Source organism: Streptomyces sp. NPDC127114 (assembly GCF_042677525.1).
In the GTDB taxonomy this organism is placed as follows: domain Bacteria; phylum Actinomycetota; class Actinomycetes; order Streptomycetales; family Streptomycetaceae; genus Streptomyces.
Genome location: NZ_JBHXTJ010000013.1, coordinates 1 through 55,785 on the forward strand (window position 1 = coordinate 1; position 55,785 = coordinate 55,785).

50 protein-coding genes, 3 tRNA genes and 1 pseudogene (1 of these 54 only partly in view) are annotated in these 55,785 nt (G+C 72.2%); 28 read left to right on the forward strand and 26 right to left on the reverse strand.

Features of this window, described 5'->3' with window-relative positions; genetic code table 11:
• The 3 genes from ACFVGS_RS15670 to ACFVGS_RS15680 form a co-directional block, all read left to right on the forward strand.
• Positions 1 to 788 (forward strand): DUF1906 domain-containing protein (locus tag ACFVGS_RS15670; protein WP_385692726.1); only part of this gene is annotated, 788 nt, incomplete at its 5' end.
• 378 nt (positions 789 to 1,166) lie between these two features.
• Positions 1,167 to 1,751: a SigE family RNA polymerase sigma factor gene (locus ACFVGS_RS15675; protein ID WP_384407514.1), complete on the forward strand. Its 585-nt coding sequence runs from the start codon at positions 1,167 to 1,169 to the stop codon at positions 1,749 to 1,751.
• A gap of 145 nt (positions 1,752 to 1,896) precedes the next feature.
• Entirely contained in the window at positions 1,897 to 3,549 is a 1,653-nt protein-coding gene (locus tag ACFVGS_RS15680) for a long-chain fatty acid--CoA ligase (RefSeq protein WP_384407512.1), read from the forward strand.
• Positions 3,550 to 3,767: 218 nt separating this feature from the next.
• Here the strand turns inward: ACFVGS_RS15680 and ACFVGS_RS15685 are convergent, their stop codons facing one another.
• Positions 3,768 to 8,126 (reverse strand): PAS domain-containing protein, encoded by a 4,359-nt coding sequence (locus ACFVGS_RS15685; protein WP_385692727.1) that lies wholly within the window; start codon positions 8,124 to 8,126, stop codon positions 3,768 to 3,770.
• 231 nt (positions 8,127 to 8,357) lie between these two features.
• Positions 8,358 to 8,774: an SSI family serine proteinase inhibitor gene (locus ACFVGS_RS15690; protein ID WP_384407508.1), complete on the reverse strand. Its 417-nt coding sequence runs from the start codon at positions 8,772 to 8,774 to the stop codon at positions 8,358 to 8,360.
• A 288-nt stretch (positions 8,775 to 9,062) separates the two neighbouring features.
• Between ACFVGS_RS15690 and ACFVGS_RS15695 the strand changes: the two genes are divergently transcribed.
• A tRNA-Ser gene (locus tag ACFVGS_RS15695) sits at positions 9,063 to 9,153 on the forward strand.
• Positions 9,154 to 9,740: 587 nt separating this feature from the next.
• Positions 9,741 to 9,813, forward strand: a tRNA-Arg gene (locus ACFVGS_RS15700).
• A gap of 104 nt (positions 9,814 to 9,917) precedes the next feature.
• Here the strand turns inward: ACFVGS_RS15700 and ACFVGS_RS15705 are convergent.
• Together ACFVGS_RS15705 and ACFVGS_RS15710 are read right to left on the reverse strand one after the other, a co-directional pair.
• Positions 9,918 to 10,142, reverse strand: a complete 225-nt coding sequence (locus ACFVGS_RS15705; RefSeq protein WP_385692808.1) for a tyrosine-type recombinase/integrase — start codon at positions 10,140 to 10,142, stop codon at positions 9,918 to 9,920.
• 42 nt (positions 10,143 to 10,184) lie between these two features.
• Positions 10,185 to 11,117, reverse strand: a complete 933-nt coding sequence (locus ACFVGS_RS15710) for a hypothetical protein (RefSeq protein WP_385692728.1) — start codon at positions 11,115 to 11,117, stop codon at positions 10,185 to 10,187.
• A gap of 656 nt (positions 11,118 to 11,773) precedes the next feature.
• Here ACFVGS_RS15710 and ACFVGS_RS15715 point away from each other — a divergent pair.
• From ACFVGS_RS15715 to ACFVGS_RS15780, 14 genes are all read left to right on the forward strand, one after another.
• Positions 11,774 to 12,064: a WhiB family transcriptional regulator gene (locus ACFVGS_RS15715; protein ID WP_385692729.1), complete on the forward strand. Its 291-nt coding sequence runs from the start codon at positions 11,774 to 11,776 to the stop codon at positions 12,062 to 12,064.
• Positions 12,065 to 12,143: 79 nt separating this feature from the next.
• Entirely contained in the window at positions 12,144 to 12,404 is a 261-nt protein-coding gene (locus ACFVGS_RS15720) for a hypothetical protein (RefSeq protein WP_384407498.1), read from the forward strand.
• 718 nt (positions 12,405 to 13,122) lie between these two features.
• Complete coding sequence (locus ACFVGS_RS15725; RefSeq protein ID WP_385692730.1) at positions 13,123 to 13,539, forward strand: hypothetical protein; 417 nt, start codon at positions 13,123 to 13,125, stop codon at positions 13,537 to 13,539.
• Positions 13,540 to 13,596: 57 nt separating this feature from the next.
• Positions 13,597 to 14,697 carry a Bro-N domain-containing protein gene (locus tag ACFVGS_RS15730; RefSeq protein ID WP_385692731.1) on the forward strand — a complete coding sequence of 367 codons (1,101 nt, stop codon included), beginning with the start codon at positions 13,597 to 13,599 and terminating at the stop codon, positions 14,695 to 14,697.
• Between the two features lie 110 nt (positions 14,698 to 14,807).
• On the forward strand, positions 14,808 to 15,749 hold the full coding sequence (locus ACFVGS_RS15735) for a DUF2797 domain-containing protein (RefSeq protein WP_384407492.1): 942 nt from the start codon (positions 14,808 to 14,810) through the stop codon (positions 15,747 to 15,749).
• A 138-nt stretch (positions 15,750 to 15,887) separates the two neighbouring features.
• Positions 15,888 to 16,223, forward strand: a complete 336-nt coding sequence (locus ACFVGS_RS15740) for an antibiotic biosynthesis monooxygenase family protein (protein ID WP_384407490.1) — start codon at positions 15,888 to 15,890, stop codon at positions 16,221 to 16,223.
• Entirely contained in the window at positions 16,204 to 17,124 is a 921-nt protein-coding gene (locus ACFVGS_RS15745) for an amidohydrolase family protein (RefSeq protein ID WP_384407488.1), read from the forward strand. Before ACFVGS_RS15740 ends, ACFVGS_RS15745 begins: the two co-directional genes overlap by 20 nt.
• A gap of 264 nt (positions 17,125 to 17,388) precedes the next feature.
• Positions 17,389 to 18,126, forward strand: coding sequence for a response regulator transcription factor (locus ACFVGS_RS15750; RefSeq protein WP_385692732.1), 738 nt, complete (start codon positions 17,389 to 17,391; stop codon positions 18,124 to 18,126).
• A 5-nt stretch (positions 18,127 to 18,131) separates the two neighbouring features.
• Complete coding sequence (locus tag ACFVGS_RS15755) at positions 18,132 to 19,619, forward strand: sensor histidine kinase (protein WP_385692733.1); 1,488 nt, start codon at positions 18,132 to 18,134, stop codon at positions 19,617 to 19,619.
• 286 nt (positions 19,620 to 19,905) lie between these two features.
• On the forward strand, positions 19,906 to 20,970 hold the full coding sequence (locus tag ACFVGS_RS15760; RefSeq protein ID WP_385692734.1) for a 5-methyltetrahydropteroyltriglutamate--homocysteine methyltransferase: 1,065 nt from the start codon (positions 19,906 to 19,908) through the stop codon (positions 20,968 to 20,970).
• A gap of 278 nt (positions 20,971 to 21,248) precedes the next feature.
• Positions 21,249 to 22,520 (forward strand): glycosyltransferase, encoded by a 1,272-nt coding sequence (locus ACFVGS_RS15765; RefSeq protein WP_385692735.1) that lies wholly within the window; start codon positions 21,249 to 21,251, stop codon positions 22,518 to 22,520.
• Entirely contained in the window at positions 22,517 to 24,787 is a 2,271-nt protein-coding gene (locus ACFVGS_RS15770) for an ArnT family glycosyltransferase (RefSeq protein ID WP_385692736.1), read from the forward strand. Before ACFVGS_RS15765 ends, ACFVGS_RS15770 begins: the two co-directional genes overlap by 4 nt.
• 142 nt (positions 24,788 to 24,929) lie before the next feature.
• A complete protein-coding gene (locus ACFVGS_RS15775; protein ID WP_384407476.1) occupies positions 24,930 to 26,465 on the forward strand; it encodes an MFS transporter in 1,536 nt (511 codons plus the stop codon).
• Between the two features lie 45 nt (positions 26,466 to 26,510).
• A complete protein-coding gene (locus ACFVGS_RS15780; protein ID WP_384407474.1) occupies positions 26,511 to 27,284 on the forward strand; it encodes a TetR/AcrR family transcriptional regulator in 774 nt (257 codons plus the stop codon).
• A gap of 159 nt (positions 27,285 to 27,443) precedes the next feature.
• On the opposite strand, the gene ACFVGS_RS15785 is transcribed toward ACFVGS_RS15780, so the two are convergent.
• Positions 27,444 to 29,033, reverse strand: coding sequence for an MDR family MFS transporter (locus tag ACFVGS_RS15785; protein ID WP_384407472.1), 1,590 nt, complete (start codon positions 29,031 to 29,033; stop codon positions 27,444 to 27,446).
• A gap of 96 nt (positions 29,034 to 29,129) precedes the next feature.
• Complete coding sequence (locus ACFVGS_RS15790; protein ID WP_384407470.1) at positions 29,130 to 29,573, reverse strand: MarR family winged helix-turn-helix transcriptional regulator; 444 nt, start codon at positions 29,571 to 29,573, stop codon at positions 29,130 to 29,132.
• A gap of 298 nt (positions 29,574 to 29,871) precedes the next feature.
• On the opposite strand from ACFVGS_RS15790, the gene ACFVGS_RS15795 reads away from it, so the two are divergent.
• Entirely contained in the window at positions 29,872 to 30,102 is a 231-nt protein-coding gene (locus ACFVGS_RS15795; RefSeq protein WP_384407468.1) for a hypothetical protein, read from the forward strand.
• Between the two features lie 99 nt (positions 30,103 to 30,201).
• On the opposite strand, the gene ACFVGS_RS15800 is transcribed toward ACFVGS_RS15795, so the two are convergent.
• The 3 genes from ACFVGS_RS15800 to ACFVGS_RS15810 form a co-directional block, all read right to left on the reverse strand.
• Positions 30,202 to 30,774 (reverse strand): dihydrofolate reductase family protein, encoded by a 573-nt coding sequence (locus ACFVGS_RS15800; protein ID WP_385692809.1) that lies wholly within the window; start codon positions 30,772 to 30,774, stop codon positions 30,202 to 30,204.
• 650 nt (positions 30,775 to 31,424) lie between these two features.
• Complete coding sequence (locus ACFVGS_RS15805; RefSeq protein WP_385692737.1) at positions 31,425 to 32,651, reverse strand: glycosyltransferase; 1,227 nt, start codon at positions 32,649 to 32,651, stop codon at positions 31,425 to 31,427.
• 102 nt (positions 32,652 to 32,753) lie between these two features.
• Positions 32,754 to 33,422 (reverse strand): DUF4097 family beta strand repeat-containing protein, encoded by a 669-nt coding sequence (locus ACFVGS_RS15810; RefSeq protein WP_385692738.1) that lies wholly within the window; start codon positions 33,420 to 33,422, stop codon positions 32,754 to 32,756.
• A gap of 836 nt (positions 33,423 to 34,258) precedes the next feature.
• Here ACFVGS_RS15810 and ACFVGS_RS15815 point away from each other — a divergent pair.
• Positions 34,259 to 34,597 (forward strand): DoxX family protein, encoded by a 339-nt coding sequence (locus ACFVGS_RS15815; RefSeq protein WP_384407462.1) that lies wholly within the window; start codon positions 34,259 to 34,261, stop codon positions 34,595 to 34,597.
• Between the two features lie 9 nt (positions 34,598 to 34,606).
• Here ACFVGS_RS15815 and ACFVGS_RS15820 read toward each other — a convergent pair.
• Positions 34,607 to 34,711: pseudogene (locus tag ACFVGS_RS15820) on the reverse strand (DUF397 domain-containing protein); the annotation flags it as partial.
• A complete protein-coding gene (locus ACFVGS_RS15825; RefSeq protein ID WP_384407460.1) occupies positions 34,680 to 35,630 on the reverse strand; it encodes a Scr1 family TA system antitoxin-like transcriptional regulator in 951 nt (316 codons plus the stop codon). The pseudogene ACFVGS_RS15820 and the gene ACFVGS_RS15825, both read right to left, overlap by 32 nt.
• Positions 35,631 to 35,756: 126 nt before the next feature.
• Here ACFVGS_RS15825 and ACFVGS_RS15830 point away from each other — a divergent pair, with 126 nt between their 5' ends.
• The 3 genes from ACFVGS_RS15830 to ACFVGS_RS15840 all read left to right on the forward strand — a co-directional run bounded on the left by ACFVGS_RS15830 (position 35,757) and on the right by ACFVGS_RS15840 (position 37,775).
• Positions 35,757 to 36,140, forward strand: coding sequence for a hypothetical protein (locus ACFVGS_RS15830; RefSeq protein WP_385692739.1), 384 nt, complete (start codon positions 35,757 to 35,759; stop codon positions 36,138 to 36,140).
• Between the two features lie 124 nt (positions 36,141 to 36,264).
• Complete coding sequence (locus tag ACFVGS_RS15835; protein WP_385692810.1) at positions 36,265 to 36,837, forward strand: TetR/AcrR family transcriptional regulator; 573 nt, start codon at positions 36,265 to 36,267, stop codon at positions 36,835 to 36,837.
• A gap of 5 nt (positions 36,838 to 36,842) precedes the next feature.
• Complete coding sequence (locus tag ACFVGS_RS15840; protein WP_385692811.1) at positions 36,843 to 37,775, forward strand: alpha/beta fold hydrolase; 933 nt, start codon at positions 36,843 to 36,845, stop codon at positions 37,773 to 37,775.
• On the opposite strand, the gene ACFVGS_RS15845 is transcribed toward ACFVGS_RS15840, so the two are convergent.
• The 5 genes from ACFVGS_RS15845 to ACFVGS_RS15865 all read right to left on the reverse strand — a co-directional run bounded on the left by ACFVGS_RS15845 (position 37,756) and on the right by ACFVGS_RS15865 (position 41,422).
• Positions 37,756 to 38,550, reverse strand: coding sequence for a hypothetical protein (locus ACFVGS_RS15845; RefSeq protein ID WP_385692740.1), 795 nt, complete (start codon positions 38,548 to 38,550; stop codon positions 37,756 to 37,758). The two genes, ACFVGS_RS15840 and ACFVGS_RS15845, sit on opposite strands and share 20 nt — an antisense overlap.
• 68 nt (positions 38,551 to 38,618) lie before the next feature.
• Positions 38,619 to 39,614, reverse strand: a complete 996-nt coding sequence (locus ACFVGS_RS15850) for an RNA polymerase sigma factor SigF (protein ID WP_385692741.1) — start codon at positions 39,612 to 39,614, stop codon at positions 38,619 to 38,621.
• Between the two features lie 235 nt (positions 39,615 to 39,849).
• On the reverse strand, positions 39,850 to 40,695 hold the full coding sequence (locus ACFVGS_RS15855; protein ID WP_384407452.1) for an RNA polymerase sigma factor SigF: 846 nt from the start codon (positions 40,693 to 40,695) through the stop codon (positions 39,850 to 39,852).
• Between the two features lie 239 nt (positions 40,696 to 40,934).
• Positions 40,935 to 41,228, reverse strand: a complete 294-nt coding sequence (locus ACFVGS_RS15860; RefSeq protein ID WP_384407450.1) for a Dabb family protein — start codon at positions 41,226 to 41,228, stop codon at positions 40,935 to 40,937.
• A 29-nt stretch (positions 41,229 to 41,257) separates the two neighbouring features.
• The gene (locus ACFVGS_RS15865; RefSeq protein ID WP_164986384.1) at positions 41,258 to 41,422 is read right to left on the reverse strand and encodes a hypothetical protein; all 165 of its coding nucleotides are present in this window, start codon (positions 41,420 to 41,422) and stop codon (positions 41,258 to 41,260) included.
• A gap of 498 nt (positions 41,423 to 41,920) precedes the next feature.
• Here ACFVGS_RS15865 and ACFVGS_RS15870 point away from each other — a divergent pair, with 498 nt between their 5' ends.
• Entirely contained in the window at positions 41,921 to 45,886 is a 3,966-nt protein-coding gene (locus tag ACFVGS_RS15870; RefSeq protein ID WP_385692742.1) for a WD40 repeat domain-containing protein, read from the forward strand.
• A 52-nt stretch (positions 45,887 to 45,938) separates the two neighbouring features.
• On the opposite strand, the gene ACFVGS_RS15875 is transcribed toward ACFVGS_RS15870, so the two are convergent.
• The 4 genes from ACFVGS_RS15875 to ACFVGS_RS15890 form a co-directional block, all read right to left on the reverse strand.
• A tRNA-Ser gene (locus tag ACFVGS_RS15875) sits at positions 45,939 to 46,026 on the reverse strand.
• A 66-nt stretch (positions 46,027 to 46,092) separates the two neighbouring features.
• A complete protein-coding gene (gene tadA / locus ACFVGS_RS15880) occupies positions 46,093 to 46,521 on the reverse strand; it encodes a tRNA adenosine(34) deaminase TadA (RefSeq protein ID WP_384407672.1) in 429 nt (142 codons plus the stop codon).
• A gap of 68 nt (positions 46,522 to 46,589) precedes the next feature.
• Positions 46,590 to 47,120 (reverse strand): hypothetical protein, encoded by a 531-nt coding sequence (locus ACFVGS_RS15885; RefSeq protein ID WP_385692743.1) that lies wholly within the window; start codon positions 47,118 to 47,120, stop codon positions 46,590 to 46,592.
• Between the two features lie 261 nt (positions 47,121 to 47,381).
• Complete coding sequence (locus ACFVGS_RS15890; RefSeq protein WP_384407444.1) at positions 47,382 to 47,585, reverse strand: hypothetical protein; 204 nt, start codon at positions 47,583 to 47,585, stop codon at positions 47,382 to 47,384.
• 87 nt (positions 47,586 to 47,672) lie between these two features.
• On the opposite strand from ACFVGS_RS15890, the gene upp reads away from it, so the two are divergent.
• The gene (upp, locus tag ACFVGS_RS15895; protein WP_384407442.1) at positions 47,673 to 48,308 is read left to right on the forward strand and encodes a uracil phosphoribosyltransferase; all 636 of its coding nucleotides are present in this window, start codon (positions 47,673 to 47,675) and stop codon (positions 48,306 to 48,308) included.
• Positions 48,309 to 48,357: 49 nt separating this feature from the next.
• On the opposite strand, the gene ACFVGS_RS15900 is transcribed toward upp, so the two are convergent.
• Entirely contained in the window at positions 48,358 to 48,987 is a 630-nt protein-coding gene (locus ACFVGS_RS15900; RefSeq protein ID WP_384407440.1) for a LytR C-terminal domain-containing protein, read from the reverse strand.
• 248 nt (positions 48,988 to 49,235) lie between these two features.
• The gene (locus ACFVGS_RS15905) at positions 49,236 to 49,532 is read right to left on the reverse strand and encodes a type II toxin-antitoxin system VapB family antitoxin (protein ID WP_003999914.1); all 297 of its coding nucleotides are present in this window, start codon (positions 49,530 to 49,532) and stop codon (positions 49,236 to 49,238) included.
• 95 nt (positions 49,533 to 49,627) lie between these two features.
• On the opposite strand from ACFVGS_RS15905, the gene ACFVGS_RS15910 reads away from it, so the two are divergent.
• Positions 49,628 to 51,166 (forward strand): helicase HerA-like domain-containing protein, encoded by a 1,539-nt coding sequence (locus ACFVGS_RS15910; RefSeq protein ID WP_385692744.1) that lies wholly within the window; start codon positions 49,628 to 49,630, stop codon positions 51,164 to 51,166.
• A 14-nt stretch (positions 51,167 to 51,180) separates the two neighbouring features.
• Here the strand turns inward: ACFVGS_RS15910 and ACFVGS_RS15915 are convergent, their stop codons facing one another.
• The 4 genes from ACFVGS_RS15915 to ACFVGS_RS15930 all read right to left on the reverse strand — a co-directional run bounded on the left by ACFVGS_RS15915 (position 51,181) and on the right by ACFVGS_RS15930 (position 55,226).
• Positions 51,181 to 52,734 (reverse strand): M28 family metallopeptidase, encoded by a 1,554-nt coding sequence (locus ACFVGS_RS15915; protein ID WP_384407436.1) that lies wholly within the window; start codon positions 52,732 to 52,734, stop codon positions 51,181 to 51,183.
• A gap of 114 nt (positions 52,735 to 52,848) precedes the next feature.
• On the reverse strand, positions 52,849 to 53,577 hold the full coding sequence (locus tag ACFVGS_RS15920; protein WP_385692812.1) for an HhH-GPD-type base excision DNA repair protein: 729 nt from the start codon (positions 53,575 to 53,577) through the stop codon (positions 52,849 to 52,851).
• A gap of 103 nt (positions 53,578 to 53,680) precedes the next feature.
• Positions 53,681 to 54,628, reverse strand: coding sequence for a prolyl aminopeptidase (pip, locus tag ACFVGS_RS15925; protein WP_384407434.1), 948 nt, complete (start codon positions 54,626 to 54,628; stop codon positions 53,681 to 53,683).
• Positions 54,629 to 54,638: 10 nt separating this feature from the next.
• Positions 54,639 to 55,226 carry an RBBP9/YdeN family alpha/beta hydrolase gene (locus ACFVGS_RS15930; protein WP_385692745.1) on the reverse strand — a complete coding sequence of 196 codons (588 nt, stop codon included), beginning with the start codon at positions 55,224 to 55,226 and terminating at the stop codon, positions 54,639 to 54,641.
• Between the two features lie 52 nt (positions 55,227 to 55,278).
• On the opposite strand from ACFVGS_RS15930, the gene ACFVGS_RS15935 reads away from it, so the two are divergent.
• Positions 55,279 to 55,785, forward strand: the 5' portion of a protein-coding gene (locus tag ACFVGS_RS15935; RefSeq protein WP_385692746.1) for an erythromycin esterase family protein. The gene runs 549 nt beyond the window's last position; the window shows 507 of its 1,056 coding nt (coding positions 1-507); the start codon lies at positions 55,279 to 55,281; its stop codon lies off the right edge, out of view.

The following is a 55,785-nucleotide window of genomic DNA, read 5'->3' on the forward strand; positions in this document are numbered from 1 at the left end:
CCGGCGACCACGCGGCGCCGGCTCGGGCAGGCGCGCCCGCGGCGCCGGCTCGCGCCGGCGCGCCCGCGCCCCGGTACTTCGCGGGGCGGGCGTTCGACACGTGCGAGGCGCCGTCGCTCGACGTGATGCGGGCCTGGCGGGACTCGCCGTACAAGGCCGTCGGCGTGTACTTCGGCGGCCGGGGCCGGGGCTGCCCGGCCCAGCGGGAGCTGACTCCCGGGTGGGTGGCCTCGGTGCACGGCCAGGGCTGGCGGCTGCTGCCGCTGTTCGTGGGTTCGCAGGCGCCGTGCGTGATCGCCGAGTCCAAGCGGCGGTACGCGATCGGCCGCACCCCCTGGCGGCAGGGCACCCAGGAGGCCGGCGAGGCGGTGCGGGCGGCCCGGGCGCTCGGCCTGGCCGCGGGCAGCCCGCTCTACCTGGACATCGAGGCGTACCGGACGGAGGACGCCCGGTGCGCGGAGACCACCCTGCTCTTCGTCCGGGGGTGGAACCGCGAGGTCCGCCGCCTCGGCTACGTCCCGGGCTTCTACAGCAGTGCCGACAGCGGCGTCCGGGAGGTGGAGCTGCAGCGGTTGGCGGGGACGCGGGATCTGCCGTCCGCGGTCTGGTTCGCGCGCTGGAGGGGCGAGCCCGCGCTCGACACGGAGAGCGTGCTGCACCCGCTCGCGTGGCGGCCGCACGGCCGGATCCATCAGTACGCGGGCGAGGTCACCGAGACGCACGGCGGCCGGCGCCTCGTGATCGACCGCAGCCTCGTCGACGCGCCCGTGGCCCACGTCGGCACCTGACGCCCGCCCCGCCCGGCCTCCCTTCCCTCCCCGCCCGGCCTCCCTTCCCTCCCCGCCCGGCCTCCCTTTCCTCCGCGCCCGGGCCTTGCCTTCCCCGCGCCCGGCCTTCGCCTTCCCCTCTCCGGTCTTCCCTCCCCACCCCGGCACTCCCCCCTCCCCGGTCTTCCCTCCCCACCCTGGCGCTCCCTCCCCTCCCCTCCCCTCCCCTCCCCTCCCTCCGCTCCTCTCCCTCCCCTCTCCACCCCAGACCCTGACTTCGCGTCCTCGGGGCTCCACCTTCAGGAGGTCCGGTGGTCCCCACCCCTACAACCTGAGGGGGAGTGCGGTTCGGGACCTGGGGCCGATCCGGCGGGCGGGGGCCGCTCATAGCGTGGAACCATGACTCCGCCGCCCTCTGGCCCCGTCTGCGCCGGTGCCTCCACGGCCGCCACGGCCAACCGCCCCGGCTCCGGCCCCGCGCCGTACGCCGCGTACCCGTCGTTCACCTCGTACGTCCGGGCCCGCGGTCCCGTCCTGCTGCGCACCGCGCGCTCGCTGACCGCGAACCACTCGGACGCGGAGGACCTGCTCCAGACGGCGCTCACCAAGACCTACGTCGCCTGGGAGCGCATCGAGGACCACCGTGCCCTGGACGGTTACGTCAGGCGGGCGTTGCTGAACACCCGTACGTCCCAGTGGCGCAAGCGCAAGGTCGACGAGTTCGCCTGCGACGAGCTGCCGGAGCCCGTCGGGCTGCCCGCGCCGGACCCGGCGGAGCGCCAGGCGCTGCACGACGCGATGTGGCGCGCGGTGATGAAGCTTCCCGACCGTCAGCGTGCGATGGTCGTCCTCAGGTACTACGAGGACCTGAGCGAGGCGCAGACCGCAGAGGTGCTCGGGGTCTCCGTCGGGACGGTCAAGAGCGCCGTCTCCCGGGCACTCGGCAAGCTCCGCGAGGACCCGGAGCTCTCTCCCGTCCGGTGAGGCGGGCGGAGGGCGAATGAGGGTTACCCTCGGTTATGCCAGTGATCGCTGGCAAATTCGTACTCCTGGGTAGTGACATACCGCCTGGTACGCGCGCAGAATCAGCCCATTCCTACTGCCGCGTAGCGCCCTCGGGAGGACGCCCGTGCTCAGCACCATGCAGGACGTACCGCTGACCGTGACCCGCATCCTGAAGCACGGGATGACGATCCACGGGAAGTCCACCATCACCACGTGGACCGGAGAAGGTGAGCCGCAGCGCCGCACCTTCGCCGAGGCAGGGGCGCGCGCGGCCCAGCTGGCCAACGCCCTGCGCGACGAACTCGGCGTCACCGCCGACGAGCGGGTCGCCACCCTCATGTGGAACAACGCCGAGCACGTCGAGGCGTACTTCGCGATCCCCGCCATGGGCGCGATCGTCCACACCCTCAACCTCCGCCTGCCCGCCGAGCAGCTGGCCTGGATCGTCAACCACGCCGCCGACCGCGTGGTCCTCGTCAACGGCTCCCTGCTCCCGCTCCTCGCCCCGCTGCTCCCGCACCTGCCGACGGTCGAGCACGTCGTCGTCACCGGTGCGGGCGACCGTTCCGTCCTGGACGGCGTGGCGCCGCGCGTGCACGACTACGAGGAGCTGATCGCCGGCCGCCCCACCACCTACGACTGGCCCGAGCTCGACGAGCGCACCGCCGCCGCCATGTGCTACACCTCCGGCACCACCGGCGACCCCAAGGGCGTCGTCTACTCCCACCGCTCCATCTACCTGCACTCCATGCAGGTGAACATGACGGAGTCGATGGGCCTCAACGACAAGGACACGACCCTGGTCGTCGTCCCGCAGTTCCACGTGCTCGCCTGGGGCCTGCCGCACGCCACCTTCATGACCGGCATCAACATGCTGATGCCGGACCGTTTCCTCCAGCCGGCCCCGCTCGCCGAGATGATCGAGCGCGAGAAGCCGACCCACGCCGCCGCCGTCCCCACCATCTGGCAGGGCCTGCTCGCCGAGGTCACCGCCAACCCGCGCGACATCAGCTCCATGGCCCAGGTCACCATCGGCGGCGCCGCGTGTCCGCCCTCCCTCATGGAGGCGTACGACAAGCTCGGCGTCCGCCTCTGCCACGCCTGGGGCATGACGGAGACCTCCCCGCTCGGCACCATGGCCCACCCGCCGGCCGGGCTCACGCCGGAGGAGGAGTGGCCGTACCGCGTGACGCAGGGCCGCTTCCCGGCGGGCGTCGAGGCCCGCCTGGTCGGCCCCGACGGCGAGATCCTGCCCTGGGACGGCGAGTCGGCGGGCGAGCTGGAGGTCCGCGGCAACTGGATCGCGGGCGCGTACTACGGCGGTGCGGACGGCGAACCGTTCCGTCCCGACGACAAGTTCAGCGAGGACGGCTGGCTGAAGACCGGAGACGTCGGCGTCATCAGCACCGACGGCTTCCTCACCCTCACCGACCGCGCCAAGGACGTCATCAAGTCCGGCGGAGAGTGGATCTCCTCCGTCGAGCTGGAGAACGCCCTCATGGGCCACCCGGCCGTCGCCGAGGCCGCCGTCGTCGCCGTCCCCGACGAGAAGTGGGGCGAGCGTCCGCTCGCGACCGTCGTCCTCAAGGAGGGCGCGAGCGCGGACTACGAGGAGCTGCGGGCCTTCCTCGCCGCCGAGGGCGGCATCGCCAAGTGGCAGCTCCCGGAGCGCTGGGCGATCGTGCCGAGCGTGCCGAAGACGAGCGTCGGGAAGTTCGACAAGAAGGTGATCCGCAAGCAGTACGCGGAGGGCGAGCTGGACGTCACCCAGCTCTAGCGCCCGTTCGGCGGTCGGCGCCGACCGGCCTCACCCGGGGGCTGGTCGGCGCCGACTGGCGCATGCGGGGCGGATCGGCCTCACGCGGGGCCGACCGGTCGCGTACGGCGCCGACCAGCCTTCATGCCGACCGGCCTCATGCGGCGCCGACCGGCCTCATGCGGCGCCGACCGGCCTCATGCGGGGGCTGGTCGGCGCCAACCAGCCCCCTGTACGGGCTAGTTGGTGCCGATCTTCGCGAGCAGGTCGACGATCCTCGCCTGCACCTCGGCGCTGGTCGAGCGCTCGGCGAGGAACAGCACCGTCTCGCCCGAGGAGAGCCGCGGCAGCTCGGCCTCGTCGAGGCCGGCGGAGGTGTAGACGACGAGGGGCGTGCGGTTCAACTGGCCGTTGGCGCGCAGCCAGTCGATGATCCCGGCCCGGCGGCGGCGCACCTGCATCAGGTCCATCACCACCAGGTTCGGCCGCATCTGCTGGGCCAGCGTGACCGCCTCGGTGTCCGTCGCCGCCCGCGCCACCTGCATCCCGCGCCGCTCCAGCGTCGCCGCGAGCGCCTGCGCGATGTCCTCGCTCTCCTCGATGACCAGCACGCGGGACGGGTGCTGCTCGCTGTCCCGGGGCGCCAGCGCCTTCAGCAGGACGGCGGGATCGGCGCCGTACGCCGCCTCCCGGGTCGCCTGCCCGAGCCCGGCCGCGAGCAGCACCGGCACCTCGGCGGCGACCGCCGCCTGCCGCAGCGACTGCAGCGCGGTGCGGGTGATGGGACCGGTGAGCGGATCGACGAACAGCGCGGCCGGGAAGGCGGCGATCTGCGCGTCGACCTCCTCGCGGGAGTGCACGATCACCGGCCGGTAGCCGCGGTCGCTCAGCGCCTGCTGCGTGGACACGTCGGGCGCGGGCCACACCAGCAGCCGACGCGGGTTGTCCAGCGGCTCCGGGGGCAGTTCGTCGTCGACGGGCTGCGGCAGCGGCTGGTTCGACACCTCCACGGCGCCACCTGGACCGTCCAGCGGCTCGGGCCCCTCGGCCGAGCCCTCGGCCGGCGCCTCTATGGCGTAGGCACGGCCTTCGGGAGCGGGCGCCGGCCCGAGCTTGGCCGCGGAGGGCAGGGAGGCCGCGGAAGGCATGCCTGCTGCGGCAGGCACGGCGGGTGTGCCGGGCATGCCGGGCGTGGCAGGCGTGCCGGGCGTGGGCGTTGCCTCGCCCGCCGGCCCCGGAACGGGCTTCGGCGCCGCCCCCGGGATCGGGGCCTCCGCCGGAGGGTGGGCCTTCGCCGTGGCTTCCGGCATCGCGGCCGCCATCGGGGCCGGGTTCATGGCCGGGTTCCCGGCCGGGTTCGTGGCAGTGACCGGATTCGAGGCGGCCGGGACCGGCGCCGACTGCCTGCCCTCCTCCGCCGGGTTGCCGAGCTTGCGCCGACGGCCGGAGGGCGTCGGCGTGGGCGTGACGGAAGTGGCCGGGGCGGGAGTCGGCATCGCGGACTGGACGAAGGGCACGCCCTGACCAAGGGTCCGCACACTGAACGCGCGCCCTCCTTGCGTCCCGTCCTTGGCTACGGCCATGGCAGCCGGAGCGGGAGCGGGCGGAGCAGCCGGAGCCGCCGGAGCCGCCGGGGCCTCGGGCGGCAGCGGTACGGAGCCGGTTCCGGTCCCGCTCGTGGTGGCGGCGGGAACGGCCTGCGGTGCCTGCGGTGCCTGCGGTGCCTGCGGTACGTGCGCTGCCTGGGCAGTCTGTGCTGCCTGGGGCACCTGCGCGGCAGGCAGCGGATGGGGCTGCGGCGGGGTGTGGTTGTCCTCCGGCAGCGTCCGTACGGTCTCGTGGGCGGTCGCCGGGTCGCCGCCGCGGTCGGCGTCGGCCGGCGGCAGGGCGAACGGCGTGCGCGGCCCGGCCTCCGCCGCCGCGGCCCGCTCCTGCGCCGCCGCGAGCGCGCGCCGGCGGCGGCCGGTGGGCCGGGGGGCGGTCTGTTCCTCGGACGCTACGGCCGGCAGCGCGAGCGCGGAGGCCGGCGCGGGCGCCGGGGATGCCATCGGGGCGACGGGAGCGCCGGCGGCATCGACGGGTACGCCCTGCGGCGGGACCGTGTCGCCCAGCGCCGGACGGCCCTGCGCGCTCTCGGCGGCGGTCACGACGGCGCCCTCGGCGGGCCGGCCACGCCGCCGACCGGTGCCGGTCGCGGCGCCCGTCGCGACACCGACACCGGCACCGGCGGTGGCGTCGCTGCCCACGTGCTGGGCGGGGATCAGCTCCGCCGGAGTGCCGGCGGCGGGCGTGTGCTCCGCGCGGCCGCGACGGCGGCCCGTCGGCTCGGGTACGGGTACGGGCCCGCCTTCCGGCGCCATGGGGCTCTGCAGGAAGGCGTCCGTGGATGCCCGCCGCGCGCGCCGCCGCCCACCGCCCTGGGTGGCGCCCAGGGCGGCACCGGCGAGGGTGCCGTCGGGGGCGGCGGCCTGCGCGGGCAGGGAAGGCTGCGCTGACGGGACGGGGACCTCACCGGAGGACTCCGGCCGATGCCCGGGCCCGGAGGCCACCTCAGCGGAAGTCATCTGTGCGGAAGGCACATGACCGGAAGGCCCGTCTGCGGCAGGCGCCTGAGCGCCAGGCACCTGCCCGGAGGCCTCCGGCCGTACGGACCCGACGCCGGACAAGGCCCCGGCTGCGGGCGGAACGGGCGGCACCGGCGAGACGGGCGGAACGGGCGTCGCCGGCACCGCATCCACCCCGGCCGACGTAGAAGCCCCAGGCACCCCAGGCCCCCCAGCCGTCCCAGTCGACGTAGAAGCCCCAGGCACCCCAGCCGTCGCAGAGGTCCCAGCCGCCCCAGCAGCCGCAGCCGCCTCAGGCACCCCAGCCGCCCCCGGCACCCCAGCCGGCGCGGGCGGCGTAGGCGCCGCGGGCAGCGCGGGCTGTTCCGAGAGGGCCGGCGGCAGGGTCACGGTGCCGCGACCGGCGCCGAGCGGCAGCTCGACGACGTACGCGCCGCCCACCGTGCCCGGCACCTCATGGGTCTGCACGACGCCTCCGTGCGCGGCGACGATCCCGTGCACGATCGGCTGGTGGACCGGGTCGCCGCCCGCGTACGGGCCGCGGACCTCGATCCGTACGACGTCACCGCGCTGCGCGGCAGCGACGACGATCGTCGAGTCGGCGTACCCGCCGCTCTGCGCGGCCGCCTTGCTCTTGCCGGTCGCGTCGACCCCGGCCACGTCGGCGACCAGGTGCGACAGCGCGGTCGTCAGCCGTACCGCGTCCACCTCGGCCTCGATCGGCGGCGCGTGCACGGCGAACTGCGCGCGGCCCGGGCCGATCAGCTCCACGGCCCCGTCGATGCCGCCGGTGACGACCGCGTCGAGCAGCGCGACGTCCTTGACCAGTTCCTCGGCGCCCGCGTCGAGCCGCTGGTAGGCGAGGACGTTGTCGACGAGGGTGGTCATCCGGGCGTAGCCGGCGGCCAGGTGGTGGAGCAGCTGGTTGGCCTCGGGCCATAGCTGCCCGGCGTCGTCGGCGGCGAGCGTGGCCAGCTCGGCGCGCAGCTCCTCCAGCGGCCCGCGCAGCGACTCGCCGAGCACGGCCGTCAGCTGCTCCTGCCGGGCGGTGAGCGCGGCGACCCGCCGCCGCTCCTCGGCGACCCGCTGCCTCTCCTCGGCCAGCTCGGTCTCGTACCGCTCCTTCTGCCGCTCCAGCTCGGCGGTGTGCCGCTCGGCGGTCTCGGCGACCTCGGCGGCGTGCCGTTCGGCGGTCTCGGCGGTCTCGGCGGCGTGCCGCTCGACCAGCTGCTCGTACGGCCTGCGGTCGGTGAAGGTCATGACGGCGCCGACGAGCTGGTCCCCGTCGCGTACCGGCGCGGTCGTCAGGTCGACCGGGACCCGGTCGCCGTTCTTCGCCCAGAGCACCTGGCCGCGGACGCGGTGCTTGCGGCCGGACTTGAGGGTGTCGGCGAGCGGCGACTCCTCGTACGGGAAGGGCTGGCCGTCGGCACGCTTGGGAAGGATGAGCGGGTGCAGCTCCGCGCCGCCGAGCTCGCCGGCGCGGTAGCCGAGGATCTGCGCGAAGGCGGGGTTCACGAGAACGACCCGGCCGTCGGTGTCCGTGCCGACGACGCCCTCGGACGCGGCGCGCAGGATCATCTCGGTCTGGCGCTGGGAGCGGGCGAGTTCGGCCTCGGTGTCGAGGGTGCCGGTGAGGTCGCGGACGACGAGCATGAGCAGCTCGTCGCCGGTGTAACCGCTGTACGAGTCGTAGGCCTCGCGGCCGTCCTCGAGGCTGGCACTGGTGACCTCGACGGGGAACTCGCTGCCGTCGGTACGGCGGGCCATCATCCGGGTCGGCCGGGTGCGGCCCCGGTCGTCGGCGCCTTCGGGGCGGCGCATCGAGCCGGGGATCAGGCGCGAGTCGAAGTCCGGGAGCAGGTCGAGCAGACCGCGGCCGACGAGGGCGGTGCCGGGGGTCTCGAACATGCCGAGGGCGATGGTGTTGGCGTTGACGACGGTGCCGTTGCAGTTGACGAGCACGAGACCGTCGGGGAGCGCGTCGAGTATGGCTGCGAGGCGAGCAGCGCCTCGGGATGGCCTGCTGCTCACGAGACGCTTCCTCCCTGAACCCACTGCAACTGCACTTGCCCGCAGCCCTTGCCTGGTGCTTGGTGCCTAGTGGCCGGCGGGCCCCATCTTGCCCCTCGGGCCGCGGCCTGTCACTGGAGGGAGTCTAAGGGAGGGCGGGCCTCCGCCTCTGGAGACGGGGTGGAGGTTCGGTGCCCGGCACGGAGCCGGGCGGGCCGCCCGGACCTGTCCCCGCTCCCTTCCCTGGTGAGGTCAGCCGGTGACGCGGGGGAGGACGGGCCGGAGATTCTCCCAGCGGTCGATCTCGCAGCCGTTGGCGCGGGAGAAGCGGGCGTCGACGGAGCGGCCCTGCCAGCGGCCGGTGATGTGGGCGGTGGCGGGGCCGCCGTACTGCTGGGTGCACAGCTGATCGGCGGGCACCGGCTTGAACGGGTCTTCGCCGGCCTCGGCGAGCTGCCCGAGCCGCTTGCAGGCGTTGCCGGCGGCGGGATGGGTGCCCCCGGGCTTGCCGCCGCACTCCAGCTTGAACGTGCCGTCGGCGTCCTCGTGCCCGCTCTTCTCGATGGTCACGGTGAGCGAGTCGGACTCGGAGAGCAGCGGCAGCGGGGGCAGCGGCCCGAGCCCGATGGCGGTGGTGGCGAAGGTCGCGAGGAGAAGGGGGCGCAGCATGACGGACTCCCGTGGGGGTGCGTGCCTGGAGCGGAGGGACGGGCGGGCGTTCTTCCCTCACTAACGCTCCGGGCTCCGCTGCGTTGCGCAACCGGGATGAGGCGTGCGGGCCGGAGGGAGCCGGACCGAGCCGCAGGGAGCCGGGGGACCCGGGGGGAGCCGGGGGCGCGCAGGGGTGAGGCCTTTGCCCTGGCCCCCCGGGGCCTAGTACGGTGATAAGCGATTGGTGGCACGCGGCTTGTCTGTGTCATCATCTGCACGCACCACTCGCGTACGCGCGGGGTGCATGGAGGCGTCGCCTAGTCCGGTCTATGGCGCCGCACTGCTAATGCGGTTTGGGCCTTAAAGCCCATCGAGGGTTCAAATCCCTCCGCCTCCGCCCCACGAAGCCCCGGCCCCCAGGACCGGGGCTTCGCCCGTCCCGGGGCCGCCGCAGGAACCCGCGCGCGGGGTATCCGATCCGCAGGAACCCGCGCGCCAAGGGAACGGATCTCTCAGAAACCCACGCGCCCAGGAACCCGCACCCTCAGAGATCCACTAGCCCGGAGATTCACCGGCTTCGGGATCCACTCGCTGCGAGAGCCATCCGCCCGCCCGGAGATCCACTCCCCCAGAGACCGGCGCTCCGACACCGCAGCCCCGCGCCTCCTGGCGCCACCGGCCACCCCGCTCCAAGCCTCCGAGCCCCGCTCCGGAGCCTGCTGAACCCCTACGAGCCCGGCCCGGGCCGCGCCCCCGCGCCGCTCGTGTGACCCCGGTCTCTTTTCGAGCGTTTCCGCCCCTCTCCACCCCCGCCGAGCTGACTGGCGGCCCGCGCCCCACCCAGTGATCGTCTGGCGTTTTCGCAGGTCACAAGGGGTGGACCCAATGGATTTCACATGACGGCGGCAGTCATGTAATGTTCTTCCTGTCGCCGCGAGCGGGCCGAAAGGCCGGGGAGCGGAGGCGAGAGAAACAAAAAAACAAGCACTCGTAGCTTAACGGATAGAGCATCTGACTACGGATCAGAAGGTTGCAGGTTCGAATCCTGCCGAGTGCACACAGCTCAGAGGCCCCGCCGGTTCGCCCGGCGGGGCCTTTGACATCAGCGGATGACATCAACGCCTAGATCGGGTACGCAGACGACGCCATTAGGGCGTCCGACTACAAGACCTCGTCGTTGGTGTCAGGCCCGAGTGCGTCATCCATCCGATCCGCTGCCGCCCGCAGCGTCGTCTGCATGGCGCGTGCGTAGGTGGCGAGCGTCATCGTGATCGTGCTCTGCCCGAGCATCTCCATGATGATCCGGGCGTCCACCCCCTGCGCGAGCAACAGGGACGCGCAGGTGTGCCGAAGGTCGTGGACGTGGTGCGGCGCGTAGGCCGCCAGCCACTGATGCGGGCCCGGCTGCTATACCGGGCCCGCGGTGGATCAGGACTTCACGAGCGTGATCTCCCTGCTCAGGTCCCCGGTGTACTGGGTCACCGGGTAGTCCCTGTCAGGCGCTTCCCCCCGGGCCCGGAGTACCGCAGGACCAGGCTTGAATGCGGCATCGGGTTCGAGGTTGCTCGGGAAGGAGACCGTCCACGGCACCGGGGCTCCCGGTGTGCAGTCGACGAAGAAGGCGTCCTCGCCGTTCACCCCGGACGCCGTAGCGTGCTTCTGGATCTGATAGGCGCTGGCCCTGAAGGTGAACCGGGCGGGCTTGTTGCATGTCACATCGCCACCCACAGTGATGACGCCGGTCTGGGCGTCGACCGTCCCCGTCGCGTCGAGGTTCACGCCGATGGCGAGCTCTTCCGGCGCCGCGGGCATGACCGCGTGAACCTCACCGCGCAGCGCGGTTCCGTTGCAGTACTGCTCGAAGGTGGCGTCGAGTTCGCTCACGTAGCCGTAGGGCCCGAACGCGATGTTCTCGATGGTGAAGGAGCCGGAAGTGGATGTGTTGCACCACTTCTCCGTCCCGTTGTCAGTCCCCGAGAACTCCAGCCCCGGGTCGCCCGGCTGGATATAGGGCCACTTCTTGGCCCCGGTGTAGGTGGTTCCCGCAGTCAGCTTCTGACCTTCCGGGGCCGAGATGAGGAGACGCCAGAGTGTCCCCTCGGTCGCGTCCACCGCGACGGTCAGACCTTGCTCGTTGCTGCCGGCCTCGACGTCGAACAGTTGGACCGCGCCGGCCGTGTACTCGTACGACTGGCCACCCGATATGGGCTCGCCCGTCTCGCCGCTGAAGCTGAGCGAGCCTGACACCGCGCTGTCAGCCTGTGCGGTGCCCACCAGTGGTGTAGCTGTGATCGCCAAGGCTACTGCCGCGATAACGCCTGCGGATCGGGCCAGGAGGCGTCTCCGTATGCCACTGCTCATCAAGTTCCTCCAAGTATGGTTCCAGGCACGCGAAATGACTGCGACGGCATAGGTCGTTCCAGGTCAAGTGCGCACGAAATCAGACTTCTAGGAGGCTGGGGGACCTCCGAGTAGGGCGCTCAGAACGTAGCAAGCGCCACTGACACCTCATGAAGCTCACTCGCCTCACTCGCGTGGCTGACAGCGCGCTCAGCCCGAGGGCGGTGCCCTGCCCTGGCCGGCTCGAACGGGCTGGCCCCGTCCACAACGGGCCGGTGCTCTGAACTGTGGGCTGGGCAGGGCATCCGCAGCCTCGCAGTGCAGCGTCCCAGTGAGGCCGACGACGCGTCGCCTCAGCGTTCCAAAAAATCTCAGAGCAGACGTCACGTTGGCGGAGGCCGCCCCCCGCTACCCCTCAACCACGCTGGAGGAAGGGGAAGCGGGATGCTGTCAGAGACCGAGGTTGCAGCCGTCGTCATCATTGCGGGGCAGGTGCTGATACTCGCTCGCACCTGGGTGCGCGAGCGCTCACGAGTCGCGATGGAACGTCAACGCGGTGCCGTACGTAGGGACATCGTCCGATCCCTGCCGCCTGGCAGTCGAGTCCAGGAGGCCGGCGACGGCACCATGATTGATGTCGGTCATGTCGAGCAGCGGCCGCATCAGGGGGACACGGCATGTGGGTAGAAGAGTGGTCGTCACTGGCCGCGTGCCGAACAGACGACTCTGACGCGATGTTCTTGACAGGACCCGCAGAGCTGCGCGCGAAGACCGTGTGTGCCGGATGCAGAGTTCGTACGGAGTGCCTAGCCGACGCGCTTGATAATCGCGTCGAATTCGGCGTGTGGGGAGGAATGACAGAGAAGGAGCGACGAGCGCTACTGGACCGTCGCCCCACTGTTACTTCGTGGCGCCGCCTTCTCGAAACAGCAAGGCGAGAGTGTTCGATGACCAAGGTCCGCCCGTAATCGCCCACGGGTTGGCTGGCATCATCCTTGGACGACCGCTGGTCACGGCGGTGTTCGAGGGAGGGGATCGGCTGTGGTTGTGGGTATCGCGCTGTTCGTATTTGGACTGGCGGGCGTGGCGTGGGGGGCGATGTTCCTGTTCAACGTGCGGGGCGCGGCGGACAAGGCCGTGGCGCGGCGCAATGCCGTAAGGGCTGTGACCGCAGCGCGGACGCTGGACATGGGGCTTGCGGAGCCATCGCGATTCGGTGCCTGGTTCTTTCGGCTGGTGGGCGGCATCGTCCTTCTCGGATCGCCCGTGCTCGCGCTCGCCGGCCTTGCCATCGCCACGCTCGAATGACAGCTTGAGCTGCACGTTGATCGATAAGGCGCTCGCCCCTACAGAGGGGGCGACGTGGACGTGGCCGCCATAGCGGCGCGGCGGGGGACCGATCGGCTTCGCGCCGTACAGCAGCGAGGCACAGCAACCGCTGCGACTGCTGGTGGGTGCGGTTGTCGACCCTCCTGGCCCGGCTCGAACGGGCTGGCCCCCTCCACAACGGGCCGGTGCTGGGGGTACAGCTGCCGGCCGACGCAGGTGGAACGATCGTAGGTGGCCAGCTCGGCTGTCGGCATCTGTGTTTCAGCGGCTGCCCTCAGTGCGCATCAGCGGCCGTGACCGTCGATGACTGGCAGATGCAGTGCTTGCGGGGAGAGCTTCGCTCCGGGATGGACTTCAGAGAGGAGCATCACGGTCATCTGGTGACCGCTCAGCCGGCCACGGCCTGACCGCTCGGCGGGCCACGGCCTGATGGACGGTTCGTGACGCGGCCGTGGCGTGGTGACCGTGGGCTGCGGCGTAGTCGATAGCGTCTGGCGGCATGTATGTCTGGTACGCCGCCTATGGGTCGAACATGCATCGCCGGCGGCTGGGGCGGTATCTCGCTGCCTGTCGGGAGCGGGCCGAGCCGTTGGAGTCGCGGGCCGTGGAGCTGCGGGGAGTGTTGTACTTCGCCACCGAGTCCGCCGTGTGGGGCGGTGGGCGGGGATTTCACGACCCCGGCGCCGCCGGGCGGGTGTTGGCCCGGGCGCATCTCATCAGTGCCCGGCAGTTCTCCGACATCGCCGCCCTGGAGATGTACCGCGAGCCCGGCGCCGACCTCGACCTCGAGGAAGTGGTGGCCCAGGGGCGGATGCAGTTCGGACCCGGGCGGTACGAGACCGTCGTCTGCGCCGGCGACGTCGACGGGATCCCGCTGCTCACCTTCACCGCGCCCTGGGCCGTGCACGACGTGGAACTGCGCCCGCCCTCGGAGCCGTATCTGCGGCAGGTCGCCGCCGGACTGCGCGAGTCGGGCGCCTGGGCGGACGAGGAGATCGCCGGCTATCTCGCCGACTGCCCTGGGGTCGCGCCGCAGTGGACGTACGACCGCGTCCGCGCGCTCCTCCACGACGTCGAGCACGGCGCCGCCACACCTTTGGGTGAACCGGGCTGATTTCCATGTCAGTTGAATATGCCCTCGGTCTAACGTGCGGGTGGAGGTGACGCCCAGATGAACGCCATCGACGCCATCGACATCGACGACTTCGTTTACGCCGCCACCGGCGCGAGGCTCCGCCGGCTCACACTGCCGGACGGTACGCACTGGTTTCCCGCCGTCGACGCGGCCCGCCGGCTCGGCTTCGCCAGCGCGGCGCAGGCGCTCCGTACGCACGTCGGAGACGCGCTCCACGCCACCATCGGCGAGCTCCCCCTCGACATGACCGGCCCCCGCCGCCTGCGGAAGTCCACGCGGATGGTGAGCCTCGAAGGGCTCGTCCAGCTCGTCAACGCGTCCCGGCGCTCCCAGACCGCGCCGTTCAAGGCCTGGGTCGCCGAAGTCGTCGTCGGCGTCCAGCGCGACGGGTCCTACGGACTCGAACCCTCGCCCGTGCACTGCGGTTTCGTCCTCCCGCAGCAGCTCCTTGACGTGCTCGTCCGGCTCGAGGAACGCGCGCTGCGGCCGGACGGCGACGGGTCGGAGTGCGCTGAGCTGCTGCGCGAGGCCGTCGGCGATCTCCATCGCATCGCCGAGTCGCTCGAACGGCTCTCCGTGCCCGCCCAGCGCTCCGCGTCGCGTGGAGGTGAGGGCGGGGTTCCTTCCGGCGGCGGGGTGCCTTCCGGAGGCAGGGTGCCCTCGGACGCCGGGGTGTCTTCCGGTGTCGGGGTGGCCTCGGATGCCGGGGTGCCTTCCGGAGGCAGGGTGGCCTCGGATGCCGGGGTGTCTTCCGGTGTCGGGGTGGCCTCGGATGCCGGGGTGCCTTCCGCAGCCGGGGTGCCCTCGGATGGCGGGGTGCCTTCCGCAGCCGGGGTGGCCTCGGACGCCGGGGTGCCCTCCGGCGGCGGGGCCGTTGCTCGTAGTCCGCAGGAGCTGCTCGACTGCTGGCGCGCGCGGAACGCCGTCGTCGGCGCCGACGTCCACGCCGTCGCCGCCTACCTCGCCCCCGCCCTGGTCCGCGGCGGCGTCCGCTACCGACTGGAAGAGGTCGCCCACCGCACCGGGCCCACCGCCGAGCGCGTCCGCGACTGCGTGCGCACGCTCGTCGAGCGCGGCTGCATGCGGCACGCCGGCGGGGCCGGTACCGACGGCGGGCTCCTTTACGCCCTGCCCTGACACGGTCCTTGCGCCCTATGGCCCGCCCTCGCCCTGACCGGCGTCGCCGGGCGGGCCCCGTGCGACCCGCACCCCGCCTCGCTGTCAGTGGCGGGTACGACACTGGAGGCATGGTGGTGTGGCGGAGTGCCGGGGTGTCCTGGCGGGGCGGAGTGCCCAGCCTCCGCTGGGAGGGCGGCGGCAGGCGGGTCAGCCCGCTCTCGTACGGGCGTGACCTGGCCTTCCGGGCCGTCGGCGAACGGCGCTGCTCCGGGGCACGCGGCAATTCCTGCCCCCTCGGCGCCGTCGTGGCCGCCCGCGGCACCGGCGGGCGGTGTGCCGAGTGCGCGCGGCTCGACCGGGCCCATTCCGTGGCCGCCGACACCGTCGCCGACGACCCGAGGCCGTACCGCGTCTATCTGGCCTGGTTCGGACCCGGGATGATCAAGGTCGGCATCACGGCGGAGGAGCGCGGCTCCGCGCGGCTGCTCGAACAGGGCGCGGTCGCCTTCACCTGGCTCGGCCGCGGGCCGCTCATGGCCGCGCGGCGGACCGAGGAGGTGCTGCGGCACGCCCTCGCCGTGCCCGACCGCATCCCGTACGCCCGCAAGCGCGCCGTGCGGTACGGCCTGCCGTCAGCCGCCGAGCGGGCCGCCGAGGTCTCGGAGCTGTACGCCCGCGTCCTCGCCGTGCCCGACTGGGCCGAGACCCTGGAGCCGCTGCCCTGCCACGTGAGCGACCACGCCGAGGCCTTCCACCTGGGCGCGCTTGGCGCTCCGCCCGCCCCTCCCGTGCCGCCCTCCGCCCCCCTCGTCGTCACCCAGCTCGTCGACGGCGGCGTCCTCGCCGGGCGGTTGATCGCCGCCGCCGGGCCCGATCTGCACCTCCTCGACCGCGACGGGCGCGGGCTCGTCCTCGACACCCGGCTGCTGTCCGGGTGGCAGCTCGTCGCAGCGGCGGCGGCGCAGGCGGGGAAGGCGGCGACAGCGGCAGCGGCAGCGGCTGAGGGCGGTGTCAGTGTGCCCCTGACCGCCCTCCTCATCTCCGGGGACGCCCAGGAGCAGCTCTTCTGACGCCCGGCGCCGGTACCGACACCGGCGCCGCACCGACCCCGACACCCGCGCCCGCGCGAAGCGCTGAACCGTAAAGTCTTGGATCCCTTCCGGCGGCTTCCATGGACACCGCCACCACCCCCATCGCAGGGTGATCACATGACCCAGAGCCTCGTGGGCGGCTTCGAACCGCCCTACTACACCGCTGTCTTCACCTCTGTCCGGCCCGACGCACCGGAGGGTTACGCCGACACCTCGGCCCGCATGCAGGAGCTCGTCCGGGACATCCCCGGCTTCCTCGGGTACGAGTCGGCCCGCACGCCCGGCGGCATCGGGATCACCGTCGCGTACTTCCGCGACCTGGACGGGCTCACCGCCTGGCAGCACCACCCCGAGCACATGGCCGCCAAGCGGTACGGCCGCGAGCACTGGTACGACAGCTACCGCGTCCACATCGGGAAGGTCGAGCGGACCTATGGCTACGACCGCGACTGAGCACCGGCACCCCGCCGAGGAGGCCGAGGAGATTCGGGGCTTCGCGCGCCGCCTCGGGATTCCCGGGCTCGTCGACGTCCACACCCACTTCATGCCGCGCAACGTCCTCGACAAGGTGTGGGCCTACTTCGACTCCGCCGGGCCCCTCACCGGGCAGGAGTGGCCCATCACCTACCGCGAGGAGGAGGACCGGCGGGTCGAGCTGCTGCGGGAGTTCGGGGTCCTCGCCTTCACCTCGATGCTCTACCCGCACAAGGCCGGCATGGCCGCCTGGCTCGACGACTGGGCCGCCGGCTTCGCCGCCCGCGTCCCCGACTGCCTGCACACCGCCACCTTCTTCCCCGAGCCGGAAGCCCCGGGCTACGTACGGCGGGCCCTGGAGCGCGGCGCCCGGGTCTTCAAGGCGCACGTCCAGGTCGGCGGCTTCGACCCGAACGACCCGCTGCTCGACGAGGTGTGGGGCATCCTCGCGGAGGCGGGGACCCCGATCGTGATCCACTGCGGGTCCGGGCCGGCCCCGGGGCCGTACACCGGGCCCGGGCCGATCGGGCGGCTGCTCGCCCGGCATCCGCGACTGGCCCTGGTGATCGCGCACATGGGCATGCCGGAGTACGACGACTTCCTCGACCTCGCCGAGCGCCACGAGCGCGTCCACCTCGACACCACCATGGCCTTCACCGACTTCAGCGAGCGCCTCGCGCCCTTCCCGGCCGCCACCGGGCTGAAGCGACTCGACGTGCTGCGCGAGCGGATCCTGCTCGGCTCCGACTTCCCCAACATCCCCTATCCCTACGCGCACCAGCTGCACGCCCTGGAACGGCTCGGGCTCGGCGACGACTGGCTGCGAGCGGTCTGCCACGACAACGGCGCCAGGCTCTTCGAGCTGCCGTCACGCGGGTAGGAACGCCCCGGCCCCTGCCGCCCCGGCCGCTGCCGCCCCCGGCCGTCTCCCGACCCTGCCGCTCCCGGCTGCTCCCAGCGGTCTCCCGACCCCTGCCGCCCCCGGCCGCCTCCGGCCCCCGCCGCCCTCGCGACGAACCGCCTCCGGCCCCCGCCGCCCTCGCGACGAACCGCCTCCCGCTCCCGCCCCCGCCCCCCGCGCTTTCTCAGCGAATTCACAGGAAAGCCCAAGCCGGGTCTCACGCTCCCCCGCGACCGTATCCGCATGACTGCGACCACTCCCCGTTCGCGTACCGATCTGCTCCGGCCCGACGGCAGTGCCGTCCGTGTCCTCGTCGTCGACGACGAGGCATCGCTCGCCGAGTTGCTGTCGATGGCCCTGCGGTACGAGGGCTGGCAGGTGCACAGTGCGGGCGACGGGGCCGGGGCCCTGAAGCGGGCGCGGGAGTTCCGGCCCGACGTCGTCGTGCTCGACATGATGCTGCCCGACATGGACGGGCTCGCCGTCCTCGGGCGGCTGCGGCGCGAGCTGCCCGAGGTGCCGGTGCTGTTCCTGACCGCGAAGGACGCGGTCGAGGACCGGATCGCCGGGCTCACCGCGGGCGGCGACGACTACGTCACCAAGCCGTTCAGCCTGGAGGAGGTGGTGGCCCGGCTGCGCGGGCTGATCCGCCGGTCCGGGGCCGCGCAGGCGCGCGCCGAGTCGCTGCTCACCGTCGGGGACCTCACCCTGGACGAGGACAGCCACGAGGTGACCCGGGGCGGCGAGTCGATCCATCTCACCGCCACCGAGTTCGAGCTGCTGCGCTTCCTCATGCGCAACCCGCGCCGGGTGCTCAGCAAGGCGCAGATCCTGGACCGGGTGTGGTCGTACGACTTCGGCGGCCAGGCCAACGTCGTCGAGCTCTACATCTCCTACCTGCGCCGGAAGATCGACGCCGGGCGCAGCCCGATGATCCACACCCGGCGCGGGGCGGGCTATCTGATCAAGCCGGGGGAGTAGTCCGCGTGCGCATCCGCCCACGGGCGCCCTGGTCGCTGCGGACCCGGCTCGTGGTCTCCGCCGTCGCGCTGATCGCCGTCGTCTGCGCGGTCATCGGCACGGTGACGACGATCGCGTTCCGGTCGTATCTGTACGACCAGGCGGACACCCGTCTGCTGGAGGTCGCCAACCGGGCCGCAGGGCCGCCGCCCGACTCGGCCGGGCCCTCGCCGGGCGGCTTCGACACGCCTCTGGGCTTCGTCATCGGGCCCGGTGCGCCGCTGGGGACGGTCGGCGCGCGGCTGGTGGACGGGGAGGTGACGGCGGCGGACCGTTCCGTGCCGCCGGAGGACGGCGTGTACGGGCCGCGGTACCGGTCGATCAAGCTCGACGACGCCCAGAGCGCCGCCCTCGCCGCCGTCCCGCGCGACGGTGATCCGTACACCGTGTCGCTGCCCGGCGGCCTCGGTGACTACCGGGTGCGGTACGCGACCGGCAAGAACGGCGACTACCTCATCGGCATCCCGCTGACCGAGGTCCAGGACGCCCTCTCCACCCTCGTCGTCGTCGAGCTGAGCGTCACCGGCGCCGGGCTCGTCGCCGCCTCGCTCGCGGGGACCGTGCTCGTACGGGTCGCGCTGCGGCCCCTGCGGAGGGTCGCCGTGACGGCGGCCCAGGTGGCCCGACTGCCCCTGCACAGCGGCGAGGTGGCGCTCGACCACCGGGTGCCGGAGGCGCAGGCCGATCCCCGCACCGAGGTCGGGCAGGTCGGCGCGGCCATCAACCGGATGCTGGACCACGTCCATTCGGCACTGGACGCACGTCAGCGCAGCGAGACGCGCGTACGCCAGTTCGTCGCCGACGCGAGCCACGAGCTGCGCACGCCGCTCGCCTCGATCCGCGGGTACGCGGAGCTGACCCGGCGTGGCCGGGAGGAGTGCGGGCCCGACACCCGGCACGCCCTCGGGCGCATCGAGTCCGAGGCGACCCGGATGACGGGCCTGGTGGAGGACCTGCTGCTGCTCGCCCGGCTCGACACCGGACGGCCGCTCTCGTACGAGAGCACCGATCTCTCCCTGCTCGTCGTGGACGCGGTCTCCGACGCCCGCGCCGCCGGGCCCCAGCACCGCTGGCGCCTTGAACTGCCCGACGGCGAGGCGGCGGTGAAGGTGCCGGCCGACGGCGCCCGGCTCCATCAGGTGCTGGTGAACCTGCTCGGCAACGCCCGCACCCACACCCCGCCGGGCACGACCGTCACCGCCCGCGTCCGTACGGAGCCGGGGCACGCGGTCGTCGAGGTCGAGGACGACGGGCCCGGCATTCCGGGCGAGTTGCTGCCCTCGGTCTTCGAACGGTTCGCGCGCGGCGACGCCTCCAGGTCCCGGCAGGCCGGCAGCACCGGTCTCGGGCTCGCCATCGTCCGCGCCGTCACCCTCGCCCATGGCGGCGAGGTGACCGTCGACAGCCGGCCCGGGCGGACGCTGTTCGCCGTGCGTCTGCCCCGCCGGCGCTGAGCCCTCTGTTCGCCGTGCGCTCGCCCCGTCGGCGCTGAGGCTGGCTTTGTCCATGAGCATGGACAGCACTTGTTTCACCACTTCGCGAGGCACCCGGGGTTCGAACAGCCCGTGACCCGCGACCGGTCTCCGCGGCGGACGGAGCATCACCGGCCCCCGGCAGGGTTGCCAGCGTCAACCTGGAACAGGTTTCGCAGACCGATGCGGTGAAATCGGCGGACCAGTCGGGTGGGCGCCGGCACGGATTCCGACCGCGGGCCGCGCGGGCCTTCCTAGGGTCGGCGCCATGAGCATCCCCACCGAGCCCATTGGCAGCATTCCCCGTTCCCGTGCCCTGCAGGAGGCCCTTGCCGAGCACGCCGAAGGGCGGCTGGGCGACGCGGAGCTGGCCAAGCTCCAGGAGCAGGCCGTCGCCGAGACCATCGCCCGGCTGGAGCAGCTGGGCGAGACGGTCCTGGTCGACGGCGACCAGGCCAAGCCCAGCACGATCACCTACCCCCTCACCGGACTCGCCTCCCTCTCCCCCGACGGCGCTGTGATCCCCTTCGCCGACGGCCACACCCGGCAGCTGCCCCGCCTGACCGGCGGACCGTTCCGCTACCAGGTCCGCGCCGAGACGTACCTCAGGGACGCCCTCCGGCACACCGACCGCCCAGTGAAGCAGTCCGTCGTCGCCCCCTCCGCCCTGTCCCTGCTCTACCCGGGCGAGCCCATCGACGGATACCCCCGCGAGAAGTTCCTGAGCGATCTCGCCAGCGAGGCGGAGGCCGACATCCGCGGCTGCCTGCAAGCGGGCGCCCACCGCGTACAGCTGGACTTCACCGAAGGCCGGCTGTCACTGAAGCTCGACCCGTCCGGCAGTGTGCTCGACGACTTCATCGCCCTCAACAACGAGGTCCTGGGCCGGTTCACCGAGGAAGAGGGGGCCCGCCTCGGCGTGCACACCGACCCCGGCGCCGACCAGGACTCCACCCACAGCCTCGACGTCGACTACGCCGGCCTGCTGCCCAAGCTGTTCCGGCTCAAGGTCGGCAACTTCTACCTCCAGCTGGCCGGCGAGCCCGATCCCGAGCGCGTCCTGCGGATCGTCGCCGACCAGCTGCGTCCCGGCATCCGCGTGTTCATCGGCGTCACCGACCCCCTGAGCACCACGGTCGAGACCTCCGAAGAGGTACGCGACCGCGTCCTGCTCGCCGCCCGCCACATCCCCGTGGACCAGCTCGGCACCTGCGACGACGCCGGCTTCTCCCCCTTCGCCGACGACACCTCCACCTCCCGGGACCTCGCCTTCGCAAAGATCGAGGCCCGCGTACGGGGTACCGCGCTCGCCTCTGAGGCCCTCGGCCTGTAACCGCCCACTACTCGGCGAACGGCCGCTCCCGTCCGGCTCCGCCCGGCCGTAGGACAGGCGGAGTGGCCGGTGTCCGGGAAGGTGTCGCAAGCGGAGAGCGCCTTCCCGGACGTCCCGGCGGGCGATCAGCCGGCCCCTTTCCCCCCTTCCGACAGCGCTGGACACCTCCCTCTTTCCGGCAGCGCTGAGCTCGCAGGTTCCGGCGGTTCCGAGCACTCACAGGCGCGCCACAGGCTCACCACACGGCCGTGACAGCGGGCCCGGCGAGTGTCGGGGACATGCGAACGTCACCGAGCGCCGAAACGCTTCCCTCCCGGGAGCACCTGCCCGTGGGCGCGGCCGGCCGGCCCGTCCTCGACGTGGTGATCCCCGTCCACAACGAGGAGAAGGACCTGGAGCCGTGCGTGCTGCGGCTCCACGAGCACCTTCACCGCACCTTCCCGTACGCCTTCCGCATCACCGTCGCCGACAACGCCTCCGCCGACGCCACCCCGCACGTGGCCCGTGCGCTCGCCGCCCGTCTGCCGGACACCGTCCGCAGCGTGCGACTCGAGCAGAAGGGCCGGGGCCGGGCGCTGCGGACGGTGTGGTCGGCGTCGGACGCGCCGGTCCTCGCGTACATGGACGTGGACCTGTCCACCGATCTCAACGCGCTGCTGCCGCTCGTCGCGCCGCTCATCTCGGGTCACTCCGACCTGGCGATCGGCTCGCGGCTCGCCCGTTCCTCGCGCGTGGTGCGCGGCCCCAAGCGGGAGTTCGTCTCCCGCGCGTACAACCTGATCCTGCGCGGCTCGCTCGCCGCCCGGTTCTCGGACGCCCAGTGCGGGTTCAAGGCGATCCGGCGGGAGGTCGCCGAGCGGCTGCTGCCGATGGTCGAGGACTCGGGCTGGTTCTTCGACACCGAGATGCTGGTGCTCGCGGAGCGGGCCGGGCTGCGGATCCACGAGGTGCCGGTCGACTGGGTCGACGACCCCGACTCGACGGTGCACATCGTCCGTACCGCCACCGAGGACCTGAAGGGCGTGTGGCGGGTGGGGCGGGCGCTCGCGACCGGCGCGCTGCCGCTCGACCGGCTCGCCCGGCCGTTCGGCGACGACCCGCGCGACCGCGAACTGCAGGGCGTGCCGGGCGGGCTGGCGCGGCAGCTGGTCGGCTTCTGCGTGGTCGGCGCCCTGTCCACCCTCTTCTACCTCGCGCTGTACTCGCTCTTCCGGCTCGGCGTCGGCGCCCAGCTCGCCAACGCCGCCGCCCTCCTGGTCTCCGCCGTCGCCAACACGGCCGCCAACCGCCGGCTCACCTTCGGCGTACGGGGCCGGGAGCGGGCCGCCCGCCACCAGGCGCAGGGCCTCGTCGTCTTCGGCATCGGCCTGGCCCTGACCAGCGGTTCGCTCGCCGCGCTCGACGCGGCGAGCGGCGACCCGGCGCACTCCACGGAGCTCGCCGTGCTGATCGTCGCCAATCTCGCCGCGACCGTCGTGCGCTTCCTCCTCTTCCGGCTCTGGGTCTTCCCGGACCGTTCCCCGAACACGACTAGGACGTCGACCCGATGACCACCGACCACCGTTCACCCACCCGGCTCCACCGCCTGTGGCGCGGGCGGCCGGAGGACGCGCCGTGGGTGCGGCCCGCGTTCCACGGCCTGCTGCTCGCCACCGCCGCCCTCTACCTCTGGAACCTGAGCGCGAGCGGCTACGCCAACTCCTTCTACTCCGCGGCCGTCCAGGCCGGCAGCCAGAGCTGGAAGGCCTTCTTCTTCGGTTCGCTCGACGCGGCGAACGCCATCACGGTCGACAAGCCGCCGGCCGCGCTGTGGCCGATGGCCCTGTCGGTGCGGCTCTTCGGTCTCGGCTCCTGGCAGATCCTCGTACCCGAGGTGCTGATGGGTGTGGCGACGGTCGCCGTCCTGTACGCGGCCGTCCGCCGTCGCTTCGGTGCGGGCGCCGGCCTGATCGCGGGCGCGGTCCTGGCGCTGACTCCGGTGGCCGCGCTGATGTTCCGCTTCAACAACCCGGACGCGCTGCTCGCGCTGCTCATGACGGTGGCCGTGTACTGCGTGCTGCGTGCCCTGGAGCTGGACCGGGGCGCGGCGAAGTGGCTGGTGTGGGCGGGCGTGGCGCTCGGTTTCGCGTTCCTCGCCAAGACGCTGCAGGCCTTCCTGATCCTGCCGGTGCTCGCGCTCGTGTACGTGGTGTGCGCGCCGGGCGGGGTCGGGCGCCGGCTCGGCCGGCTCGGCCTGGGCGGGCTCGCGCTGCTGGTCTCGGCGGGCTGGTGGGTGGCCCTGGTCGAGCTGTGGCCGAAGTCCTCCCGCCCGTACGTCGGAGGTTCGCAGAACAACAGCTTCCTTGAGCTGACCTTCGGCTACAACGGCCTGGGCAGGCTCAACGGCAACGAGGTCGGCAGCGTCGGCGGCGGTGGCCGGGGCGGTGCGGGCGGCGCCGGCGGCAGGATCACCGAGAACCTGCCGGCCGGCATGGAGCTGCCCACCCGGGCCGGCGGCGGACCCGGCGGTGGTGGCTGGGGCGAGACGGGCCTCGGGCGGATGTTCGACGAGCAGATCGGCGGCCAGATCTCCTGGCTGCTGCCCGCCGCGCTGATCCTCCTCGTCGCCGGTGTCGTGGTGACCTGGCGGGCCGCGCGCACCGACACGGCGCGCTCGGCGTTCCTGGTGTGGGGCGGTTCGCTGCTCCTGACGACGGCCGTCTTCAGCTTCATGGCCGGCATCTTCCACGAGTACTACACGGTGGCGATGGCCCCGTACGTCGCCGCGCTGATCGGCATGGGCGCGGCGGTGCTCTGGGAGGAGCGGAGCCGGTTCGCGGCGTCGGCGGCGCTCGCGGTGACGGTCGCGGTGACGGCGGTGTGGGGCTGGACGCTGCTCGGCCGTACGCCGGACTGGCTGCCGTGGCTGCGCTGGACGGTGCTCGTGGCCGGCTGCGCGGCGGCGCTCGGGCTGCTGCTCGCGGGCCGTACGGACCGCCGTCTGGGCCTCGCGGCGGCGGGCCTGGGCCTCGCGGCGGGACTCGCGGGCCCGTTCGCGTACACCCTGGCGACGCTGGCCGACGGCCACCAGGGCTCGATCGTGACGGCCGGCCCGGCGGGCATGGCGGGCCCGGGCGGCATGCGCGGCGGCCCGGGCAACGGCCGGATGTTCTTCGTGTACGGGCCGGACGGCCAGGGCCAGGCTCTGGGCGGCCAGGGCGGCCAGGGCGGCCAGTGCGGCCAGGGCGGCCAGGGCGGGCAGGGCCAGTTCCCGGGTGGGCCGGGTGGTCAGGTGCCCGGTGGCCAGGGGCAGATGCCTGGCGGCGGGCAGATGCCTGGCGGTGGGCAGGCGCCGGGTGGTCAGATGCCCGGCGGCCGGGCTCCCGCCGGCCAGGGCGGTCAAGATGGTCAGGGCGGCCAGGCTCCCGGTGCGGCCCGTGAGGGCCGGGCCGGCGGCCCCGGCGGCATGGGTGGGCTCCTCAACGGCGCGGACGTCGGAACCGAGGCCAGGGAGAAGCTGCTCGCCGAGGCCGACGACTACACCTGGGTCGCCGCCGCGATCGGCTCGCAGAACGCCGCCAGCTACCAGCTCGCCACCGAGAAGCCCGTGATGGCCATCGGCGGCTTCAACGGCAGCGACCCGTCGCCGACGCTCGCGCAGTTCAAGCAGTACGTCGCCGAAGGGAAGATCCACTACTTCATCGCGTCCGGCGGAGGCTTCGGCGCGGGCGGCCACGGCGCGGACATCTCGTCCTGGGTGGAGGAGACCTTCGAGAAGGTCACCGTCGGCAGCGCCACCTTCTACGACCTGACCAGCCACCTGACCAGCAAGAAGTAGTCGGAAGGAAGCCGGAAGCAGCCCCAAGGCAGGGACCGGAAGCAGCCGGAACCAGTCGGCCGAAAATAATCGCTATACAGCGTACGAGAGAGTCTTATACGGTGTACGAGTCCAAGCCTCGTACACCGTATAAGGAGTTCCCATGACGGCGTCGACCGCCGCGAACGAACCGGCCGCCACCGGCGGCCACCCGCAGCGCTGGCTGATCCTCGGCGTCATCTGCCTCGCCCAGCTCACCGTGCTGCTCGACAACACCGTGCTCAGCGTCGCGATCCCCTCGCTGACCACCGAGCTCCACGCCTCCACCAGCGACATCCAGTGGATGATCAACGCCTACTCGCTCGTGCAGTCCGGACTGCTGCTCACGGCGGGCAACGCCGCCGACCGCTACGGCCGCAAGAAGATGCTGGCCATCGGTCTCGCGCTGTTCGGCCTCGGCTCGCTCACCGCCGGACTCGCCGACTCCACCGGGCAGCTGATCGCCGCCCGCGCGGGCATGGGCATCGGCGGCGCACTCCTGATGACCACGACCCTCGCCGTCGTCATGCAGATCTTCGACGACTCGGAGCGGGTCAAGGCCATCGCCCTGTGGGCCACCGTCGGCTCGCTCGGCTTCGCCGCCGGACCGCTGATCGGCGGCGCCATCCTCAACCACTTCTGGTGGGGAATGATCTTCCTCGTCAACATCCCGGTGGCCGTGATCGGCCTCGTCGCGGTCCTCAAGCTGGTCCCCGAGTCCAAGAACCCGCTGGGCGAACGCCCCGACCTGGTCGGCGCGCTGCTCTCCACCATCGGCATGACCTCCGCGGTGTACGCGATCATCACCGGTCCCGAGCACGGCTGGACCTCCGTCGAGGTGCTCGTGCCGGCGGCGATCGGCGTGGCCGTCCTGGCGGCGTTCGCGCTGTGGGAGCTGCGCGTCCCGTACCCGATGCTCGACATGCACTTCTTCCGCAACCAGAAGTTCGTCGGCGCCGTCGCCGGCGCGATCCTGGTGATGTTCGGCATGGGCGGCTCGCTCTTCCTGCTCACCCAGCACCTGCAGTTCGTCCTCGGTTACGAGCCGCTGGAGGCCGGTCTGCGGATGGCGCCGCTCGCCCTGACCGTCGTCGCCCTCAACCTCACCGGCGTGGGCCCGCGCATCGTCATGAAGCTCGGCACCCCGGTCACCGTGGCCGTCGGCATGACCCTGGTCGCGGGCGGTCTCACCTCGATCGCCGTGATCGGCGGCGGCGCGGACGGCACGTACTGGGGCATGCTCCTGGGCCTGGTCCTGATGGGCGTCGGCCTCGCCGTCTCCAACCCGGCCATGGCCAACGCGATCATGAGCGCCATCCCGCCGGAGAAGGCCGGCGTCGGCGCGGGTGTCAACGGCACCCTCGCCGAGTTCGGCAACGGCCTCGGCGTCGCCGTCCTCGGCGCCGTCCTGAACGCCCGCTTCGCCGCCCTCGTCACCGTCACCGCCACCTCGCTCCCGGCCGCCCTGGCCGCGGCGGGCAGCGACGCCGAGCGCGGACAGATCGCCGACGCCTACGCCACCGGCCTCCAGACCAGCCAGCTGGTCGGCGCGATCGCCGTCTTCGCCGGCGGTCTGCTCGCCGCGGCCCTGCTGAAGCGGGCCGAGCGGGCCGAGGCCAAGGCCGCGGGCGCTGCCGAACAGCAGGCCGTGGCTGCCTAGCATGGTCACGGATCACTGACGGCGGGGACCAGGATGGAGCGCGCGATGGTCAAGGCAGCCGACCGGGCCAAGAACCCGGCGGGTTCCAGCGTCTGGCTCGAGCACCGGGCCGCCCGCAGCGGCGGCGGCCCGGCCGGGCTCGACCGGGAGCGGATCGTCGCCGCCTCCATCCGGATGCTGGACGAGGAGGGCCTGGCCAAGCTCTCCATGCGCAAGCTCGCGAACGAACTGAACGTCACCGCGATGTCCCTGTACTGGTACGTGGACACCAAGGACGACATCATCGAGTACGCCATCGACACCTGTTACGGGGAGATCGACCTCGCCGAGATCGACTCGGCGGACGACTGGCAGGGCCGGATCAGGCTGCTCGCCCTGGCCTATCGCCTGATGCTGGTGCGCCACCCGTGGATGTCGCCCTGCGCCGGCCAGTACCTCAACATCGGCCCGAACGCGATCGCCGTCGGCGCCAAGATCCAGGAGGCGGTCCGGGACAGCGGGCTGCCGATCGACCGCCAGCCGAGCGCGATGTCGGCCGTCTTCCAGTTCGTGTACGGCTACGGGACGATCGAGTCCCAGTTCCAGCGCCGTGCGGCCGAGGCCGGGATGTCGCAGGACGACTTCTACGGCGAGTCGGTGAAGGCCTTCCGCGACGATCCGCAGTTCGTGGAGGCGCTCGAACCGATGGCGGAGATCCTCGACGAGCGCGCCTCGCACGGCAGCGTCAGCGCCATCTGGGACCGCGACTTCGCGTACGCCCTAGAGGTCCTGATCGCCGGCATCGAGGTCATGGTCGAGCGGAGCCGCACGGCCGGGTAGGCGGGACCGGCGGGCCTGTCAGGACCGGCGGGCTTGTCCGGGACGGGCGGGCCTGGTGGGGCAGGACCGGCGGACATGACGGAGCGGCGGGCCGTCCCCTGCCCGCCGCTCCGTTCCCGACCCGGCCGTGCCTCCGCTCGAAGCGCGGCCGGGAGTCTGTTACTTGGCGTCCTCCGAGGTCACCGTGCTGCTCTTCAGCGCGACCTCCTTGATGAACAGCGTCACCAGGAAGGCGAGCAGCGCGAACGGCGCCGAGTAGAGGAACACGTCGCCGACGCCGTGCCCGTACGCGCTCTCCATCACCGTGCGGATCGGAGCGGGCAGCTTGTCCATGTCCGGGATGCCGCCACCGCCGCCGCCCTGGCCCATGGCCGCCGCGGCCTTCGGGCCCAGCTCGGCCATGCCGTCCTTGACGTAGTCGGTGACCCGGTGGGCCATGACCGCGCCGAGCGCCGAGACACCGATCGCACCGCCGAGGGAGCGGAAGAAGGTGACGACGGAGGAGGCGGCGCCGAGGTCCGAGGGCGCGACCTGGTTCTGGGTGCACAGGACCAGGTTCTGCATCATCATGCCGAGGCCGAGGCCGAGGACCGCCATGAACAGGGCGATGTGCCAGTACTCGGTGTCGTAGCGGAGCGTGCCGAGCAGGCCGAGGCCGGCCGTGGCGAGCGCGCCGCCGCTGATCAGCCAGGCCTTCCAGCGGCCGGTCTTGGTGATGATCATGCCGGAGACGGTCGAGGAGACGAACAGTCCGCCGATCATCGGGATGGTGAGGACGCCGGACATGGTCGGCGACTCGTTGCGGGCCAGCTGGAAGTACTGGCTGAAGAACACCGTGCCGGCGAACATCGCGACACCGACGAAGAGCGAGGCCGTCGAGGCGAGCGTGATCGTGCGGTTGCGGAAGAGGCGCAGCGGGATGATCGGCTCGGAGGCCTTGGACTCGACGAGGACGAAGACCGCGCCGAGCACGATCGAACCACCGACCATGACGGCGGTCTGCCAGGACATCCAGTCGTACTTGTCGCCGGCGAAGGTGACCCAGATGAGGAGCAGCGAGACGGCGGCGCTGATGAAGAAGGCGCCGGCCCAGTCGACCTTGACCTCGCGCTTCACGACCGGGAGCTTGAGGGTCTTCTGGAGGACGAGCAGCGCGATGATCGCGAAGGGCACGCCGACGTAGAAGCACCAGCGCCAGCCGAGCCACTCGGTGTCGGTGATGACACCGCCGAGCAGCGGGCCGCCGACGGTGGCGACGGCGAACACGGCGCCGAGGTAGCCGCTGTACCGGCCGCGCTCACGCGGGGCGATCATGGCGGCCAGGATGATCTGGGAGAGGGCGGTCAGACCGCCGACGCCGATGCCCTGGACGACGCGGCAGGCGATGAGCATGCCGGTGTTCTGGGAGAGACCGGCGACGACCGAGCCCGCGACGTAGATGACCAGGGCTATCTGGACGAGCAGCTTCTTGGAGAAGAGGTCGGCGAGCTTGCCCCAGAGCGGCGTGGTCGCCGTCATCGACAGGAGGGCGGCGGTGACGACCCAGGTGTAGGCGGACTGGCCGCCGCCGAGGTCGGTGATGATCTGCGGGAGCGCGTTGGAGACGATCGTCGAGGACAGGATGGCGACGAACATGCCGAGCAGGAGCCCGGACAGCGCCTCCATGATCTGCCGGTGCGTCATCGGGGCGGCGCCGGAGGTGTCGGTCCGGGCCTCCTGTGCACCCGTGGCAGGTGCGGTCGTAGCCATGAGTTTCCTTTGCGTGGCGGCGGGGGCGGCTGGGCGGCTGGGGGGAGGGGGAGGGGGGAGGGCTGGTCAGGCGTGGCGGCTGAGGGGGAGGGCTGGTCAGGCGTGGTGGGCCCGGCAGTCCCCGAAGGAGTCGCGGAGGCGGGAGAGCAGGCCGGTGAGCAGCGCGACGTCTTCGTCGGACCACTCCGCGAGGTGGCGGGTGAAGGCCTCGGTGACCCGGCGGTCGAGTTCGCCGAGCATCGCGTAGCCCTCGTCGGTGAGTCGGAGGATCCGGGAGCGCTTGTCCGCCGGGTCGGGCAGTCGCTCGATCCAGCCGCGCTCCACGGTGTGCGCCACATGGCGGCTACAGACGGACATGTCGACCGCCATCAGTTCCGCCAGCCGGCTCATCCGCATGTCGCCGTGGTGCTTGACGAGGGCGAGCACCGCCGCCGCGCCGCCCTGGCAGTGGGCGGGCAGGGCGCGGGCGAGGCCGCGCTTCACGGCGCCGATGGCGCTCACCGCCCGGGCGAGCTCCTCGTACCGGCTCAGCGTCTCCATCGCGTCTCCATCGAGCTTCCGCACATCTTGTTGCTTAGAGCAACCATAGAGATGGATGGTTGCTTCAGGCAAACTAAATCGGTCAAAGCGCGCTAAAGAATCGGCAAAGGGGCTCGGGAAGCGCTGGAGGAAGGGAGGGAAGCGGGAGTGGTGGTGGGGGGAGGCGGGGGTGGGGGAGGAGAGCGGAGGGTGGGGGAGGAGAGCGGAGGCGGGGGTGATGGGGGGTTCGTGCAGGTCCCGGGCAAGGGAGATGACCAGGGCTTGGGGCGGCCGGGCCGTCTTCGCTAGGGTCCGGGCCATGGCACACAATCCCCAAGCACCGTACGGCCAGGGTGGCCAGGGCCCCGAGGGCTCCTACGACCCCGCCGGCAGCACCCAGATGTTCCGCGCCTTCGTCGACGAGGGCACCCCGCAGCGACAGCCGCAACAGGCCGTCGCCACGTCCTCCGGCCCCCGCGTCGGCCTCATCGTCGGCGTCGTCGTCGCGATCGCCGTCCTGGCGGGTGTCGCCTGGCTCGCGCTGGGCTGAGCGTATGCGCGGGTGATGGTGCGCGCGTAGCGCGTCTATCTACGCGTCTGTACGCCGCAGGCCGCCCTCTCCCAGAGGGCGGCCCGGCGGCGTGACGTCTCAGCGGACGACGTCGAAGACCTGCTTCTGCAGACCGTTCGCGTAGACCTCGTGCTCGACCAGGTCGAGCTTCTGGACGTCCTTGTCCGTGGTGCTGAAGAGCCGCTTGCCCGCGCCGAGCAGGAGCGGGAAGACCAGCAGGTGGTAGCGGTCGATCAGGCCGGCGTCCGAGAGGGCCTGGTTCAGGGACGCGCTGCCGTGGACGATGATCGGGCCGCCCTCGGTCTCCTTCAGCGCGGCGACCTCGTCGAGCGAGCGCAGGATCGTGGTCTCACCCCAGTTCGAGACCAGGTCGGCCTCGGCGAGGGTCGTGGAGACGACGTACTTGGGCATCACCTTGTAATCGGCGAAGTCCTCCATGTCCGGCCACACGGGGCTGAAGGCCTCGTAGCTGACCCGGCCCAGCAGCATGGCCGCGGCCTCCTTCTGCTCGCGCCCCTTGATCTCGAAGGACTCGGGCAGGAACTCGGTGTGCTTGAAGGTCCAGCCGGAGTTGCGGTAGCCGGGCTCGCCGCCGGGGGCCTCCACGACGCCGTCGAGCGAGATGAAGGCGGAGGTGATCAGGGTGCGCATCATGGATCCTCGGTGTCTTGGGTCGTCAGTCAGTCAGTCAGGCAGTCAGTCAGTCAGTCATAGGTAGTGACTGGGGGCCACGGGGAAACTCATCGGTCTTGGGTGGCGGGTTTCTGAGGCCGTACGGGCGGGGGTTGCGTGTGGGCTTCTGGTGCGGCCGCCCTTGATCCGAGTGTGGCTCCCTCCACCGCCGCGTCAAGGGCGCTCCCTTCGGTCGCGTCGCTTCGCGATGGCCTGTGGCCACCCTTGACCCGGCGGCTCCGGGAGCCTGTTCACACTCGGAGGGCGGCCGGGGGGCCCGGCCACGCGGACCGGCCCGGGCAGCCCGCCGCGCCGTGGGCGGCGCGCGGGCCGGTGGGGTGGGGCTCGGTTAGTGGCGGGGGTGGGTGGGGCCGTTGTCCTCGGTCGGGGGTGCGCGGTCGTGGAATGGGGTGTCCATTGCGGGCTTGGCGGCTGTCGGCCGTCGTTTGGCCGGGGCTCAGGCCCCGCTGGTCACTTCCGGTGGGTGGCATGGGTGGGGGCTTGGGACGGGTTGCGAGCAAACCTGGAGATCGCGGGCCGCTGTGTGACGGGGGAGGACTGGTGTGACGTATGAGGTGTCCTAGGGGCCTCGCGGGCGGGGTTTGCTCGGCCCGTGTCCGGCGGGCGGCCTAGGCCTGTTCGCCGAAGCCGTCGAGGAGCAGCTTCGCGGTCTTCTCCGCCCCGTCCGTGCGGATCCGGGCCGCCAACTCGCGTGCGGTGGTCGCGGTGTGCGGGGCGAGGGCGGTTGTCAGGGCGGTCGAGAGGGAGTCGAAGGTCGGGACCGGGCCGTCGTGGGCGGCGCCGATGCCGAGGGCGGCGACCCGGCTCCCCCAGTACGGCTGGTCCACCATCTGGGGAATCACCACCTGGGGGACACCGGCCCGGGCAGCCGTCGTGGTCGTGCCCGCCCCGCCGTGGTGGACGACGGCGGCGACGCGGGGGAAGAGGGCCTGGTGGTTCGCCTCGCCCACGGCCATGCAGTCGTCCTGGTCGTCGATCAGGTCCAGGTCCGCCCATCCCCGGGAGACGAGAACGCGGCGGCCCTGGGCGCGTACCGCCTCGATGGCCACCCGGGCGGTGTCCGACGAGCTGTGCATGGACATGCTGCCGAAGCCCACGTACACCGGTGCCTCACCGGCCTGCAGGAAGGCCTCGACGTCGGTGGGGAGCGGGCGGTCGTCCGGCTGGGTCCAGACGCCGGTCTGTACGACGTCGAGGTCGGCGGGTTCCTGCCACGGGCCGAGCACCGGGTCGGCGGCCAGCAGCGGCCGGCCGGTGATCGCGTAGTCGCGGACGCTCGCCAGGGGCGGCAGCCCGATCGTCTCCCGGAAGGCGGTGAGTCCCGGGCCGTAGACCGCGTTCTGGCCCTCGACGTCCAGGTCCCACAGCGTGCGGTTGTCGGTCACGCCCTCGGGGAGCGGGCGGCCGGGCAGGGGGTACGGCGGGTGGTGCGGCGACGGCAGCATGCCGGGGAAGTACGCCACGTACGCGAACCGCAGCCCCAGCTTCTCGGCCGCCGAGCGGGCCCCGGCCACGGCCGGGAACAGTCCGGTCGCCACCACCGTGTCCGCGCCGTCGGCGGCCACGGTCACCGCCTCGTACTGTGCGGCGGCGACCATGGTCACGCGCTCGGTCATGGAAACCGGCGCGCCGGCCCTCGTCTCCGCCACCAGTGCACGGATCGAGAGGCGTACGGGCACGAACTCCACTCCCACACCGGCCAGTCGCTCGGCGAACTCCGCGTCCTCGGGCGCACACACCCGCACCTCGGCCCCGAGTCCGCGCAGTGCGATGGCCAGCGCGGCCATCGGTTCGACGTCCCCGCGTGATCCGTAGGACGACAGCACCACTCGCATGACGGTTTCCCCCTTCATCTTTTTCAGCAACGGTTGTTGATTCTGCGTCAGAAGTGACTCCTTGTGGCAAGGCCCCCAGGCGCTGTATGTCGCGAGAGGCGGTCAGAGGCTGCGGGCGGTGATGTCGCCGTAGGACGTGGTGGCGTGGATGGTCAGGCCCGGGGTGCCGTCGGCGTTCGTGAGTGCGTTGTGGATGCGGCCGTAGCTGGTGCCGGCGTCGAGGGAGGCGGAGACGCCCTGGGCGGCGCCGACCGTGATCCCGCCATGCTCGGTGCGCAGGGTGACGGTGCCGCCCATGGCCTCGTGGATGCGGAGGTCGCCCTTCTGGGTGGTGATCTCGGCGGACCCGCCGAGGCGTCCGACGACGATGTCGCCGGCCTGGAGGGCGAGCCGGGCACTCGCGGTCTCGTCGAGCTTGACGGTGCCGGCGGCCCCTTCGAAGGTGACGTCGCCGAGGCGTCCGACGCCGTGGAACTCGCCGGCGGCGGTCTTCGCGTCGACGCGGGAGCCCGCGGGCAGCTGGACGACGACCTCGATCGACCCGGAGTTGCCGAGCATCCGGTTCTTCGAGGCGGGCAGCTCGATGCGCAGGACCTCGCCGTCGTAGCTGACCTCGGTCTGCCCGGCCGCCTTCACGTCGCGACTGTCGGAAGCGTTCGCGGGCCGGACTTCCACGGTGGTGTCGACCCGGTCGCCCGCGATGAACCGAACGCGCCCGGCGGGGACGTCGACGAGGGCCGAGACGGGGGTGGGGGTGTCGAACTTCTGCATCACGCTCTCCTAGCGATCCGTTGTTTCTTACGACGGAAAAGCTACGTTGCGTTCAAGGATCCAGCAACACCCTTCATCCCCTCAACTCTCATAATTGCAGGCCAGACTAAGGAAATTGTTGCAACAGCCCTGAGATCTAATGCAACGCCTTCGACTCCTGGATTGCAATGAGTTGAAGGTGAACGCTCTGCTGTCCACCCCGGACGCGACCAACGTGGATCTCCCGGCGCTCGCGGGCCGTCGAACCACCTCTCTCGTCACACGAGTTCGCACCCACCCCGTCGAGACTCGCGGAGCGCGCACTTTTCTCGCTCCACCCACCGGGAGTGACCAGCGGGGCCTGAGCCCCGGCCGAACGACGGCCGACAGCCGCCAAGCCCGCAATGGGCACCCCATTCCACGACCGCGCACCCCGAACCGAGGGAGACGGTCCCACCCAACCCTCGCCACTGGCCGAGCCCCACCCCACCGGCCCGCGCGCCGCCCACGGCGCGGCGGGCTACCCGAAGCGGTCCGCGTGGCCGGGCCCCCCGGCCGCCCTCCGAGTGTGAACAGGCTCCCGGAGCCGCCGGGTCAAGGGTGGAGCGAAGCGGAATCGCGAAGCGACGCGACCGAAGGCAGCGCCCTTGACGCGGCGGTGGAGGGAGCCACACTCGGATCAAGGGCGGCCGCACCAGAAGCCCACACGCAACGCCCGCCCGTACGGCCTCAGAAACCCGCCACCCAAGACCGCCCGCAGAAAAAAGTCGCCGGACCTGTCACACGTACATCGAGCGCGGTGTCAGTGCAGTGAGCGAGCGGGAAGCGCCCGCCGCCGTCCGAGCGAGGAGCCCGAGATGTCCACCACCGCCACCGTCGTCACCGCCGTCGCCGCGTTCATGGCCGGGTTCTCGGGGGCGTCGGTCTTCGCCCGCGCCAAGTTCGTGGTCGAGCCGCTTGCCGAGTACGGCGTTCCCCGCTCCTGGTGGAACCGGCTCGGCGCCGCCAAGCTGGCCGGAGCGGTCGGGCTCCTGGTCGGCTACGCCGTACCGGCGATCGGCATCGCCGCCGCGATCGGGCTCGTCCTCTACTTCGCCGGCGCCGTCCTCACCGTGATCCGCGCCCGCTCGTACGCGCACGTCCCGTTCCCGCTCATCTACATGGCGCCGGCCGTCGCCGTCCTCGCCCTGGTGTGAGGGCTCGTTTCACAGGCTGTGGACGAAGGTGTCCCAGGCAGCACGCTCGAAGACGACGGCAGGGCCCTCCGGGGCCTTGCTGTCACGTACGGGGACGAGGCCGGGGAATCCGGGGGCGACTTCGAGGCAGTCGCCGCCGTTGGCCCCGCTGTAGCTGCTCTTGATCCAGGTCGCCGCAGTCAGATCGTGCCTCTGCATGGTGCCCGTACCTTTCCATCATGTCGCTGATCAGAACGGCGGACTCGCGGCCCGACAGGCAGTCAGCCCTCAGCACATCATAGGTTTGGCTGTGCCGCGCGAAGATGGCCGGATCATCGCTGAAGTGGCCGCTGTCGAGCGATTCCGAGTAGACCCATTGGTGCCCGTCGGGCAGCAGGATCAGCGACATCGACGCGTCCGGGCGGTCGATCCCGGGTTGGCTGAACGGTGCGACCTGTACCCGGATGTTGGGCAGTTGGGCCACCTTCAGCAGATGGGCGCACTGCTCATGCATGACGTCGGCGTCTCCGACCATGTTGCGGAGACAGCTCTCGTCGAGCACGGCGATGTACGCCGGCCCGCCCGGCGCGAGAAAGCGCTGCTGGCGGCTCAGTCGGGCGCGGACGCGCTCGTCGACCTCCTCGGCGTCCTCAAGGCGTTGTGCGTACAGGGACTGCGCGTAGGCAGGGGTCTGCAAGAGGCCGGGCACCACCTGGATCTGGTACGCACGGATCTCGGTGGCCTTCGCGTCCATCTCCGCCCTGCGCTCGAACCAGTCCGGGTGCTGCACCTCCGGATACCAGTCGATCCGCCCCCACAGCCGGAGTAACACCCCACCCGTCTCCAGGATTTCGTCGCACGCCTTCGCGAACGCGTCCGTCGGCACCCGCTTCGCCGCCTCCACCCGCGCTACCTGCGAGCGGTCACACGGGATCAGGCGTGCCAGCGCCTCCTGCGTCAATCCCGCTGACTCCCGGTAATGGCGGAGGAGTTCGCCGAACACCTCCGCCGTCGTCGCGGCGGCCTCGCTTCCCGTCGCGCTCCTCTTGGTCACCGCAACCCCCCTCGTGACAACAGCCCTTGGCACGCGATCAGCGTTGTGGCCGCCCTCTCCATTGAGCAACGCTGGAACCACACAGAGTAATCGCCCGAACGGGTGAGACACGAGAGGAACAGCGCAATGGCAGGGTGCTCCGGCACGGGACCGGGATGCGGGGACTACCTGTTCGACCTCGCGGCGCGGAAGGTCGGCGAGTACCGCGGGCAGGCCGGGCCGTACGCCATGCTGCGGCCCGTCGGCGGCGGGCGGGAGTGGCAGGCGGATCCGGAGCGGTTGCGGCCGGCCACGCGGGACGAGCGCATCACCGCCGGGGTCCGGGCCGTCAACGAGCGCGCCAGCGCGGCGTACGAGCTGCAACGCCCGCCCGCTCCCGTCCCGGGCTGCGTGCAGTGCGGCGCACTCGCCGACGCCCGTGCCGCCGCCCGTGCCCGGTTCGACTGGAGCGCCGAGACCGACGCGAACGTGCTCCTGCGCAGGCACCTCCGAACGGGTCACCCTGAGTGACGGGCCCGCCCGCAATTCCGCCTGCACTCCGCGATTCCCATGCGCACCGCAATTCCTGATGCGCCCCGCGTCCTAGGGGTACTAGGTTGAAACCTAGTACCCCTAGGAAGGAGTCCCGCGCATGGTGCGCCGTGCCGGCATCACCCCCGACCTGCTCGTCCAGGCCGCCGCCGAGCTCGCCGACGAGGACGGACTCGACAAGGTCACCGTCTCCGCGCTCGCCCGCCGCTTCGGCGTGAAGGACGCGAGCCTCTATTCGCACATCAAGAACCTCCGCGACCTACGGGTCCGGCTCGCGCTCCTCGCCTCCTCCGAGATGAACGACGCCATCGGCGCCGCCGTCGCCGGCCGCTCCGGCAAGGACGCGCTCGTCGCCTTCGCCGACGCGTACCGCGACTACGCGCTCGCCCATCCCGGCCGCTACGCGGCCACCCAGCAGCGCATCGAGCCGGCCGAGGTCAGCGACAGCACCGTCCTCCTCCGTGCCGTCGAGCTGACCTACGGCATGCTCCGCGGCTACGGGCTCGGCGAGCCCGACCTCACCGACGCAGGGCGCCTGCTCCGCGCGACCTTCCACGGCTACATCCACATCGAGCAGAGCGGCGGTTTCCAGCACACCCGCCCCGTCGCCGAGTCCTGGGCGCGTTCGCTCGACGCCCTCCACACCACCTTGGAGACCTGGGGGAACCCCTCGTGAGTGTCATGAACATCGGCAGCCTCGCCGTTCCCGGCGCCACCCTCCACTACGAGTCGCGCGGCAGCGGTCCCGTCCTCCTGCTCATACCGGGCGGCGCGGGCGATGCCGGAATGTACGAGGGAATGGCGGACCGGCTCGCAGCCGCCGGGTACACCGTGGTCTCGTACGACCAGCGCGGCCTGTCCCGCAGCCCCGTGTCCCACAGCCCCCGGTCCGGCAGCCCCGTGTCCCGCAGCCCCCTCGACGGGAGCGCGGCCGCCCCGTGCGCCGACCAGTCCGTGGCCGAGTGGGCCGACGACGCCCTCGCCGTCCTCGACGCGGTCTCCCCGGGCGGCGAGCCCGCGTACGTCTTCGGTGGCAGTTCCGGCGCCATCGTCGCGCTCGCCCTGCTCGCCCGCCACCCCGGCAGGGTGCGCCGGGTGGTCGCCCACGAGCCGCCCCTGGTCGAGCTGCTCGCCGACCCGGCCCCGTACCGAGACCACTTCGCCGAGGTGCGCGAGCTCCTGCGCACGCAGGGGCTCGGCGCGGCGATGGCACGCTTCGCCGAGACGCCGGACGGCCGCAAGCCGCCGCAACAGGACGGGCAACGACACGACGCCGAACTGCCGCCATCCATCCGGCACATGGCCGACCGCATGACGGCCAACATGCCCGTGTTCCTGGAGCACGTCCTGTGCCCCTTCTCCTCCTCCGTGCCCGACATCGACGGGCTGCGCGCCGCCGCAGGGAAGCTGGTCCTGGGCGTCGGCCGCGAAACGGGCGATCAGGAGGCGCTGGTCGGGCCGGCTCGGCGGCTCGCGGAGCTGACCGGGGCGCCGACGGTCGCGTTCCCCGGTGGGCACGTGGGCTGCGTCGAGCACCCGGCGGAGTTCGCCGAGCAGCTGCTCGGCACGCTCGCCTCCACCCGCCCCGCCGACCTCACTGCCAAGCGGCGCTGACCTTCTGCGTGTCCACGCGCATGCCGAGCGGCACCCGCCAGGACTCCACACAGACCGTGTACGTCTGCGTCCGGGCCGTCCCGGCCGCGATCGGGGCGGGCAGCGGCTGGGAGGACGTGAAGGTGCCCCAGTCGATGCCGAGTGCGCCGATGACGTGCGTCGCGAAGCTGACCGTGCCGGAACGGGCCGCCGTGCCTCCGGTGTTGCGGAAGGTGACCGTGACGTTCTCGCACCAGCGTCTGTCGGTGTCCGTGAGCACGGGCGCGGAAAGGGTGAGCGTGGCGGGCGTCGCCGGCGGGTTCGTGGTCGGGGCGGGGGTCGTCTGCGGCGGCGGCGGTGCCGTCGTCGTGGGAGCGGGTCTGCCCGGCGCCGGGGCCGTACCGCTCGGAGCCCCGGGGGTACGGGGTGGGGCCGCGCCGCCCGCGACCGGGGGCGGCGCCGTGGCCGTACCTCTCGGAGACGTACCGCCGGGGCCTGGCTCGCCCGGTCCCGGTCCCGCTTCCGGCCTCGGTGACGGGCGCGACGTGCTCGACGTGAGCCCTGGGTCCGTGGATTTCGCCCCGTCGGCGCCGTCGGCGCCGTCCTGCGGGTCCAGCGGGACCAGGGTGACCGAGCCGGACGGCGGCATCGCGCCCTTCGGTGGGGAGCCGGCGCCGACCGCCGCGTATCCGTCGCCGTCGTCGCCCGATCCGCACGCGGTCAGCGCTCCGCCGAGGCAGAGCGCGACCGCCACGAGTCCCGGGCGTCGCTTCCTTCGCCACTGGCACTTGGACATGGCGCCAGTGTGGCTGACGATATGTCAGCAAGGAAGCGAAACAGCGCAATGCGGGGTGCCGGATCCGCTCAGTCCGCGATCAGGCCCTCCCGCAGCTGCGCCAGCGTGCGGGTCAGCAGTCGCGAGACGTGCATCTGGGAGATGCCGACCTCCTCGCCGATCTGCGACTGGGTCATGTTCGCGAAGAAGCGGAGCATGATGATCTGGCGCTCGCGGGGCGGGAGTTTGGCGAGCAGCGGCTTCAGCGACTCGCGGTACTCGACGCCCTCCAGGGCCGTGTCCTCGTAGCCGAGGCGGTCGGCGAGGGAGCCCTCGCCGCCGTCGTCCTCGGGGGACGGGGAGTCGAGCGACGAGGCGGTGTACGCGTTGCCGACGGCGAGGCCGTCGACCACGTCCTCCTCCGACACCCCGAGCACGGCGGCGAGTTCGGGAACGGTCGGCGAGCGGTCGAGCTTCTGCGAGAGCTCGTCGCTGGCCTTGGTGAGGGCGAGCCGCAGTTCCTGGAGGCGGCGCGGGACGCGCACCGACCACGAGGTGTCTCGGAAGAAGCGCTTGATCTCACCGACGACGGTCGGCATCGCGAACGTCGGGAATTCCACGCCGCGTTCGCAGTCGAAGCGGTCGATCGCCTTGATCAGGCCGATGGTGCCGACCTGGACGATGTCCTCCATCGGCTCGTTGCGGGAGCGGAAGCGGGCCGCCGCGTAGCGCACGAGCGGGAGGTTGAGCTCGATGAGGGTGTCGCGGACGTAGGTCCGCTCGGGGCTGTCCGCGGCCGCGCCCTCCTCGTCCAGGGCGCGCAGCCGCAGGAACAGGGAGCGGGAGAGGGTGCGGGTGTCGAGGGCCTCGGGCGTGACGGCCGGCGGCGAGGGGAGCGTCTCCCCGCCGTCGGTGGCGTCCGTGGCGGCGGGGTCCGCAGCGCCGAGGTTCGCGGCGCCGAGGTCCGTGACGACGAGGTCCGTGGCGACGGTGTCCGCGGCGGTCGGCGCCGTCGTCTGCGCGGGCACGGGCGTCTGCATGGGCGTGAGCGTGAGCACCTTCGAGCTGCCCTGTTCTGCGGACATGCCACCCCCTTGAGGTCGCGGACGGTCGTGGCGGCCACGACCATCTGAGGAACGCAGCCTCCACCTGAATACCGGAGGCGGGGCTGCGGCAAACGCGGTTCCTGCAGAATGTCACATGTCGGCAACACGCTGTAGTGACTTGTCGACATGGAAGGCGTGCATATCCGCAGGAAACAAGGGGTGTACGGCATTTGAGGGGCCGTAAGACCGCCTGGAAACGGTCTACCCGTTTCGGTTACGCCTCGATCCTGTTTGCGGATCTCAATCGGGCGAAGCTCCGGGCGAGGAGCCTTGACACGTGCATCTGGGAGACCCCGAGCTCCTGGCTGATCTGAGACTGGGTCAGGTTGCTGTAGTAGCGCAGCATCAGGATGCGCTGCTCGCGCTCGGGCAGCTGGACGAGCAGATGCCGTACGAGATCGCGGTGTTCGACCCCGGCGAGCGCGGGATCCTCGTAGCCGAGCCGGTCGAGCAGGCCCGGCAGGCCGTCGCCTTCCTGGGCCGCCTCCAGGGAAGTGGCGTGGTAGGAACGGCCGGCCTCGATGCAGGCCAGCACCTCGTCCTCGCCGATCTTCAGCCGCTCGGCGATCTCGGCGGTGGTGGGCGAGCGGCCGTGCGCGGTGGTCAGGTCCTCGGTGGCGCCGTTGACCTGCACCCACAGCTCGTGGAGGCGGCGGGGCACGTGCACGGTGCGGACGTTGTCGCGGAAGTAGCGCTTGATCTCGCCGACCACGGTGGGCATGGCGAAGGTGGGGAACTGTACGCCGCGGTCGGGGTCGAAGCGGTCGATGGCGTTGATCAGGCCGATGGTGCCGACCTGGACCACGTCCTCCATCGGCTCGTTGCGGCTGCGGAAGCGGGCGGCGGCGTACCGCACGAGCGGCAGGTTGGCCTCGATCAGCGCGCCGCGCACGCGGTGGTGCTCGGGGGTTCCCGGCTCGAGGTTCTTGAGCTGTCCGAAGAGCACCTGGGTGAGGGCGCGGGTGTCGGCGCCGCGGGTGCTCTGGGGTCGGGGGCGAGGGGGCTCCGGGGTCCCGGCCTCGTTCTGGGGCGGGACTTGAGGCGCTGTACTGGCCGGCACGTTCACGCCACCCCTTCAGGTCAACTTCGCATGTCAACTTCGGTCGACTCATCCGTCAAAAGCGGTCATAGCATCACAAGACATGTCCACTGTGTGCAAGCACCGGATAACCACGTGTTGAGGGCGCGTTGGGCGGGTAAAAACCTGGGCCCCTCGCCGTCGAACGGCGAGGGGCCCAGGGGAGAGTGCGTCGCTTCGCGGTGGAGCCGGGGTGGTCTCCGACCGGCCTTCGACCGGTCTCAGAACTCGTAGTCGGCGATCACCCACGTGGCGAACTCGCGCCACTGGGCGACGCCCGCCTGATGCGCCGGGTGGTCGAGGTAGCGCTGGAGCGCGTCCTTGTCCTCGACGGCGGAGTTGATGGCGAAGTCGTACGCGATCGGCCGGTCGGTGATGTTCCAGTCGCACTCCCAGAACTTCAGCTCCGGGATCTGCGAACCGAGGGCACGGAAGGCCTCGACGCCCGCGGTCACGCGCGGCTCGTCGCGCTGCACGCCGTCGTTGAGCTTGAAGAGGACCAGATGGCGGATCACGGCGGTACTCCCGGTAGTCCGGAGCCGTCTTAGTTGACGAGCTCGGTCATGAACTGGCCGACGCCTTGAGCGGCGCTCGATATGCCCTCGAACCCTACCTGGACGAGGTCCGCCGCCCTGGCCGGGGATGTGATGATCGTGTACAGCACAAAGACCACGACCGCGTAGAGCGCGATCTTCTTCGCCTGCGCCATTCGTCCGCCCTCCCCTGGCCGAGATCCGCCCGCGCCTCTCCGGCCGCGTAAGCCTAACCGAGTCTTTATGGACCAAGGGCCCGGGGATCGGGGCCTTTTGCCGCCCCCCGGAAGGGTGACGGACGAGCAGGATGGATGTCGAGCCCGGCGGATCTGGCAGGAATCCGCAGGGCATGGAACCGGCCCACACTGCGGGGTCCGCGCCGCGAGCTTCCCCCCTGACTGCGGCGCAGGACTTGCGGGCCGGGTCTCATCGGGGGGAGCGGCTTGTCCCCCCGATGCCGCTCCCCCCGTCCAGATCGTCCCGTCCGGATCGTCCCGTCCGGATCGCCTCGTCCGGATCGCCTCGTCCGGATCACCGGAACCCGGGCAGCGACGTCCCGCGGGCAGTGACGAACACACGCCCCGGTAGTGACATGGGCATGGCTGTACGTACGGCCGAGGGCTAGGCTGACCACCCTTCCCAGGCGTCACAGGCGTTCCCGAGGGGGGCGAGCGGTGAGCACTCCCGAAGACGACGGATCCGGCTACGAGCACGACGGAGCCGGTTACGAGGACGAAGGGGGCGGCTACGAGGACGTCGGAGCCGGTGAAGAAGGGCGCGGCGAGCCCGCGCGTTCGTACGCGTCCGGGCGCGACATGTACGTCGCCGAGCAGGGCGACCTCCACCTCTACCTCCAGGAACCCGACGGCACCGAGCTGCACCGCACCGTGGGCCCGGCCACCGACGACGACTGCCCCTACCCCGGCCTCGTGGCCTTCACCGCCGACCGGGCCGACCACTACTTCGGCCGCGCCCGGCTCCGCACCGAGCTCGGCGAGCGGATCGCCGACTGCCACGCCGCCCGTACGCCCCTGGTCGTCGTCGCGCCGTCCGGCGCCGGCAAGACCTCCCTGCTCCAGGCCGGCCTGTGGCAGGACCTCGACCGGGGCCGGGTGCCGGTGCCCGGCTCGCGCGACTGGCCCCGGCTGCTGCTCACTCCCACCGCCCGCCCGTCGTACGAGCTCACCGCCCGCCTGGCCCGGCTCGCGGGCCTCCCGGAGCCGGAGTCCGAGGCGGAGCCGCCGCCCGGAGCGGCGCCCGGCTCCGTGGCCGCGCTTGAGTCCGTAGCGGAGCCGCCGTCCGTAGCGGCGCCCGGCTCCGTGGCCGCGCTTGAGTCCGTAGCGGCGCCCGGCTCCGTGGCCGAGCCCGGCTTCGGAGGAGAGCCGGGTGCTGCATGGGCGCGGCTCGCCGAGCGATTACGGCGGAAGACCGGCCGGAGCGGAGGCGGCGGCCGGATCCTCCTCGTCGTCGACCAGGCGGAAGAGCTGTTCACCCTCTGCGACGACCCCGCCGAGCGGCAGGCCTTCGTCGACCTCCTCGCCCGGCTCGCCGACCCCGGTGACGGCACCGCCCCGCTCGCCGTGGTCGTGCTCGCCCTGCGCGCCGACTTCTACGCCCGCTGTGCCGAGCTGCCCTGGCTGCGCGCCGCCGTGCAGAACGGCCAGCTCCTCCTCGCTCCGCTCAGTCGCGACGAACTCCTGGACGCGATCCGGCTGCCCGCCCGGGCCGCCGGCCTCCGGCTCGAACCGGGCCTCGTCGAACTCCTCGTCGCCGACTTCGGTGCCACCCGCGGTCTCGTCGAGCCCGGAGCCCTGCCGCTGCTCGCCCACGCCCTGCGCGCCACCTGGCAGAACCGGCAGGGACGGCTCCTCACCGCCGCCGGCTACACCGGCACCGGCGGCGTCGCCCACGCCCTCGGCAACACCGCCGAAGCCGTCCACGAACGTCTCGACCCCGCGGCCCGGCGCACCGCGCGCCGGCTCTTCCTCGGCCTCGTCGCGATCGGCGAGGACAGTGCCGACAGCCGCCGCAGGATCCGGCGCGACCAGCTCCTCTCCGGCATCCCCGAGCAGGAACGGGAAGCCGCCGAGGCCGTCCTCGCCGCCTTCACCTCGCGGCGGCTCCTCGTCCAGGAACGGGACACCGTCTGCCTCACCCACGAGGCCCTGCTCACCGCCTGGCCTCGGCTGCACGCCTGGATCAACGACGACCGGCCCCGCAACCTCGTCCTCCAGGACCTCGACACCGCCGCCCGCACCTGGCACGCCGGCGGGCGCGAGGCCGGCGACGTCTACGAGGGCAAGCGGCTCGACCGGGCCCTCGCCGCGGCGCCGGAACCCGCCGATCCGGCCGAGGACGACCCGTTGCGCCGGGCGTTCCTCGACGCCTCGGTACGGCGGCGCCGACGTGCCGTACGGAACCGGCGCCGGCTCGCGGCGGTCCTGGCCGCGCTCGTCCTGATCGCCTCGGTGGCGGCCGTGGCCGCCGTACGCCAGCGCGACACGGCCCGCGCCGAGCAGCGCGCGGCCCTCGCCGCCCGCATCGTCGCCCAGGCCGACCGCCTCCGCGGCGCGGACCCGGCCCTCGCGGCCCAGCTCAACCTGGTGGCCCACCGCCTGGCGCCGCGCAGCGAGACGACGCTGAACCTGCTGGCGGACGGGAACACGATCATGCCGCGGACCCTCACCGGCTTCCGTCTCGATGTCGGCACGGTGGTGTACCGCCCGGACGGGAAGGTGCTCGCGGGCGTGGACACGGGCGGCACGATCAGGCTGTGGGACGTGGCCGACCGGTCCCGCCCGCGGCCGCTGGGCAGGCCGATCGAGGACGTCGGCGTCGTCGTCAGCCTCTCCTTCAGTCCCGACGGCCGCACCCTCATCGCCGGCCGCTACAACAAGGGCGTGGCCCTGTGGAACGTCGCGGACCCGGGCCGGCCGGTTCCCCTCGATCCGCCGCCGGGTGTCGGGAAGGGCAGCGGCAACATGGCGTTCAGCCCGGACGGCAGACTGCTCGTGGGCATCGGCCCCCAGGGCCGGATCCTCTTCTGGGACTTCACGGACCCGGCCCGGCCCGCCCTGCTGCCCCGGACGCTCACCGGCTTCACGGGCTTCCCGGTACGCCTCGCCTTCGGGCCGGACGGCCGTACCCTCACCGCCACCGGCAACGACTTCTCCGTCTGGGTGTGGGACCTGGCCCGGGCGGACCGGCCGCCCGCCCGGCTCGTGCCGCCGACCGTGACGCACGCGGTGTACGAGACGGTGTACAGCCCGGACGGCCGCACGCTGGCCATGGTCAACGACAACCGGGTCTGGCTCTGGAACCTCACGGACCCCTCCCGGCCCACCCGGCACCCCGTGTACCTCCCGACGGTGGGCACCCGCGCGTCGGCGCTCGCCTTCAGCCCGGACGGACAGACCATCGCGGTCGCCGACGACGCCCGGACCGTACGCCTCTGGGACGTCGCCGACCCGGCCGACCCCAAGGGACGGCCTGCGGTTCCGCAGGTCGTGGAGCATGTGATGGGGCTCGCGTTCGCCGCGGACGGGCGCACCCTGGCGGGCGGCACCGAGGGCGGAACGATCAAGCTGTGGAGCCTCCCGGACCGGACGCTGCCCGCCGCCGCGTACGACTCCGAGGCGCTCGCCTTCACGCCCGACGGCCGGATCCTCGCCACCGGCGGAAAGGACGGCACGGTTCGCCTGTGGAGCCTCGCGGAACCGGTCCGGCCGCGGGCTATCGGTGAGGTGCGCACCGATACGGACGCGGTGACGGCCCTCGCCTTCGGGAAGGACGGCCGCACCCTCGCCGGCGGAGGCGCCTCCGGAGCGCTCGGTCTCTGGGACGTCGCCGATCCCGCCCGGCCCCGGCGACTCGGCCGCCCCGCGGCGCGCCCCGAAGGGCCGCTCGCGCTGGGTCCCGACGCCCGGAGTGCCGCCGCCGGCGACACGGGCACGGCCGCGGTGTGGGACCTGTCCGACCCCGCCCGGCTCCGGCGGACCGGCCGGTCCCTCCGCGGGGACAGGTACGTCGAGGAGCTGGCCGTCGGCCCCGGCGCGGGCACGGTCGCCGTCGGCTACGGCGACGGAAGCCTCGCCCTGTGGGATCCCGCGAAGCCTTACCCGCTGGCGGAGTTGGCGGGTGCCGACCCCAAGGCCCTGGCGCCGCAACGGCTGGTCTTCTCCGCGGACGGCCGCACCCTCGCGAAGGCCGACCGGGCCGTCCTCACCGTGTGGGACGTGACAGACCCGGCCCGGCCCGTCGCCCGTGGCGCCGCGACCGGCAGCAGCATGGTGACCTCACTGGCCTTCAGGCCGAGCGGCGACCTGCTCGCCGAGGGGAACGCCGACGGCACGGTCAGGCTCGCCGACTCGGCCCGGCCCACGCCCCTCAGCCGTGGCCTGTTCGGAGGGACGGCCCGGGTCACCGCCCTCGCCTTCGCCCCCGACGGCCGCACCCTCGCCAGCGCCGGTGAGGACCAGCCCGTGCGCCTCTGGTCCACCGACCCCGACGCGGCCGCCCGTTGGATCTGCACGGCCGCGGGCAACGTCATCACCCCGGCCCAATGGGCCCAGTACGTCCCGGGATTGGCGTACGAGCCGCCCTGCGGGGGAGAGGGGGGAGGGACGGGGGCTCAGGGCTGAGGGTGTGAAAAAACCTCCCCGATCCGCGTTTCCGCAGTTCGGGGAGGTTCTCTGGCGGTAGCGGAGGGATTTGAACCCTCGGTGACTTGCGCCACACTCGCTTTCGAGGCGAGCTCCTTCGGCCGCTCGGACACGCTACCGAGAGAGAGCTTAGCCCAAAGGCGCCGTGGACTGAAATCCGTATCCCCCGGCACGCTCTCCGCAGGTCAGCGGTCGCGGAAAAAGCGGGTCAGCTGCGCCGAGCAGTCCTCCTCCAGGACGCCGTGGATCACCTCGGGCCGGTGGTTGAGACGGCGGTCGCGGACCAGGTCCCAGAGCGAGCCGGTGGCACCCGCCTTCTCGTCCCACGCGCCGAACACCACCCGTTCGACCCGCGCCTGGACGAGCGCGCCCGCGCACATCACGCAGGGCTCCAGGGTCACGACGAGCGTGCAGCCGGTCAGCCGCCACTCGCCGGTCGCCGCCGCGGCCCGCCGCAGGGCGAGGACCTCGGCGTGGGCGGTCGGGTCGCCGGCGGCCTCCCGCTCGTTGTGGCCGCTGGCGATGACCCTGCCGTCCGGGGAGAGCACGACCGCGCCGACCGGTACGTCACCGGCCGACGCTGCCAGGTCGGCCTCGGCGAGGGCGAGCCGCATCGGGTCCCGCCAGGGGTCCCGTACGGGGTCCGCGCCCGCGATCGGGCCGGGTGTCGCGAGGGGTGGCACTAGCGCACGGTCTCCAGGATGTCCGAGGCGCCGATCGCGTCCGCGACCTCGCCGAGGGCGTCGTCGGTGATGGCGAGGAGCTGCTTCTCGGGCAGGCCGAGGTCGGCCAGGATCCGGGTCTCGCCCAGCGGGCCGGCCGGCGCGACGCCGGCGCCGGTCACCGTGTCGTCGTCCTCGTCGTCGTGCTCCGGCTCACCGTCCTCGGTGCCGTCCAGGTCGGTCAGTTCGTCGAGCTGGTCGTCCTGGTCGTCGTCGCCGAGGAGTTCCGAGGTGAGGATCTCCCCGTACGAGGAGCGGGCCGCGGCGGCCGCGTTCGAGACGAAGACCCGGGGGTCGTCCTCGCCGTCGACACGGACGATGCCGAACCACGCGTCCTCCTGCTCGATGAAGACGATCACCGTTTCCCCGTCGTCACTGGCGGACTCGCGGGCCAGATCGGCCAGATCCGCCAGCGTCTCCACGTTGTCGAGCTCCGTATCGCTCGCTTCCCACCCGTCTTCGGTGCGCGCGAGCAGTGCGGCGAAGTACACCTGACTCTCCCACTGATCAGAGGTGTGATGATCCGGCGGCGACGCTCCTGATGCCCCGCCCAATCGGCATCGTGACAGAAACCTCGGCCTCAGGAGAGGTCTTCGGCTCTTGCGTCGTGCATCAGTCTGAACGACGCCCGGATCGGGCGGGCGCGCGACCCCGGCGCACGGAGGGGGCGCACGGCCGGCCCGCACGGCCGGACGGCCGGCCCGAGCTCCGCAGGTCAGCGCCCTTGCGGACCGGGTCCGCGCGGCCGGCGCTCACCAACGGAAAGTCCGCATCCGCATCGCCTGGCGCATCCGGGCCGCCCGGGCGCGCCGCGGCTGCACGCGGTCGCGCAGCGCCTTGGCCTCGTTCAGCTCGCGCAGGAACTGCGCGCGGCGCCTGCGACGCTCCGCGTCGGTCTCCTGGCGCGGCTCCCCCTCGGGAGGGTCCGCGCCGGACTTGCCGTCCAGGTCGGGCATAGGCCACACCACCCCGTGACTGGGTCCCTGTGTCCCCACCTTCCCTCGCTGGCGTGGGTTGACGCCAGTCCCGGCTACTGTTGGGGCATGCGTCTCCACGTCGTCGATCACCCGCTGGTCGCCCACAAGCTCACCACGCTGCGCGACAAGCGCACGGACTCCCCGACCTTCCGCCGGCTGGCCGACGAGCTGGTCACCCTGCTCGCCTACGAGGCGACCAGGGACGTGCGCACCGAGCAGGTCGACATCGAGACCCCCGTCACGCCGACGACCGGCGTGAAGCTGTCGCACCCGCGGCCGCTGGTGGTCCCGATCCTGCGGGCCGGTCTGGGCATGCTCGACGGCATGGTGCGGCTGCTGCCCACCGCCGAGGTCGGCTTCCTGGGCATGATCCGCAACGAGGAGACGCTGGAGGCGTCGACGTACGCGACGCGGATGCCGGAGGACCTGTCCGGCCGCCAGGTGTACGTCCTCGACCCGATGCTCGCGACCGGCGGCACGCTGGTGGCGGCGATCCAGGAACTGATCAAGCGCGGTGCGGACGACGTGACCGCCGTCGTGCTGCTCGCCGCCCCGGAGGGCGTCGAGGTCATGGAGCGCGAGCTGGCGGGCACGCCGGTGACGGTCGTGACGGCCTCGGTCGACGAGCGGCTGAACGAGAGCGGCTACATCGTGCCGGGCCTCGGCGACGCGGGCGACCGCATGTACGGCGCGGCGGAGTAAGCGGAGTAATCCGTACGCGCCCGCTCGCCCGGGGCCACGGCCTCGGGCGTCAGCAGCGGCCCGGTACCGGCTTCGGCTTGTTGAGCGCCACGAGCGCCGCGTCCGCCACCGCCTTCGGGTCGAGCGTCTTGAAGGCCGTACCGATGATCAGGTCGACGTCCGCCGTGGTGCGGGCGTCGACCTTCGTCGTGGCGCCCTTCAGCTGGGTGCCGACGACGGAGAAGGTGCCCTTGGCGGCGCCGGGGGCGCCGAGCAGCAGTCCGGCGCCCGGGACCTTCTTGTCGTAGGCGGCGGGCGCGTTCCCGACCTTGCCGATGAGGAAGCCGCGCTTCTTCAGCTCGTCCGCGGTCGACTTGGCGAGCCCGCTGCGCGGGGTCGCGTTGTAGACGTTGACCGTGATCTGGGCAGGCTTGGGCAGCGCGGCCGCGGCGGGTTGCGCGGTCGGCTTGGGCGCGGGCTTGCAGTCCGGTCTGCCCGCGGCCGTGGTGGTCTTCTCTTCGCCGCCGGAGAAGACGTCGATCAGCTGCACCGTTCCCCAGCCGGCCGCGCCGAGCACGAGGACGGCGGCCGCGGCTCCGAGGACGATCCTGCGCCGACGACGGGGGCGGCGCATGCGCGGGTAGACGTCCCCTGTGATGCGGTACTTTCCGCCCATTCCGGGGGGAGTGAGCATGCTCATGAGCGCAGCGTAATGCCGCCCGTGGAGGATGCCTACTGGATGATCATGTGATCGCGTCCGGATGGGGGTGAAGAGGCCCCGAAAGGATCAGCCGGGGCCGCGCCGTCGGCCGGTGAGGGGCGTCCAGCCGGGGACGTGTGTCAGCGGGTGGAGCCGTCGGCCAGGGACGGGCGTCAGCCGGGCGGCGCCGCGCGCCTGCGGCGTCGTCGGCCGGCGCGCCCGGGTGCACGAGGGGTGCGCCCGGGCGCTCAGTCCAGTTCCAGGACGCGGGCGTGCAGCACCTGGCGCTGCTGGAGCGCGGCCCGGACCGCGCGGTGCAGTCCGTCCTCCAGGTAGAGATCGCCCTGCCACTTCACGACGTGCGCGAAGAGGTCGCCGTAGAAGGTGGAGTCCTCGGCGAGCAGCGTCTCCAGGTCCAGCTGGCCCTTGGTGGTCACCAGCTGATCGAGGCGGACCGGGCGCGGTGCCACGTCCGCCCACTGCCGGGTGCTTTCCCGGCCGTGGTCGGGATACGGCCGGCCGTTTCCGATGCGCTTGAAGATCACACGGAAAGCCTACCGGGCAAGCGGCTCCCGGCGCAGCCACGCGGGCCCGGTGCGATGCTGGGGCAAACCGGGTGAAAACGTGACAGGGGTCTGCGATGAGTGCGACTGAGCAGCCGTGGGCGGAGATCGCCGCCGGGTACGCCTTCGACGGAGCCGCACTCGATCTGGGGGCTCTGCTCTGGGACGGCGCGTGTCACCCGGACGCGCAGGTCCGCATCCCGCTGCCGATGCTCAACCGGCACGGTCTGGTCGCGGGCGCGACCGGCACCGGCAAGACCAAGACGCTCCAGCTGATCGCCGAGCAGCTCTCCGAGCACGGCGTGCCGGTCTTCCTCGCCGACATCAAGGGCGACGTCTCCGGCATCTCCGCGCCGGGACAGGACGGCGAGAAGGTGCGGGAGCGGGCCGGACAGGTCGGGCAGGACTGGTCGGCGAGCGGCTTCCCGTGCGAGTTCTACGGGCTCGGGGGCGGCGGCATCCCCATCCGGGCCACGGTGACGAGCTTCGGCCCGGTGCTCCTGTCGAAGGTGCTCCGGCTCAACCAGACGCAGGAGCAGTCGCTCGGCCTGATCTTCCACTACGCCGACGCCAAGGGCCTCGAACTCGTCGACCTGAAGGACCTGCGGGCGGTGGTCGCCTTCCTCGTCTCCGATCTCGGCAAGCCCGAGCTGAAGGGCATCGGCGGGCTGTCGACGGCGACGGCCGGGGTGATCCTGCGGGCGATCACGGCCCTGGAGCAGCAGGGGGCGGGCGGGTTCTTCGGAGAGCCGGAGTTCGACACGAGCGAGTTCCTGCGGACGGCGGCGGACGGGCGCGGTGTCGTGTCCGTACTGGAGCTGCCGGCCGTGCAGGACAGGCCGCAGCTGTTCTCGACCTTCCTGATGTGGCTGCTCGCGGACCTCTACGGCGACCTGCCGGAGGTCGGCGACCTCGACAGGCCGAAGCTGGTCTTCTTCTTCGACGAGGCGCATCTGCTCTTCAACGGGGCCTCGAAGGCCTTCCTGGAGTCGGTGACGCAGACGGTGCGGCTGATCCGCTCCAAGGGCGTCGGGATCTTCTTCGTGACGCAGACGCCGAAGGACGTGCCGGCCGACGTGCTCGCCCAGCTCGGCAACCGGGTCCAGCACGCGCTGCGGGCGTTCACGCCGGACGACGCGAAGGCGCTGAAGGCGACCGTACGGACCTTCCCGAACTCGGCGTACGACCTGGAGGAGGTGCTGACCGGGCTCGGCACGGGCGAGGCGGTGGTCACCGTCCTCGGCGAGAAGGGCGCCCCGACCCCGGTGGCGGCGACGCGGCTGCGGGCGCCGCGGTCGCTGATGGGCCCGATCCCGGCGGAGGACCTGGCGGCGGCGGTGAAGGGCTCGCCGCTGTACGGGCGGTACGCGGAGGCGGTGGACCGCGAGTCGGCGTACGAGAAGCTGACCGCCGAGCAGCAGGCGGCGGAGGCGGCGGCGGAGCGCGCCGTGTCCGAAAAGGAAGGAGCGAGGGCTCCTCGGGAGAAGGAGGAGCCCTCGCTCGTCGAACAGGTCGTGGGAAGCGGCCTGTTCAGGTCGCTCGCGCGGTCGGTCGGGACCCAGCTGGGCCGGGAGATCAGCCGCTCGGTCTTCGGCACGGCGCGCCGCAGACGTTGACCGTCAGGCGGTGCTTACTCGGTGACCTCGTGGTGGTCCTCGTGCAGACCGCCGCCGCTGCCCGCGTCGCCCTTGGTCGGGACGAACGGGACCGGCTTCTTCAGGGAGCTGAGGTCGTGGGCGTAGGTGCCGACGGCGTTGGCGATGACGTCGACGTTGACGTCGAACGCGGTCATGTCGATGTTGTTGATGTCGTCACCCGCGGCGTGGTAGTTCACGTCGTAGGCGACGCCCGCCTCGCCGCCGAACTTCGCGGCCTGCGCGGCGGTCTTGATGCCCTCGGCGCCGGTGAAGGTGCCGCCGGAGGGGATGCCGACCTCGATGAACGGCCCGTAGTCGGAGCGGCCCGTGAAGTCGGTGCCCTCGTGCGGCAGGCCGCGCTTGTCGAGGAAGTCGTTGATGTCGCGCTCGAGCTGGGCGGAGCCCTCGGGGCCGGCTTCCGCGCCGACGCCGTCGGAGTTGTCGCCGTCGTACACGAAGAGTCCGTAGTTCGGCGAGGCGATCATGTCGAAGTTGAGGTAGAGCTTGATCTCCTTCCGGTCCAGGGAGCTCATGGTGGCCACGTAGTGGTCCGAGCCGACGAGGCCGACCTCCTCGGCGGACCACCAGGCGAAGCGGATCTTGTTGCGGACCTTGTCCTGCGACGGGGCGAGCTCCAGGGCGGCCTGGAGGAGACCGGCGGAGCCGGAGCCGTTGTCGTTGATGCCGGGGCCGGCGGTGACGGAGTCGAGGTGGGAGCCGAGCATCACGGTGTTGGCGGCGTTGCCGCCCCTGGTCTCGGCGAGGACGTTGTTGGTGGAGCGCCTCTCGATGAGCTGGCGGATCTCGAAGTCGAGGTTCACCGGGCCCTTGGCGAGGTCGGCGACGAGCTTCTCGCCCTCGGCCTTCGTGATGCCGCCGGTCGGGATCCGGCCGTTGGCCGGGTCGCTGAGGGTGCCGGACAGGACGCCGTCGACGTTGTTGTAGACGATCGCGCCGACCGCGCCGGCGTCGGCCGCCTGCTGCTGCTTCACGGCGAAGGCGCACCCGCCGCGCTTGATGAGCGCGATCTTGCCGGTGAAGGCGCCGGAGGCGTAGTCCCCCGGCTCGCAGCCGGTGGTGCCGTCGGCGTCGACCGGGACGGCCTTGAGCTCGGCCTTGATGCCGCCCGTCGGCGTGGACTTCGAGTAGGTCATCGCCCGGATCGGCAGGTCGCGCGGGGCGGGGGAGAGGACGGCGGCCTTCTCGGCGAGCGTCTGCGTGTACCAGAAGTCGAACTTCTGGTACCTGACGTCGTAGCCGGCCTTCTTGAGCCGGCTGTAGACGTACGCGGCCGAGGCGTCGTGGCCGAGCGTGCCGGCCGCGCGGTTGCCGCCCGCCGAGTCGGCTATGGCCTGGAACTTCTGCAGGTGCTTGAAGGCGTCCGTCGCGGTCGTCTCGCGGACCAGCTTCCTCGCGAGCCGGGCGGCGTCGCGGGCCTCCGCCGCTCCGGGTTCGGGCGTGGCGGTGGCGGGCGCGGCGAGCATCAGCGGGGTGGCGAGCGCGGCGACGGCCAGAACGGCGGCTGCTCTGCGCTGAGTTGCGTTCACAGAAGTCCTTCCCGGTACGGACGAGGTAGAGGGGAAGTTAGCGATCGCCGGGGATGCTGTGAACACATCTCGCGCAATTCCTGTCAGGTGGAACAGGATTGACATGGGGAATTATCAATTCCCACGGGTTTTAGTCCTTTTGGCGCTATTCGCGCTTTTGGCAGCCTTGGCAGCCTTGGCAGCCTTGGCAGCCTTGGTGGCCTTGGTGGTTCTGGCGGACGTGGCGGGCTTCGTGGCCGCGGAGGCCTTCGTGGCCCCGGAGGCCTTGGCCGCCTTGGCCGCGGCCTTCATCTCCTGCTTGTGGGCGCGGACCTTCGCCAGGGATTCGGGACCGGTGATGTCGGCGGCGGAGCGGTAGCAGTCCTTCTCGCCGTACGCGCCCGCCGCCTCGCGCCAGCCCTCGGGGCCGACGCCGTACTGCTTGCCGAGCAGGGCCAGGAAGATCTGCGCCTTCTGCTTGCCGAAGCCGGGCAGCGCCTCCAGGCGGGCGAGCAGCTCCTCGCCGCTCGTCGCGTCCCGCCAGACCGCCTCCGCGTCGCCTCCGTACTCGTGCACCAGGAAGCCGCACAGCTGCTGGATCCGCTTGGCCATGGAGCCCGGGTAGCGGTGCACGGCCGGTTTCTCGGAGAGCAGTGCGGCGAAGGCCTCCGGATCCCGGGCGGCGATCTCGTGGGCGTCGAGGTCGTCGTGGCCCATGCGGGTGGCGATGGTGTACGGGCCGGAGAAGGCCCACTCCATCGGCACCTGCTGGTCGAGCAGCATGCCGACGAGCGCGGCGAGCGGGGAGCGGGCCAGGAGCTCGTCGGCTTCGGGCTGCTGGGCGAGGTGGATCACGGGGCTCATGTTCCGGTCGGCCATGTTCCGATCATCCCGCCGAGGCGGGCCACCCGCCCGGTGACTCACCCTTTCGCGGGGCCGGCTCAGGGTGGGGCCGGCCGTGCGCGGCTCAGGCCTTCGCGAAGCGGGCGAGGGCGTCCATGACGAGACGACGGGTCTCGTCGCTGCCCAGGTGCCCGGCGCCCTCCACCACGTGGAGCTCGGCGTCCGGCCAGGCCTTGACCAGCTCCCAGGCGGTGTGGAGCGGCCCGCCCATGTCGAACCGGCCGTGCACGAGGACGCCGGGAATGCCGGCCAGCCGGCCCGCGTCCCTGATCAGGGCGCCCTCCTCCAGGAACGCGCCCTGCGAGAAGTAGTGGGAGCAGATCCGTACGAGGGCCAGCTGGGCGGTGTCGACCCGGTCGGAGTACGGGGTGCCCTGGCCCTCGCCGGAGAGGACGGCGTCCTCCCAGGCGCACCAGTCGGCGGCGGCCTTCTCCCGTACGGCGGGGTCGGGGTGGCCCATCCGGGCCGCGTAGGCGCCGAGCAGGTCCGGGGCCCCGTCCACTCCGTCCCGGAAGCGCTCGTGGGCCTCGGGGAAGAAGCGGCCGACGCCCTCGTACAGCCAGGCCGTCTCGGAACGGCGGGTGGTCGTCACGGACGGGATGACGATCTCGGTGACCCGATCGGGGTGCGTCTCGGCGTAGGCCAGGATCAGGGTGGAGCCCCAGGAGCCGCCGTACAGCAGCCAGCGGTCGATCCCCAGGTGCTCGCGCAGCCGCTCCATGTCGGCGACGAGGTGGGCGGTGGTGTTCACGGCCATGTCGGTGGCCGGGTCGCCGGCGTGCGGGGTGGAGCGTCCGCAGCCGCGCTGGTCGAACTGGACGATGCGGTAGTGCTCCGGGTCGAAGACCCGGCGCGCGTGCGGCGAGGAGCCGGAGCCGGGGCCGCCGTGGACGACGAGCGCGGGCTTGCCGTCGGGGTTTCCGGCGACGGACCAGTGGACGTGGTTGCCGTCGCCGACGTCGAGCATGCCTTCGTCGTACGGGGCGATCTCGGGGAATCTCTCCAGACGCATCCGGCCGACGCTACCGGTTGCCGGTCACCCGCGTCGCCGGGTTTTCGCACCACTCGAGGACCGAGGGCCAGGGCCCGTAGCCGCCGTGCTCGGGGTTCAGGTGCCCGCCGCCGGGCACGTGGTCGAGGTCGAGCCCGAGGGGGACGCCGTAGTGGACGTCGGCGCCCTCGGGGCAGTACGGGTCCCCGTCCCCGTACACGAGCCGCGCCCGCGCACCGCGCCGGTCCGGACCCGGTCCGAGGTCGAGCCCGTCGGCGAAGCCGGCGATCTCCGGGATGGAGGCGGTGACCTGCGGCGAGGGCGGCGCGACGAGCAGCACCCGGTCGGCCTCGGGCGCCCGCCCGGCGGCGACCGCCCGCAGCCAGAGCAGCACGGACAGACTGTGCGCGACCACGACGAACTCGGAACCGTCACCGGGCCGTTCGCCGTGCTTCTCCAGCGCGGCGAGCCAGTCCTCCAGTACGGGCGCGTCCGCCTCGGGCAACTGCGGATACCGCACCTCGTGCCCACGCTCCCGCAGCTGCCCGGCGAGCCAGTACTGCCAGTGGCCGGGCGGACGGTGGTTCTGGAAGCCGTGGAGGATCAGATAGGTGGTCATGACACCGATGCTGGGGCCGGATGCCCGGTCGGGTCCAGAGTAGTTTCGAGGAATGGACGGCTTACGGGAGTGGGGCGCCGCCCTCGACGGGGTGCGGGTGGTCGGCCTCGGCGAATCGACGCACGGTACGGCGGAGTTCTTCCGGCTCAAGCACCGGCTGGTCGAGCACCTGGTCACGGAGCACGGTTTCCGTACGTTCGCGATGGAGGCGAGCGCCTCGGCAGCCCTCGCCGTCGACGGGTACGTACGGCGCGGGGAGGGCGACGGGGCCGCGGCCCTGGCCGGGCTCGGCTTCTGGACCTGGCGGACGCGGGAGGTCCTGGACCTGGTCGAGTGGTTGCGCGCGTACAACCGGGGGCGTCGTTCGGCCGACCAGGTCGGCTTCGTGGGCGTCGACCCGCAGCGGTGCGCGGCCTCGGTGGCGCACTTCGGTGAGCGCGCCGGTGTGCTGTCGGTCCTGGCGGACGCACAGCCAGGATCCCTGCCCGGGCGTGGGGCGGAACTGGCGGCTGCGGCACGGGCCTTGCCCGTCGTGAGCGGGGACGACCAGCGTCACGCT

What these genes read in the sequence shown, in the direction of transcription:
- ACFVGS_RS15675 (WP_384407514.1), top strand. Translation starts at nt 1,167, where the DNA reads ATGACTCCGCCGCCCTCTGGCCCCGTCTGCGCCGGTGCCTCCACGGCC.
- ACFVGS_RS15690 (WP_384407508.1), bottom strand. Translation starts at nt 8,774, where the DNA reads ATGCTGCGCCCCCTTCTCCTCGCGACCTTCGCCACCACCGCCATCGGG.
- ACFVGS_RS15710 (WP_385692728.1), bottom strand. Translation starts at nt 11,117, where the DNA reads ATGAGCAGTGGCATACGGAGACGCCTCCTGGCCCGATCCGCAGGCGTT.
- ACFVGS_RS15715 (WP_385692729.1), top strand. Translation starts at nt 11,774, where the DNA reads ATGTGGGTAGAAGAGTGGTCGTCACTGGCCGCGTGCCGAACAGACGAC.
- ACFVGS_RS15730 (WP_385692731.1), top strand. Translation starts at nt 13,597, where the DNA reads ATGAACGCCATCGACGCCATCGACATCGACGACTTCGTTTACGCCGCC.
- ACFVGS_RS15735 (WP_384407492.1), top strand. Translation starts at nt 14,808, where the DNA reads ATGGTGGTGTGGCGGAGTGCCGGGGTGTCCTGGCGGGGCGGAGTGCCC.
- ACFVGS_RS15740 (WP_384407490.1), top strand. Translation starts at nt 15,888, where the DNA reads ATGACCCAGAGCCTCGTGGGCGGCTTCGAACCGCCCTACTACACCGCT.
- ACFVGS_RS15745 (WP_384407488.1), top strand. Translation starts at nt 16,204, where the DNA reads ATGGCTACGACCGCGACTGAGCACCGGCACCCCGCCGAGGAGGCCGAG.
- ACFVGS_RS15750 (WP_385692732.1), top strand. Translation starts at nt 17,389, where the DNA reads ATGACTGCGACCACTCCCCGTTCGCGTACCGATCTGCTCCGGCCCGAC.
- ACFVGS_RS15760 (WP_385692734.1), top strand. Translation starts at nt 19,906, where the DNA reads ATGAGCATCCCCACCGAGCCCATTGGCAGCATTCCCCGTTCCCGTGCC.
- ACFVGS_RS15765 (WP_385692735.1), top strand. Translation starts at nt 21,249, where the DNA reads ATGCGAACGTCACCGAGCGCCGAAACGCTTCCCTCCCGGGAGCACCTG.
- ACFVGS_RS15770 (WP_385692736.1), top strand. Translation starts at nt 22,517, where the DNA reads ATGACCACCGACCACCGTTCACCCACCCGGCTCCACCGCCTGTGGCGC.
- ACFVGS_RS15775 (WP_384407476.1), top strand. Translation starts at nt 24,930, where the DNA reads ATGACGGCGTCGACCGCCGCGAACGAACCGGCCGCCACCGGCGGCCAC.
- ACFVGS_RS15780 (WP_384407474.1), top strand. Translation starts at nt 26,511, where the DNA reads ATGGTCAAGGCAGCCGACCGGGCCAAGAACCCGGCGGGTTCCAGCGTC.
- ACFVGS_RS15785 (WP_384407472.1), bottom strand. Translation starts at nt 29,033, where the DNA reads ATGGCTACGACCGCACCTGCCACGGGTGCACAGGAGGCCCGGACCGAC.
- ACFVGS_RS15790 (WP_384407470.1), bottom strand. Translation starts at nt 29,573, where the DNA reads ATGGAGACGCTGAGCCGGTACGAGGAGCTCGCCCGGGCGGTGAGCGCC.
- ACFVGS_RS15795 (WP_384407468.1), top strand. Translation starts at nt 29,872, where the DNA reads ATGGCACACAATCCCCAAGCACCGTACGGCCAGGGTGGCCAGGGCCCC.
- ACFVGS_RS15800 (WP_385692809.1), bottom strand. Translation starts at nt 30,774, where the DNA reads ATGCGCACCCTGATCACCTCCGCCTTCATCTCGCTCGACGGCGTCGTG.
- ACFVGS_RS15805 (WP_385692737.1), bottom strand. Translation starts at nt 32,651, where the DNA reads ATGCGAGTGGTGCTGTCGTCCTACGGATCACGCGGGGACGTCGAACCG.
- ACFVGS_RS15810 (WP_385692738.1), bottom strand. Translation starts at nt 33,422, where the DNA reads ATGCAGAAGTTCGACACCCCCACCCCCGTCTCGGCCCTCGTCGACGTC.
- ACFVGS_RS15815 (WP_384407462.1), top strand. Translation starts at nt 34,259, where the DNA reads ATGTCCACCACCGCCACCGTCGTCACCGCCGTCGCCGCGTTCATGGCC.
- ACFVGS_RS15830 (WP_385692739.1), top strand. Translation starts at nt 35,757, where the DNA reads ATGGCAGGGTGCTCCGGCACGGGACCGGGATGCGGGGACTACCTGTTC.
- ACFVGS_RS15840 (WP_385692811.1), top strand. Translation starts at nt 36,843, where the DNA reads ATGAACATCGGCAGCCTCGCCGTTCCCGGCGCCACCCTCCACTACGAG.
- ACFVGS_RS15845 (WP_385692740.1), bottom strand. Translation starts at nt 38,550, where the DNA reads ATGTCCAAGTGCCAGTGGCGAAGGAAGCGACGCCCGGGACTCGTGGCG.
- ACFVGS_RS15850 (WP_385692741.1), bottom strand. Translation starts at nt 39,614, where the DNA reads ATGTCCGCAGAACAGGGCAGCTCGAAGGTGCTCACGCTCACGCCCATG.
- ACFVGS_RS15865 (WP_164986384.1), bottom strand. Translation starts at nt 41,422, where the DNA reads ATGGCGCAGGCGAAGAAGATCGCGCTCTACGCGGTCGTGGTCTTTGTG.
- tadA (WP_384407672.1), bottom strand. Translation starts at nt 46,521, where the DNA reads ATGCGGCTCGCCCTCGCCGAGGCCGACCTGGCAGCGTCGGCCGGTGAC.
- ACFVGS_RS15890 (WP_384407444.1), bottom strand. Translation starts at nt 47,585, where the DNA reads ATGCCCGACCTGGACGGCAAGTCCGGCGCGGACCCTCCCGAGGGGGAG.
- upp (WP_384407442.1), top strand. Translation starts at nt 47,673, where the DNA reads ATGCGTCTCCACGTCGTCGATCACCCGCTGGTCGCCCACAAGCTCACC.
- ACFVGS_RS15900 (WP_384407440.1), bottom strand. Translation starts at nt 48,987, where the DNA reads ATGAGCATGCTCACTCCCCCCGGAATGGGCGGAAAGTACCGCATCACA.
- ACFVGS_RS15910 (WP_385692744.1), top strand. Translation starts at nt 49,628, where the DNA reads ATGAGTGCGACTGAGCAGCCGTGGGCGGAGATCGCCGCCGGGTACGCC.
- ACFVGS_RS15920 (WP_385692812.1), bottom strand. Translation starts at nt 53,577, where the DNA reads ATGAGCCCCGTGATCCACCTCGCCCAGCAGCCCGAAGCCGACGAGCTC.
- pip (WP_384407434.1), bottom strand. Translation starts at nt 54,628, where the DNA reads ATGCGTCTGGAGAGATTCCCCGAGATCGCCCCGTACGACGAAGGCATG.
- ACFVGS_RS15930 (WP_385692745.1), bottom strand. Translation starts at nt 55,226, where the DNA reads ATGACCACCTATCTGATCCTCCACGGCTTCCAGAACCACCGTCCGCCC.